At 70.3% G+C, this 57,435-nt stretch carries 48 protein-coding genes and 1 tRNA gene (2 of these 49 cut by a window edge); 20 read left to right on the top strand and 29 right to left on the bottom strand.

What is annotated here, in order from left to right:
• The 4 genes in view from ACFVYE_RS16520 to ACFVYE_RS16535 are tightly spaced (each overlapping or abutting the next) and all read right to left on the bottom strand, a layout consistent with a single transcriptional unit that may run on beyond the window.
• Positions 1-1,184: the 5' portion of an AAA domain-containing protein gene (locus ACFVYE_RS16520; RefSeq protein ID WP_383965988.1), read on the bottom strand. 151 nt of this gene lie to the left of the window's left edge; only the first 1,184 of its 1,335 coding nucleotides appear in the window; it begins with the start codon at positions 1,182-1,184; the stop codon falls past the left edge of the window.
• On the bottom strand, positions 1,181-2,794 hold the full coding sequence (locus tag ACFVYE_RS16525; protein WP_389606031.1) for a hypothetical protein: 1,614 nt from the start codon (positions 2,792-2,794) through the stop codon (positions 1,181-1,183). Before ACFVYE_RS16525 ends, ACFVYE_RS16520 begins: the two co-directional genes overlap by 4 nt.
• Positions 2,785-3,972 carry a hypothetical protein gene (locus ACFVYE_RS16530; protein ID WP_383965982.1) on the bottom strand — a complete coding sequence of 396 codons (1,188 nt, stop codon included), beginning with the start codon at positions 3,970-3,972 and terminating at the stop codon, positions 2,785-2,787. Before ACFVYE_RS16530 ends, ACFVYE_RS16525 begins: the two co-directional genes overlap by 10 nt.
• Positions 3,857-4,849: a phosphatase PAP2 family protein gene (locus ACFVYE_RS16535; RefSeq protein ID WP_389606033.1), complete on the bottom strand. Its 993-nt coding sequence runs from the start codon at positions 4,847-4,849 to the stop codon at positions 3,857-3,859. Before ACFVYE_RS16535 ends, ACFVYE_RS16530 begins: the two co-directional genes overlap by 116 nt.
• Before the next feature lie 248 nt (positions 4,850-5,097).
• Between ACFVYE_RS16535 and ACFVYE_RS16540 the strand changes: the two genes are divergently transcribed.
• Entirely contained in the window at positions 5,098-5,694 is a 597-nt protein-coding gene (locus ACFVYE_RS16540) for a histidine phosphatase family protein (protein ID WP_266361336.1), read from the top strand.
• A gap of 146 nt (positions 5,695-5,840) precedes the next feature.
• Here the strand turns inward: ACFVYE_RS16540 and ACFVYE_RS16545 are convergent, their stop codons facing one another.
• Positions 5,841-7,190 (bottom strand): tetratricopeptide repeat protein, encoded by a 1,350-nt coding sequence (locus ACFVYE_RS16545; RefSeq protein WP_389606035.1) that lies wholly within the window; start codon positions 7,188-7,190, stop codon positions 5,841-5,843.
• A gap of 240 nt (positions 7,191-7,430) precedes the next feature.
• Here ACFVYE_RS16545 and ACFVYE_RS16550 point away from each other — a divergent pair, with 240 nt between their 5' ends.
• Both ACFVYE_RS16550 and ACFVYE_RS16555 read left to right on the top strand, forming a co-directional pair.
• Positions 7,431-7,880: a hypothetical protein gene (locus ACFVYE_RS16550; RefSeq protein WP_383965973.1), complete on the top strand. Its 450-nt coding sequence runs from the start codon at positions 7,431-7,433 to the stop codon at positions 7,878-7,880.
• Between the two features lie 110 nt (positions 7,881-7,990).
• Positions 7,991-8,917 (top strand): fused MFS/spermidine synthase, encoded by a 927-nt coding sequence (locus ACFVYE_RS16555; protein WP_329838541.1) that lies wholly within the window; start codon positions 7,991-7,993, stop codon positions 8,915-8,917.
• A 261-nt stretch (positions 8,918-9,178) separates the two neighbouring features.
• Here ACFVYE_RS16555 and ACFVYE_RS16560 read toward each other — a convergent pair whose 3' ends face one another.
• Positions 9,179-9,727 carry a hypothetical protein gene (locus ACFVYE_RS16560; RefSeq protein WP_383965971.1) on the bottom strand — a complete coding sequence of 183 codons (549 nt, stop codon included), beginning with the start codon at positions 9,725-9,727 and terminating at the stop codon, positions 9,179-9,181.
• Between the two features lie 89 nt (positions 9,728-9,816).
• Here ACFVYE_RS16560 and ACFVYE_RS16565 point away from each other — a divergent pair, with 89 nt between their 5' ends.
• From ACFVYE_RS16565 to ACFVYE_RS16575, 3 genes are all read left to right on the top strand, one after another.
• Entirely contained in the window at positions 9,817-10,536 is a 720-nt protein-coding gene (locus ACFVYE_RS16565) for a response regulator transcription factor (RefSeq protein ID WP_383965968.1), read from the top strand.
• Entirely contained in the window at positions 10,533-11,993 is a 1,461-nt protein-coding gene (locus tag ACFVYE_RS16570) for an ATP-binding protein (RefSeq protein WP_389606038.1), read from the top strand. The genes ACFVYE_RS16565 and ACFVYE_RS16570 overlap by 4 nt, the downstream gene beginning before the upstream one ends.
• A 131-nt stretch (positions 11,994-12,124) precedes the next feature.
• Complete coding sequence (locus ACFVYE_RS16575) at positions 12,125-13,615, top strand: cellulose binding domain-containing protein (RefSeq protein WP_389606040.1); 1,491 nt, start codon at positions 12,125-12,127, stop codon at positions 13,613-13,615.
• Positions 13,616-13,718: 103 nt separating this feature from the next.
• On the opposite strand, the gene leuA is transcribed toward ACFVYE_RS16575, so the two are convergent.
• Positions 13,719-15,512: a 2-isopropylmalate synthase gene (gene leuA, locus ACFVYE_RS16580; protein WP_389606042.1), complete on the bottom strand. Its 1,794-nt coding sequence runs from the start codon at positions 15,510-15,512 to the stop codon at positions 13,719-13,721.
• 154 nt (positions 15,513-15,666) lie between these two features.
• On the opposite strand from leuA, the gene ACFVYE_RS16585 reads away from it, so the two are divergent.
• From ACFVYE_RS16585 to ACFVYE_RS16610, 6 genes are all read left to right on the top strand, one after another.
• Positions 15,667-16,359: a FadR/GntR family transcriptional regulator gene (locus ACFVYE_RS16585; RefSeq protein WP_383965957.1), complete on the top strand. Its 693-nt coding sequence runs from the start codon at positions 15,667-15,669 to the stop codon at positions 16,357-16,359.
• 560 nt (positions 16,360-16,919) lie between these two features.
• The gene (locus ACFVYE_RS16590) at positions 16,920-18,248 is read left to right on the top strand and encodes an extracellular solute-binding protein (protein WP_383965954.1); all 1,329 of its coding nucleotides are present in this window, start codon (positions 16,920-16,922) and stop codon (positions 18,246-18,248) included.
• A gap of 170 nt (positions 18,249-18,418) precedes the next feature.
• Positions 18,419-19,417 (top strand): carbohydrate ABC transporter permease, encoded by a 999-nt coding sequence (locus tag ACFVYE_RS16595; protein ID WP_389606044.1) that lies wholly within the window; start codon positions 18,419-18,421, stop codon positions 19,415-19,417.
• Positions 19,418-19,432: 15 nt separating this feature from the next.
• Entirely contained in the window at positions 19,433-20,353 is a 921-nt protein-coding gene (locus ACFVYE_RS16600) for a carbohydrate ABC transporter permease (RefSeq protein WP_327275091.1), read from the top strand.
• Positions 20,354-20,476: 123 nt separating this feature from the next.
• Complete coding sequence (locus ACFVYE_RS16605; protein ID WP_389606047.1) at positions 20,477-21,940, top strand: GH1 family beta-glucosidase; 1,464 nt, start codon at positions 20,477-20,479, stop codon at positions 21,938-21,940.
• A gap of 243 nt (positions 21,941-22,183) precedes the next feature.
• A complete protein-coding gene (locus ACFVYE_RS16610; RefSeq protein WP_327275093.1) occupies positions 22,184-23,215 on the top strand; it encodes a LacI family DNA-binding transcriptional regulator in 1,032 nt (343 codons plus the stop codon).
• A gap of 79 nt (positions 23,216-23,294) precedes the next feature.
• Here the strand turns inward: ACFVYE_RS16610 and ACFVYE_RS16615 are convergent.
• The 3 genes from ACFVYE_RS16615 to ACFVYE_RS16625 all read right to left on the bottom strand — a co-directional run bounded on the left by ACFVYE_RS16615 (position 23,295) and on the right by ACFVYE_RS16625 (position 25,342).
• Positions 23,295-23,367, bottom strand: a tRNA-His gene (locus ACFVYE_RS16615).
• Positions 23,368-23,494: 127 nt separating this feature from the next.
• The gene (gene orn / locus ACFVYE_RS16620; protein ID WP_383965942.1) at positions 23,495-24,097 is read right to left on the bottom strand and encodes an oligoribonuclease; all 603 of its coding nucleotides are present in this window, start codon (positions 24,095-24,097) and stop codon (positions 23,495-23,497) included.
• A gap of 9 nt (positions 24,098-24,106) precedes the next feature.
• Positions 24,107-25,342, bottom strand: coding sequence for a helix-turn-helix domain-containing protein (locus ACFVYE_RS16625; RefSeq protein ID WP_383965939.1), 1,236 nt, complete (start codon positions 25,340-25,342; stop codon positions 24,107-24,109).
• A gap of 939 nt (positions 25,343-26,281) precedes the next feature.
• Between ACFVYE_RS16625 and ACFVYE_RS16630 the strand changes: the two genes are divergently transcribed.
• The gene (locus ACFVYE_RS16630) at positions 26,282-26,803 is read left to right on the top strand and encodes a universal stress protein (RefSeq protein ID WP_072489220.1); all 522 of its coding nucleotides are present in this window, start codon (positions 26,282-26,284) and stop codon (positions 26,801-26,803) included.
• A 186-nt stretch (positions 26,804-26,989) separates the two neighbouring features.
• Entirely contained in the window at positions 26,990-27,562 is a 573-nt protein-coding gene (locus ACFVYE_RS16635) for an acetate uptake transporter (protein WP_383965935.1), read from the top strand.
• A 122-nt stretch (positions 27,563-27,684) separates the two neighbouring features.
• On the opposite strand, the gene glmS is transcribed toward ACFVYE_RS16635, so the two are convergent.
• From glmS to ACFVYE_RS16650, 3 genes are all read right to left on the bottom strand, one after another.
• Complete coding sequence (gene glmS / locus ACFVYE_RS16640) at positions 27,685-29,514, bottom strand: glutamine--fructose-6-phosphate transaminase (isomerizing) (protein ID WP_383965932.1); 1,830 nt, start codon at positions 29,512-29,514, stop codon at positions 27,685-27,687.
• Positions 29,515-29,557: 43 nt separating this feature from the next.
• Complete coding sequence (locus tag ACFVYE_RS16645; protein WP_114244647.1) at positions 29,558-29,833, bottom strand: hypothetical protein; 276 nt, start codon at positions 29,831-29,833, stop codon at positions 29,558-29,560.
• A 121-nt stretch (positions 29,834-29,954) separates the two neighbouring features.
• Positions 29,955-30,881, bottom strand: coding sequence for a DUF4429 domain-containing protein (locus ACFVYE_RS16650; RefSeq protein ID WP_383965929.1), 927 nt, complete (start codon positions 30,879-30,881; stop codon positions 29,955-29,957).
• A gap of 134 nt (positions 30,882-31,015) precedes the next feature.
• Here ACFVYE_RS16650 and ACFVYE_RS16655 point away from each other — a divergent pair, with 134 nt between their 5' ends.
• Positions 31,016-32,650 (top strand): beta-N-acetylhexosaminidase, encoded by a 1,635-nt coding sequence (locus tag ACFVYE_RS16655; protein ID WP_383965926.1) that lies wholly within the window; start codon positions 31,016-31,018, stop codon positions 32,648-32,650.
• A gap of 86 nt (positions 32,651-32,736) precedes the next feature.
• On the opposite strand, the gene ACFVYE_RS16660 is transcribed toward ACFVYE_RS16655, so the two are convergent.
• From ACFVYE_RS16660 to ACFVYE_RS16710, 11 genes are all read right to left on the bottom strand, one after another.
• Positions 32,737-34,515 carry an IucA/IucC family protein gene (locus ACFVYE_RS16660; RefSeq protein ID WP_389606051.1) on the bottom strand — a complete coding sequence of 593 codons (1,779 nt, stop codon included), beginning with the start codon at positions 34,513-34,515 and terminating at the stop codon, positions 32,737-32,739.
• Complete coding sequence (locus ACFVYE_RS16665; RefSeq protein ID WP_383965920.1) at positions 34,515-35,060, bottom strand: GNAT family N-acetyltransferase; 546 nt, start codon at positions 35,058-35,060, stop codon at positions 34,515-34,517. Before ACFVYE_RS16665 ends, ACFVYE_RS16660 begins: the two co-directional genes overlap by 1 nt.
• Positions 35,057-36,334: a lysine N(6)-hydroxylase/L-ornithine N(5)-oxygenase family protein gene (locus ACFVYE_RS16670; protein WP_389606053.1), complete on the bottom strand. Its 1,278-nt coding sequence runs from the start codon at positions 36,332-36,334 to the stop codon at positions 35,057-35,059. Before ACFVYE_RS16670 ends, ACFVYE_RS16665 begins: the two co-directional genes overlap by 4 nt.
• Complete coding sequence (locus ACFVYE_RS16675; RefSeq protein WP_389606055.1) at positions 36,318-37,766, bottom strand: pyridoxal phosphate-dependent decarboxylase family protein; 1,449 nt, start codon at positions 37,764-37,766, stop codon at positions 36,318-36,320. The genes ACFVYE_RS16670 and ACFVYE_RS16675 overlap by 17 nt, the downstream gene beginning before the upstream one ends.
• 232 nt (positions 37,767-37,998) lie before the next feature.
• Positions 37,999-38,850 (bottom strand): siderophore-interacting protein, encoded by an 852-nt coding sequence (locus tag ACFVYE_RS16680; protein ID WP_389606057.1) that lies wholly within the window; start codon positions 38,848-38,850, stop codon positions 37,999-38,001.
• Between the two features lie 109 nt (positions 38,851-38,959).
• Positions 38,960-39,319: a hypothetical protein gene (locus tag ACFVYE_RS16685; RefSeq protein ID WP_383965910.1), complete on the bottom strand. Its 360-nt coding sequence runs from the start codon at positions 39,317-39,319 to the stop codon at positions 38,960-38,962.
• Positions 39,316-39,957: a GNAT family N-acetyltransferase gene (locus ACFVYE_RS16690; protein WP_383965907.1), complete on the bottom strand. Its 642-nt coding sequence runs from the start codon at positions 39,955-39,957 to the stop codon at positions 39,316-39,318. The genes ACFVYE_RS16685 and ACFVYE_RS16690 overlap by 4 nt, the downstream gene beginning before the upstream one ends.
• A gap of 289 nt (positions 39,958-40,246) precedes the next feature.
• Positions 40,247-41,413 carry an acyl-CoA dehydrogenase family protein gene (locus ACFVYE_RS16695; RefSeq protein WP_383965904.1) on the bottom strand — a complete coding sequence of 389 codons (1,167 nt, stop codon included), beginning with the start codon at positions 41,411-41,413 and terminating at the stop codon, positions 40,247-40,249.
• An 8-nt stretch (positions 41,414-41,421) separates the two neighbouring features.
• Complete coding sequence (locus ACFVYE_RS16700; protein ID WP_383965901.1) at positions 41,422-42,363, bottom strand: hydroxymethylglutaryl-CoA lyase; 942 nt, start codon at positions 42,361-42,363, stop codon at positions 41,422-41,424.
• Positions 42,360-44,447 carry an acetyl-CoA carboxylase biotin carboxylase subunit gene (locus ACFVYE_RS16705; RefSeq protein ID WP_383965996.1) on the bottom strand — a complete coding sequence of 696 codons (2,088 nt, stop codon included), beginning with the start codon at positions 44,445-44,447 and terminating at the stop codon, positions 42,360-42,362. The genes ACFVYE_RS16700 and ACFVYE_RS16705 overlap by 4 nt, the downstream gene beginning before the upstream one ends.
• 13 nt (positions 44,448-44,460) lie before the next feature.
• The gene (locus ACFVYE_RS16710) at positions 44,461-46,068 is read right to left on the bottom strand and encodes a carboxyl transferase domain-containing protein (protein ID WP_383965898.1); all 1,608 of its coding nucleotides are present in this window, start codon (positions 46,066-46,068) and stop codon (positions 44,461-44,463) included.
• A gap of 387 nt (positions 46,069-46,455) precedes the next feature.
• Between ACFVYE_RS16710 and ACFVYE_RS16715 the strand changes: the two genes are divergently transcribed.
• The 5 genes from ACFVYE_RS16715 (at position 46,456) to ACFVYE_RS16735 (ending at position 52,565) form a co-directional block, all read left to right on the top strand.
• Positions 46,456-47,634 (top strand): DUF418 domain-containing protein, encoded by a 1,179-nt coding sequence (locus tag ACFVYE_RS16715; RefSeq protein ID WP_389606060.1) that lies wholly within the window; start codon positions 46,456-46,458, stop codon positions 47,632-47,634.
• A 176-nt stretch (positions 47,635-47,810) separates the two neighbouring features.
• The gene (locus ACFVYE_RS16720; RefSeq protein WP_383977524.1) at positions 47,811-48,416 is read left to right on the top strand and encodes a TetR/AcrR family transcriptional regulator; all 606 of its coding nucleotides are present in this window, start codon (positions 47,811-47,813) and stop codon (positions 48,414-48,416) included.
• Positions 48,417-48,631: 215 nt separating this feature from the next.
• Positions 48,632-50,116 carry a glycosyltransferase gene (locus tag ACFVYE_RS16725; protein WP_383977521.1) on the top strand — a complete coding sequence of 495 codons (1,485 nt, stop codon included), beginning with the start codon at positions 48,632-48,634 and terminating at the stop codon, positions 50,114-50,116.
• A 64-nt stretch (positions 50,117-50,180) separates the two neighbouring features.
• Complete coding sequence (locus ACFVYE_RS16730; protein ID WP_383977519.1) at positions 50,181-51,686, top strand: DUF6056 family protein; 1,506 nt, start codon at positions 50,181-50,183, stop codon at positions 51,684-51,686.
• A 99-nt stretch (positions 51,687-51,785) separates the two neighbouring features.
• Positions 51,786-52,565, top strand: a complete 780-nt coding sequence (locus ACFVYE_RS16735) for a phosphatase (RefSeq protein ID WP_327275113.1) — start codon at positions 51,786-51,788, stop codon at positions 52,563-52,565.
• A 40-nt stretch (positions 52,566-52,605) separates the two neighbouring features.
• Here the strand turns inward: ACFVYE_RS16735 and ACFVYE_RS16740 are convergent, their stop codons facing one another.
• The 5 genes from ACFVYE_RS16740 to ACFVYE_RS16760 form a co-directional block, all read right to left on the bottom strand.
• Positions 52,606-53,577, bottom strand: a complete 972-nt coding sequence (locus ACFVYE_RS16740) for a cation diffusion facilitator family transporter (protein ID WP_383977515.1) — start codon at positions 53,575-53,577, stop codon at positions 52,606-52,608.
• A gap of 55 nt (positions 53,578-53,632) precedes the next feature.
• Positions 53,633-54,508 carry an acyl-CoA thioesterase gene (locus ACFVYE_RS16745; RefSeq protein WP_383977512.1) on the bottom strand — a complete coding sequence of 292 codons (876 nt, stop codon included), beginning with the start codon at positions 54,506-54,508 and terminating at the stop codon, positions 53,633-53,635.
• Positions 54,509-54,527: 19 nt separating this feature from the next.
• A complete protein-coding gene (locus tag ACFVYE_RS16750; protein WP_383977510.1) occupies positions 54,528-55,685 on the bottom strand; it encodes an acyl-CoA dehydrogenase family protein in 1,158 nt (385 codons plus the stop codon).
• A 201-nt stretch (positions 55,686-55,886) separates the two neighbouring features.
• A complete protein-coding gene (locus ACFVYE_RS16755) occupies positions 55,887-56,306 on the bottom strand; it encodes a peptidase inhibitor family I36 protein (RefSeq protein WP_389606064.1) in 420 nt (139 codons plus the stop codon).
• A gap of 205 nt (positions 56,307-56,511) precedes the next feature.
• Positions 56,512-57,435, bottom strand: partial view of a serine protease gene (locus ACFVYE_RS16760; RefSeq protein ID WP_383968530.1) — the 3' portion only. The gene runs 642 nt beyond the window's last position; only the last 924 of its 1,566 coding nucleotides appear in the window; its start codon lies beyond the right edge, outside the window — the gene reads right to left on this strand; the stop codon is at positions 56,512-56,514.

A 57,435-nucleotide genomic window follows, 5' to 3' on the forward strand; every position in this document is an offset into this window, starting at 1 on the left:
ACCACGATGCACGCATGCCGGTGGCGCGAGGCCAGTACGCACAGCCGGCCCGTCTCCAGATGGAACGCCGTGGCGTCCGGGCGGCCGGACAGCGGGTGCAGGACCACCGTCACATCGAACTCGCGGCCCTGGAGCCGGTTCGCCGTGTCCACCGCCACGCCCGTCACACCCAGCTCCGCGAGCGCCGCCCGTACCGCCGCCGCCTGGTCGCGATGGGCGGTGCCGACCGCGACCCGGTCCGCCGTCACCGGGACCGGATCCGGGGAGCGCTCGCTCGTCGCCGCGCCACCCCGGTCGAGGAGCCGGCGGACGACCAGGGCCACCGCTCGTACCGCCTCCGGATCGGTGCGCGGGGTGTGCCGGGCCGGGAGTTCGAGCAGGCCCCAGCCGGACTCCGCGGCCTCGTCCAGCACCCGGTCCGGCGCCGAACCGTCGGACCGGACGCCGAACGACAGCCGCCGGTCCCCGTGGCCCGTACCGCTGCGGAACGGGGTGTACGGGTAGAACGCGTCCGAGACGAGCGGCGCGGCGGAGGCGGGCAGCCGCCACGACACCGGCAGCCGGTGCTGCGGCAGCCCGGGATTGTGCGCGAGCAACGTGGAGACCGCGCTCGCGGACGGGTCGTACGACAGCCCCGCCCACTGGTCCGCGCCGACGATCGAGAACGGGTCCAACTGGCCCGGATCGCCGACGAACAGCGCCCGTTCGAAGAGGCCCGCGACGGCCAGCAGCGCATCCGAACGCATCTGGTACGCCTCGTCTACGATCGCATGCCCCCACGGCTCGACGTTCTTCACATGCGCCCACTTGGCGGCCGTCGAGATGACGACATCGAGTCCGGCGAGATCCGACGCCTTGGCCGACTTCCGTACATTGGCCAGACCGTCCAGCACCTTGTCGTACGGGTCGGAGTCATTGCTGTGCAACCGCCCGACCGGTAGCCCCGGGTCCTTCTCGGCCAGCCGCACCACCAGGTCGTCGACCTGGGCATTGGTCTGCGCGATCACCATCAACGGGTGCCCGGCCGCCGCGAGTTCGAGTGCGGCACGCACCACGAGCGTCGACTTGCCCGCGCCCGGCGGGGAGTCCACCACGATGCCGCGCGAGGTACCGCTCAGGGTGTCGGCGAGGATCGCGTCGGTCGCCCGCGCGGCCTGGGCGCCCGGGTCGAATACGGCCGTCACAGGAGGTCCTCCGCGGTCATGGGATCGGGGCTCTCGGCCTGGCCGGCAGTTGCGCCCGGCGGGCCGCCGTGCGTCCAGGGCGTCTCCTCGGGGTCCGGCAGCTTCGGGCCGCCGCGCTGATCGTGCTCGAACAGCGTCCAGGCGATCCGGTCGCCCGGCTCGGGCACCGAACCCGGGGCCGGCTCCTTGCTCCGGCCCATCCGGTCGGTGATCCGCAGCACCAGCAGGGGCGCGCTCCCGTCCTCCGGCTCCGCGGCGTACTCCACGAACTCGGCGGTCTGCGGCTTGCCGTCCAGCGAGCGGTACACCTTGGTGCGCTCCCCGAGATGCGGGTGCTCGTCCGTGCGGACCGTGACCAGCGGGCGCGGGGACGGGCGCTTCGACTCGCTGTATGCCATCACCACCTCCGTCACGTCGCCGACGAACGCCTCACCGGCCAGCCGCCGCCCGGCCAGCACCAGCGGATCGTCCAGCGCCTCCTGCGCCTCCAGCTGGGCCTGTGCCGTCTCGCGCGAGGCCAGCTTCTGCGCGGCCGTCACCGCGTCGTCCCGGCGAGGCTGCGGCGGTTCACCGGACCGCACCCGGTCCCGGTGGCCGGTGAACGACCAGCGGTCCCTTGTCCAGCGGTCCTCGGCCCGAGACCCCGCGGGCAGTTCCTTCAGCAGATCGAGCCCCCGCCACACCGCGTCCCAGGTCGGCCGCATCACCCCTGCCAGCAACGCCCTGATGTCCCGCTCGGCGGCGGTCAGTTCGGCGAGCCGGGCATCGGCCGCCAGACCGTCCTCGGCCGCGGCGAGGGAGGTGCGCACCCGGTCGTACTTCTCGATGGCGGGCGCCAGCAGCCGATTGTCGAATGCCGGGTCCGTGGCCGGACCGGCCGGCGGGCACAGCAACTGCCCTTCGCCGTCCCGCTCCAGCTCCGCACGGAGCGCGGCCCGCGCCCCGGACTCGCCCGCCGGGGCGGCGATCCAGGCCAGCAGCGCACCCAGATGCTGATCCTCCAGGCTGCTCTGCCCGGTCGCCCAGTGCCGGTTCAACAGATCGGTCGTGGCCAGCAGCAGCGAGGAGCCCGGCACTCTGGCCCGCTCCCCGTAGTGCGTCAGCCAGCGGCCCAGCAGCGGGACACGGGCAGGGGCGGGGTACGGGGTGTCGGGATCGTCCTCAGCCGTGCGCCTGAACCGCATGGAGCGGCCGAGCAGCCGTAGGAAATCGATGCCCGCCCGGCTCGGCACGATCAACTGCGGTGCGTCCGCGCACAGCTCGACCTCGACCTTGACCTTCTTCCCGGTCTCCGGCTCGGTCTCATTGCGCTCGGCGGGCTCGACGACATCCTCGTACGCCTCGATGTACGGCAGCACCGCCTCGGCCAGCTCGGCGAGGAACGCGAACCGCAGATCCCGGTCGCGCGGCTGCGAAACCGCCAGCAGCCGGGGCGCCTCCCGGTCGGTCCCGACGAGCGCGCCCAGCGGGGCGCCCGCCTCACCGGCGGTGGTCAGCGGCACCAGAACGAGCGGCCGGTCGGTGAGATGGCGGTGCAGGACCGTCGTCATCGGCTGCGCCCGGCCGCTCTCCACGGCCTCCAGCCGGGCCAGGGTGCTGATCAGCGACATGCCGCACTGCCCTCCAGCGCCTCGGCACGCAGCGCCGCCGCACGCCGCAGGGCCACGACCGTCGGATCCGCCGGGTCGCCCTCCTTGCCCGCGGCGGCGGCCAGCACCGCACCCACCGTCGTCAGCCCGCCGAGCTCACCCCGCACGCTCCGCCCCAACGCCTCCACGGCACCGGCCGCGCGGGCCTTCGCCCGGCAGTGGAAGGCCAGTTCACAAGCGGCCAGGCACTCCGGGGCATACGCCGCGCCGACGGACTCGACCGCAGCGTCGAGCTGCTGCGGGGAGCACTCCGGATCGAAGGTGGTGCCCTCGGGCAGGGCCGCCGCGATGTCCTCGATCCGGGTCAGCCTGGCCAGCTGGCGCCGGGTGACCGCACGCTGCTTGCGTACGTCGACGACCGAGGCGGTGGGCAGATTGGAGAAGTCCTTCGGGCAGACCAGCAGCACCCGGTGGTCGACCTCCGCGCCCTCGGTCAGCTCCGCGATCCGCTCCAGCGCCAGTACGTAGACGGCGGACTGCCGGGCTGCCGCACCGACCTTCGCCGCGTCGGCAGAACCGTCGATCATGGGGAAGGACTTGATCTCGACGACCGTCCAGGTGCCGTCGGGGTGCACCGCGACCGCGTCCGGCTCCAGATAGGTGGGGGAGCCCGCCACATCCAGGGCCAGCATCGGGTGGTCCAGCAGCGCCCAGCCGCCTGCCTCGGTCGCCTCCCGCAGCGCCAGCGCCGTACGCGCCGTGCGGCCCTCGGGACCGGCCGCGGTCAGATCGGGCACCAGGACCTCGCGCGGCGCCTCGGCGCCGCCGCCGAGGCGCTCGTGGAGCAGCCGCATCAGCTCCGTGCCGCCGTCGGCCTTGACCTTGGCCTCGAAGGCGTTGCCCCGGACGAAAGCGAACTGCGACTGGCCGAAGGGGGCCGGTGAACCGAGCGCCGTGGCCAGCGCGGCCTTGTCCACTCCGGCGCCGTCCAGCAGGGCGCGGCGCCGGCAGCCGGGGTTGGCGGCGAGGGCGGCCAGCGCGCGGGCATCCAGCGGGCGCGGTGCGACAGCCGGGCCCCGCAGCTCAGCGAGCCGCTGCCGGAGTGTCGTCCCCCGCTGTTCCCGCGCCTGCGGGGGCAGCGGCGTCGGCCCGGGGTGCGCGACCGGCCGAGGCGTCTGCGTCGGCCGATGCTGCGGCATCGGTGGAATCTGCGGAGGTGGTCCGCTGGACAGGGATTCGCTCACCCGCCGAAGTCTTGCATCCGGCACTGACAATCGGGGACTTCGTGGTCCGGGCGAACCGAGGGAAGCGGGCTGCGAGCCGGTCCCCGACCCGGTCGGCGACACGCATCACAGGTCCGGCCAGCAGGGCTCCGACGCCCATCACGGCAGCGCCCGCGACCGCGTCGAGGAAGTAATGGTTGGCCGTGCCCATCACCACGAACGTGGTGACCAGGGGGTACGCGATGCCCGCCGCCCGTACGAGCGGGTGCCGGCCGTGACGCCACAGCAGGATTCCGCACCAGAGCGCCCAGCCGACGTGCAGGCTCGGCATCGCCGCGTACTGGTTCGTCATTCCGCCCATGCCGCGCGGAGCACTCGCCTCGGTGCCCCACCAGCCGTACGAGCTGAACTGAGCCATCGTGTCGACGAAGCCGTGAGTGGCGTGGAGCAGCCGGGGCGGGCAGGTCGGCATCAGCGTGAAGCCGATCAGGCCGAGCAGCGTGGAGGTCATCAGCCAGGTGCGGGCCCTGCGGTAGAGGGCCTGGCGGCGGCGGAAGAGCCAGATCAGAACGGCCGGGGTGACCAGATAGTGCAGGGACGCGTACGCGAAGTCGGAGGGTATGCCTATCGAGGGGTGGGCGGTCAGCAGCCGGTTGAGCGGATGCTCGAAGTTGATGTGGAGCGTCTTCTCCAGGTGCAGGATGCGCAGACCGTGGTCGACGGCCGTGGACACGTCGCCGCGCGCCACCAGCCGGCCCGCCGAGTAGGCTCCGTACACCAGGGCCAGCAACGGCAGCTCGGTCCACCAACGGGGCCGCGGGCGCGGCACGTACGCGGTGCTGGCATGCTGCATCCGGAAGCTCTCCATCATGTGTTCATGCGACCGACGGCGGGCGTTCAACCGTACGGTGCGCATCGGCCGCGATTCCCCCGGGGGTCCTTGTCGGGTGCCCCGTGTGTGCACAGATTTCTCCGCGCAGGGAGTGACGTCGATTCGGCCCCGGAGGTTGCCTCCCGAAGACGTGCGCGATGATGGGAAAACCGGACGATCCGTTCTGTCTGGATCTCCGGCATCAGATCTCAGTCTCAGGGAGAGCCGTCATGGCACCGCGTATCCTGCTCGCCCGGCACGGCCAGACGGAATGGTCCGTCAAGGGCAATCACACAGGCAGGACGGACATCCCACTGCTCGACACCGGCCGTGCGGGCGCCAAGCTCCTCGGTGAGCGGCTGCACCGCAAGCCGTGGGCGGACCTGCCGGGCCTGGAAGTCCGTACCAGTCCGCTGCTGCGGGCCAAGGAGACCTGCGACATCGCGGGTTTCGCGGACCGGGCCGAGCCGTGGGACGCGCTGCTGGAGTGGGACTACGGGGCGTACGAGGGGATGACCCCGGCACAGATCAAGGCGATCCGTCCCGACTGGTTCATCTGGCGCGACGGGGTGCCGGAGGGGGAGACCCTGGCCGAGCTGTCCGCCCGCGCCGACGAGATCGTCGACTGGGCCCGCTCGGCCGACCGCGACGTCCTGGTCTTCGCCCACGGTCACATCCTGCGGGCGCTGGGGGCGCGGTGGCTGGGCGAGGACGTGTCGTTCGCGGCGCGCATCCGGCTCGATCCGACGTCGCTGTCGGTGCTGGGGTGGGCGTACGGTGCGCCCGCGATAGAGCGCTGGAACGACACGGGCCACCTGGACCGGTAGTCCTGCCGCCCCCGGCAACGGGGGTCCTCGATCGCCGGACGGGCCCGATCTCGCCGGCGCGCGGTGGAAACCGGCCCGGCCGACGATCGAGGACGCAACCGGTCACCGGCGCGGCGCGCGTGGAATCCGGGCCGTTCGGCAGGCCCCTACGCCCCCGCCTCGGACACCTCCGCGTGCCGCTCCAGGAACCCCCGTACCTCTGCCGCACCCCGCTGCGGCGCCAGTACCCCCGCCGCCCCCGCCAGCATCGCCCGGATGCGGGACGACTGGACGCGGTCCAGCAGGTCCAGCACCTGGTGGCCGGCCGTCGCCGCCTCCGCGGCCCGGCCCGCCCGGGCCAGGTCCCAGGTCAGCTCGGCCCGGTACAGCGCCAGGTTCCGGGTGAAGTGCGGGTCCTGGAGCCGCGTCGCCCGCAGCGCATGGCGGGCCGCCCGCGACCAGTCGCCCAGCGCCGACCAGCACTGCGCCTCCAGCATCTCCAGCTCCGCCTCCCGGAAGAAGGTCATCCACTCCGGATCGGCGTCGCACGGACCGCGCTCGAACGCGGTGTGCGCCCGGCCGATCGCCCGTTCGCAGCCCGTACGGTCCCCGAGCCCCGCCCGGCCCCCGGCCTCCCGCAGCGCGAGCAGCGCCAGTAGCCGCGGCGAGCCCAGCGGCTGCGCCGCCCGTTGCCCGGCCTCGGCGGCGCGTACGGACTCGCGGGGCCGCCCCGTGTCCCTGGCCAGGAACGACGCATTGCAGAACGCATGCGCCTCCAGCGCCGCGTCACCCGCCACCCGCGCCGTGGCCAGTGCCTCCGCATAGTGCGAGCGGGCGTCCTCGAACCGACCCGAGTCATGGGCCAGCCAGCCCACCGAGATGGCCAGTTCGCCCGCCCCGGCATGCAGCCGGTCGGCCGTGGAGCGCGTGGTGGCGGTTTGGGAGTCGAGCAGCGCGTACGCCGCCCGCAGCGGCTGGGACGCCCTGCGGTACAGGCCGTCACCGCCGTGCCGGTCGTCGAGCAGCCGGATCCGCCGTACTGCCTTCTCGACGGCGCTCACCTCGGCCTCTCCGACCCGGTGCCGGTCGGGCAGGGCGGCGGCGGACGTGCCGCCGAGGCCGAGGCCCAGGGATGCGGCCGCCATCGTGGTGGTGCCGCTCGTCATGAATACGCGACGCAGCACGTCGCTCTCCTCGTCGGTGTCGCTGTACAGCGTGGGGGGCGGTGGGGTATCGGCAGTGGTCCGCGCCCCCCGGCCGCGTACCGATTCGCGCGGTGAGAAGCCCAGATCCGCCAGGGTGGCGCCGGGGAACATGTGCAGGAAGACCCGCTCGTACGCGTAGTTGGGGCAGCGGATCTCGCCGGACTCCACGCGTCCGATGTACCGGGCGTCGCACGCGACCTGCTCGCCGATCTCGCGGGCGGACCTGCGTACCGCGGCAGCGAACTCCCCGGCGGAGCGCGGTCCGCGCAGCCGCCGGAAGGCGAGGTTGGGAACTGCCCCTGTCGACACCATGGCTGAGCCCTCTCTGGTGCAGCCGGGCTCCTGCTTCCGGTGTCCCGGCGGAGCAAGAACGTACCTGTTGTGACGGACCGCACACACAGCGTTTGCCTACAAAAGGGATATCTCGCCCGCGATCCGCCATGAACTGCCACCCTTTGCGGCGGCGTGGCACCGTAGCCCTTGACGCCGTCGGCGCGTTGGTCCACGTGGAGACGGAATCCGGCTCCGCCCGGCGATGAGAGGAGAGGTCCCTTGTTGCACATCGGCACGGAGACCGGCTCGCGGACGACTGCGACGACCACGGCCGCAACGGGTGCCACGGTGCCCACCGCGCCCACGGAGGACCACGGCGCCGTACCCTGCGACCTGGTGACCGTCCCGGCACGCCAGGGACTGGAGGCCGTGGACATCCTGCGCCGGGGCTCCGACCAGGAAGCCGTCGGCCCGGTCCTGCACGACGGCGCCTGCGACACCCTCGGCTTCCTGGTTCCCCCGGGGACCGCCGAGGCATGGGACGTACCGGGCAGCGCCTGTACGCGGACCGACGGCCGCGGGCTGCGCATCCCCGCCGAGCCGCCCGTCACCGGCAGCGGCTGGCTGCTGCCGCCCGGGGAGGACGCCCCGGTCACCGACCCGGCCGTGCTGCGGGCCGCTCTCGACCAGGCGGCCCGGCTGATCGAGGCGGCCGACAACTGCAGCTGACCGCGGGCTCCCCGCCCGCGCGCCCATAATGGGCCCGTGGCCGGGTTTCCCCGGCGCGGCCGGTTCCGTACCGGCCCGGAGCGATGAGCAGTGAGCAGGCACGAGCAGCAGTGGCACGTCGAGGCGCGTCGAGCGCAGGCGCGGGCGCCCGTAAGCGGTCCGACCGCAAGGCCGACGGCAGGACCGAACGCGGGACCGGGCGCAGGACTGAACCCCTCGCCGAACCGGTGGACGGCGGTCTCGCCGAGCTGGTGCCCGACCGGGAGCGTCCGCACGCCTGGACGCTGACGCTCGACGGAGCCCCCCAGTCCCATGTGGACCTCGACGACCCCACGTATCTGTCCTTCGAGTACCAGCGCAGGATCGGCCACATCGCCGACCTCGTCGCACCCCCTGGGCAGCCCCTGCACGTGGTCCACCTGGGCGGCGGCGCCTTCACGCTCGCCCGCTACATCGCCGCGACCCGGCCCCGCTCCACCCAGCAGATCGTCGAGGTGGACGCCGCGCTCGTCCAACTGGTCCGCCGGGAGCTGCCGCTGGACCCACAGGCCAGGATCCGGGTCCGGGCCACCGATGCCCGCGCCGGGCTCGGGAAGATCCAGGACGGCTGGGCGGATCTCGTCATCGCCGATGTCTTCAGCGGGGCCCGTACCCCCGCCCACCTCACCAGCACGGAGTTTCTCGCCGAGGTACGCCGGGTCCTGAAGCCCGGCGGGAGTTACGTGGCCAACCTCGCGGACGGCCCGCCGCTGACCCATCTGCGCGGCCAGATCGCCACCGCGGCCACGGTCTTCCCCGAACTGGCGCTCGCCGCCGACCCGACCGTGTGGCGCGGCCGCCGCTTCGGCAACGCCGTGCTGCTCGCCTCGGATCTGCCGCTGAAGGTCGCGGAGCTGACCCGCCGGGTCGCGACCGACCCGCACCCCGGACGCGTCGAACACGGGCGGGCGCTCGCCGACTTCACCGGTGGCGCGGCGGCGGTGAGCGATGCGGACGCCAGACCTTCACCGGCGCCGCCGCCGTCGGCCTTCGGGTAGGAGGGTGCCGAAGGTCTCGGCCGGGATGCCAAGGACCGACAACACCGTTCCGGGCCGATGGAGTTCGGCATCCCGTGGGTCATGAGTTTCTTCCACCGGGACTGGACGCTGGACGCCTCCACGGAAGCGGAGGCCGTGGCCGATCAGTTCGTGGAGGAGCTTGAGCGAGAGGCGGTGCTGCTGAGGGTGCGGGCCGCTGTCATCGCGCGGGATTGCGTGGAGTACGCGGCGGTCGGCCCCGTGGTGTCGGCACGCACGGGCCTACACGATCTCGACCTGCGGCGGATGATCGTTCCAGGTGCAGAAGACCGACACCACCCGGCCGCCGTCCTGGCCGAAGTCCACCCGGATCCAGGTCGAGTTCGTCCAGACCTGCATCGACCAGCCCTGCGCCGGTGTCGCCGAGACCAGCTTCGCCCAGTCCTTGCCGAGCTCGAAGACGACCCGGCCACCATCCGTCCCGTAACTCTTCACCGTGGTCTGACGAGGCGCGGAGCGGGCGGGCGAGGGGCTGTTGTCCGCCGGGGTGCGGGACGGCCGGCGGGACGGGGGCGCGGACGGTTTCGGGGCGGTACGGGCGGGGGCGGTGGCCGAAGGCGACGGTGTCGGCGACGGTTCAGGGCGCCGGGTCGAGGAAGACAGCCCGTCCGTGGGGTCCTGGCCGCCCCGGGCGCTCGCCGAGATCGGCACCGCGCGCGGCGGGTCGTACGCCGTGCCCGCCATCACCGTGTGCACACCCCACCACGACAGCGTGACCGCCGCCCCCGTGGCGAGCGACCACGCGAGCGCGTGTACGAGTCCTCGTCGCATCCGGCACATCCTGCACCACCGGACCCCGCGCTGTCCCCATACCTCCATGGGCGGGACCGCGGGCCTCGGGATGGCGTACGGTGCCGCCCATGCCAAGTGTGCTCGTGGTCGAGGACGACCAGTTCGTACGATCCGCCCTCATCCGGCACCTGACCGAGGCCTCCCATACGGTACGGAGTGTCGGCACCGCGCTCGAAGCGCTGCGCGAAGTCGCCCATTTCCGCTTCGACGTGGTCATCCTCGATCTCGGCCTGCCCGATCTCGACGGTGGCGAGGCGCTGAAGATGCTCCGCGGCATCACCGACGTACCCGTGATCATCGCGACGGCACGGGACGACGAGAGCGAGATCGTCCGGCTCCTCAACGACGGCGCCGACGACTATCTGACCAAGCCGTTCTCGGTGGAGCATCTGTCCGCGCGGATGGCCGCCGTGCTGCGCCGCTCGCGCGCAGCCGGTGGCGAGGCGACGCCGCCGCGCATCATCCGGGTCGGCGGGCTCTCCATCGACCCGCTGCGCCGCCAGGCCGAACTCGACGGCACCGCACTCGACCTCACCCGCCGCGAGTTCGACCTGCTGACCTTCCTCGCCGGCCGGCCCGGGGTCGTCGTCCCGCGCAAGGAACTCCTGGCCGAGGTCTGGCAGCAGTCCTACGGCGACGACCAGACCATCGACGTCCATCTCTCCTGGCTGCGCAGGAAGCTGGGCGAGACGGCCGCCAGGCCGCGCTATCTGCACACCCTGCGCGGCGTCGGCGTGAAGCTCCAGCCGCCCGCTCCGGCGCCCCCGGCCCCGGAGCGACCCGCATGAGATGGGCCCTGGTCAAGGTCTGTCTGGCCGTCACCGCGATGGTCGTGGTCGCCTTCGCCGTACCGCTCGGTCTCGTCATCAAGGAGATGGCCCGCGACCGCGCCTTCTCCGACGCCGAGCGGCAGGCAGCCACCATCGGTCCGACCCTCTCCATCACCACCGACCGCACCGAACTCGAAACGGCCGTGCTCACCACCGAGCCGGGCGGCGCGGGCCGGATGGCCGTGCACATCCCCGCCGCCGAGGAGCCGGACAGCCTGCCGCTGGAGATCGGCATCCGGCGCGCCACCCGCAAGGACCTGGAGACCGTACGGAAGTCGGGGCGCGCCTCGATCAGCGAGGTGACGGGTGGCTCCGCGCTGCTCCAGCCGACCGCGCTCGGCTCCGGGGACATCGCCGTCGTGGAGGTGTTCGTGCCCGAGGACGAGGTCTCCAACGGTGTGACCACCGCCTGGCTGATGCTGGCGGGCGTCGGCATCGCCCTGATCGTCGGATCCGTCGCGGTCGCCGACCGGCTCGGCGTACGGATGGTGCAGCCTGCCAGGCGGCTCGCGGGCGCCGCCCACGACCTGGGCGAGGGAAGGCTGGGCACCAGGGTTCCGGAGGAGGGGCCGACCGAACTGCGCTCGGCCGCCGCCGCGTTCAACTCCATGGCCGACCAGGTCGTCCAACTCCTCGCCAGCGAACGCGAACTGGCCGCCGACCTCTCGCACCGGCTGCGCACCCCGCTCACCGTGCTCCGGCTCAACGCCGCCTCGCTCGGCGAGGGTCCGGCCGCCGAGCAGACCCGCGCCGCGGTCGAGCAGCTGGAGCACGAGGTCGACATCATCATCAGGACCGCCCGCGAACAGCGCCCGCAGACCCAGGGTCTGAACGGCGGGCCCGGAGCCGGCTGCGACGTCTCCGAAGTGATCCGGGAACGGATGGGCTTCTGGTCGGCGCTCGCCGAGGACGAGGGCCGTGAGGTGCGCCTGGCGGGAGTGGACCGTACGGTACGCATTCCGGTCGCCCGGCCCGAACTGGCCGCCGCACTCGACGCGTTGCTCGGCAATGTCTTCCGGCACACCCCCGAGGGCACCGCCTTCGCCGTCGACGTTCACCACAGCGGTGACGCAGTGATCGTGCTGGTCTCGGACGCGGGCGGCGGAATCGCCGACCCGAAGGCGGCCCTGGCCCGCGGCGGCAGTGGCCGGAGCGGTGCGAGAGGCACGAAGGGCGCGGTGGGCTCGACCGGGCTCGGCCTCGACATCGTGCGCCGGGTCGCGGAGTCCACCGGCGGCGATGTGCGGATCGGCCGCTCCGTGCTCGGCGGTACGGAGGTACGCATCTGGATCGGCCTCGACGGGCAGCGGCCGGAGCGGGGCCGGCGCGGCCACCGCGTGGGGCGGCAGCGACGCGGAGTGATGCGTCGGAACGCAGCGCTCCGATTCCGGTCCGGGGCAGGCCCGAACCTTTAACCAGCACCGATGCACCCCTTAAGGCAATCCTAAGAACGTCAACTCGGGTCCGAAGGGCGTCATTTGTCGGATTGGCTGCCGCTAGCGTGCTCCGCGCATCCCCACTCCCGTAGGACAGAGGCAGGCACGCGATGGGCACCAGTACGCACCGGCGCACGGCGAGCACCAGGACCAAGGCGATCGGCGCGGTCGTCGCCGCGGCCGTGATCGGCGGGGCGGTCTTCGCCCTCACCGGGACGGCCCAGGCCGCCTCGGTGGGTGCCGCGTACACCAGGACCAGCGGCTGGACCGGTGGCTACACCGGGCAGTACGTCGTCACCAACGACACCGACCAGGCGCAGTCGGACTGGACGCTCGAATTCGATCTGCCCGCGGGCACGAAGCTCAGCTCCCTCTGGAACGGTGAACACACCGTCAGCGGCAGCCATGTCACCGTGAAGCCCGCGAGCTGGGACAAGGAGCTGGCGCCCGGCAAGTCCGTCACCGTCGGATTCGTCACCACCTCGGACGGCGCGGCGGCCGACCCGACCGGCTGCCTCATCAACGACGCCAAGTGCTCCGCCGACACCGGTGCCACGCCGGAACCCAGCGGCCGCCCCACCGAAACCGCGACCCCCATACCCACCCCCACCTCCACGGCCACCGCCTCCCCGACGCCGCAGCCGACCGGAACCGCCACGGCCACCCCCACGCCCGGCCCCACGGAGACCAGCGGCGGCGGCTCGGCGAGCGGTGCGGGCTTCGCCCCGTACGTCGACACCTCGCTCTACCCGGCCTACGACCTTCTCGACACCGTCACCAAGACCGGTGTGAAGGAGTTCAACCTCGCCTTCATCACCGCCGGCGGCGGCTGCACCCCGCTCTGGGGCGGCGTCACCGCACTCGGCGACGACCATGTCGCCTCCCAGATCGGCGCACTGCGCGCCAAGGGCGGCGACGTCCGGGTCTCGTTCGGCGGCGCGGCCGGTGCCGAACTGGCACTGCAGTGCTCCTCCGCGTCCGACCTCGCCGCGGCGTACGGCAAGGTCATCGACACGTACAAGCTCACCAAGGCCGACTTCGACATCGAAGGCGGCGCACTGCCCGACACGGCGGCCAACTCCCGTCGCGCCCAGGCCATCGCACAGCTCCAGAAGTCCCACCCCGGCCTGGATGTCTCCTTCACCCTGCCGGTCATGCCCGAGGGGCTGACCCAGCCGGGCGTCGACCTGATCGCCGACGCCGAGAAGAACGGCGTCGAGGTCGGCGCGGTCAACATCATGGCGATGGACTACGGCTCCTCGTACAGCGGTGACATGGGTACGTACGCGATCCAGGCGGCCACCGCCACGCAGGCCCAGATCAAGGGCGTGCTCGGACTCTCGGACGCCGCCGCGTGGAAGGCCGTCGCCGTCACACCGATGATCGGCGTCAACGACGTGAGCACCGAGATCTTCAAGGTCGAGGACGCCACACAGCTGGTGGAGTTCGCCGGGCAGAAGGGGCTCGGCCGGCTGGCGATGTGGTCCGGCACCCGCGACAAGGAGTGCGCGGGCGGGCCGAGGCCGAGCGCCGACGCGTCGTGCAGCTCCATCGCCCAGGAGCCGCTGGCGTTCACGAAGGCGTTCGGCGCGTACAAGTAACCGCCCGACGCCCGCAGACCACCCTCCCCCGCGCATCCCGGCCGGCCCCCACACCCCCACATCCGGCCGGGGTGCGCCCCCATGTGCTGTGCGGGCGGTCCCGTTACCCCGCCCGGTTCACCGCCGACAGCACGGCCAGGATGGACGCCGTGAGGACCGACGTGTCCTGGCCCGCCCCCCAGCGCCGCCCCCCGCCGGCGCCGACCCGGCACTCCGCGTACGCCATCGCCGGACTGCCCTGCCCCGTCGCCGTCGCATGCTCGGAGAAGTCGACGATGTCCACCTCGATCCCCGCCGCCGCCAGCGCATGGGTGAACGCCGACACCGGACCATTGCCGGTGCCCTCGTAGTCGCCCTCCCGTTCACCCACCCGCAGCGTGCAGATGAACCGGTGCTCACCGGCCGGGTTCCGGTCGGTGGACCAGGAGGTCAGGGTCACGGAACCGTCCCGTCCGGGGACCAGATACGTCGCCTCGAACAGCTCCCACAGATCCTTCGGCGTGGCCTCCCGACCGCTGTCGTCGGTCGCCGTCTGCACCGTACGGGAGAAGTCCGCACGCAGTCCGGCCGGCAGGTCCACCCCGTAGTTGCTCTGCAGCAGATGGGCGATACCGCCCTTCCCCGACTGGCTGTTGACCCGGATGACCGCCTCGTACGTACGCCCCACGTCCGCCGGGTCGATCGGCAGATACGGCACCGACCACAGATCGCAACCACTGCTCGCGCGATGGGCGAACCCCTTGCTGATGGCGTCCTGGTGGGTGCCGGAGAAGGCGGTGTGGACGAGATCGCCGCCGTACGGGTGGCGGGGCGGCACCGGCAGCCTGTTGCAGTGCTCGACCGTACGGCGGATCTCGTCGATGTCGGAGAAGTCGATCATCGGGTCGACGCCCTGGGCGTGCAGATTGAGGGCCAGGTTGACCAGGTCCACATTGCCGGTGCGCTCCCCGTTGCCGAACAGGCAGCCCTCCACGCGCTGCGCACCCGCCAGAACGGCGAGCTCGGCGCACGCGGTGCCGGTGCCGCGGTCGTTGTGCGGATGGACGGAGAGGATCACCGAGTCCCGCCGGTCCAGATGCCGGTGCATGTACTCGATCTGGTCCGCGTACACATTCGGCGTCGCGATCTCCACCGTGGCGGGCAGATTGTGGATGACCGGCCGGTCCGGGGAGGCGTCCCACAGCTCGGTGAGGCTGTTGCAGAGTTCCAGGACGAAGTCCGGCTCGGTCAGGACGAAGACCTCGGGGGAGAACTCGAACCGGATGTCCGCCCCGGGCCGCGACCGCGCCAGCCGCTCCATCTGTGCAGCCGCCTCCAGCACCACACCGTGCACCTCGGCGCGGCTGCGGCCGAGTACGACATCGCGCCAGACGGGGGCGGTCGGGATGTACAGATGCACGACCGCGCGGTCCATCCCCTCGATGGACTCGAAGGTCCGCTCGATCAGATCCTGCTTGGCCGGGGTGAAGACGACCACGGTGACGTCGTCCGGCACGGCGCCGCTCGTGGCCAGATGCCGGACGAAGTCGAAGTCGGTGCGGCTCGCGGACGGATAGCCGACCTCGATCTCCTTGAACCCCATGGCGACGAGCAGATCGAACATCCGGCGCTTGCGCGGTGTGTCCATCGGCTCGGCCAGCGCCTGGTTGCCGTCCCGCAGATCCACGGGTACCCAGAGCGGAGCCTGTTCGATACGGGCCTGCGGCCAGGTGCGGCCGGTCAACGGGATCTCGACGCGGTCGAAGGCGGAGCGGTAGCGGTGGGACGGCATGGAGCTGGCGCGCTGCGGATTCCAGCGGGGCGCGTCGGCGGGCACGGGCCCACGCGGGGTGCAGATCGTGGGGAAGCTGTGCATCGGTGACAGACGGTCGGACATGAAGACGGACTCTTCTCGCATCGCCGGATGCGACCGGCACAGCACGGCACCCCGCGGCGGGGTGCCGGTCGCTTCAGGCCCCGCCGCGGCAGCCGAGAAGAAGGAGACCGCTGAGCGTCATGCCCGGTAGAGTAGCCAGAAAGCAAGTCCTCAGACAACCTGACAGGTGAAACCCGTGTCCTCGCTCGGTCCGCTCCGCCCCAGCCCCCTGGTCGAACAGGCCACGAACCATCTGCGCGCGCAGATCACCGAAGGGCACTGGCCGGTCGGCACGAAGATTCCCGGCGAGACCACCCTGGCCAAGGCGCTCGGCGTGGGTCGCTCCACGGTCCGCGAGGCGGTGCGCACCCTGGCCACCCTCGGGCTGCTCCAGTCCCGTCAGGGCTCGGGCGTCTTCGTCATCGCCGACCATGCGACGGAGGACTGGCCGGCCCGACTGCGCCGGGCCTCGGTCACCGATGTCTACGAAGTGCGCATGCTGATCGAGGTCCAGGCCGCCCGGCTGGCCGCGCAGCGCCGTACGGACGAGGACCTGGCCGCCCTCGATGCGGCGCTCACCGCGCGGCGGGCGGCGGGGGCCGGGGGAGACGCCGGGTTCGTCGACGCGGACATCGCCCTGCACCGGGCCGTGGTGGTCGCGGCCCACAACCCCGTACTCACCGATCTCTTCGGCGAGTTCGCCCCGGCGCTGCGACAGGGACTCATCGACCTCGTGGAGCTGTTCGGGCTGCGCCGCGAGGACCCGCACCACGGCGACGCGACCCATGACGCGCTGGTGCGGGCCGTCGTGGCCGGCGACGTGGAGTCGGCGGGCCGGGCCGCGCAGACCGAACTGGAGTCCACACTGGCCCGGCTGCGGGCGGCGTAGTTCTGGCAGTCCCGGTCCGCCCGTCCCGGCGTCCCCGGCGCCCCGTGATGGTGCGTCGGGTTCGGAGAAAGAACGCGGATACGCACCCGACCGCCCTCACCGCGAGACACCCCGTTCACCTTCCGGCGGGCGGTCGGGCGTGAATCGGGGATGGCCAAGGCCGCTCCCGGGGGCAGGCGGAAATGCGGTGCGGGCGTGGCGGCTCGGCGTGACCGGCGCGGCGATCCTTCCCCAATATCCCCTTGGCCTGCGCCTTTTCGGAACGGCGCGAGCCCTCGGTCGGTGCCCGCGGGATATGGCAAGACTTGGGTGGGACACGGTCCCGTGACTTGAAGGACACACTCGGGCAACGGAAGCGTCTTCAACTCTTGACACCCACCCCCTCAAGGCAGGAACCTTCCGACATCGACGCATGGGAGCGCTCCCACATCGTGCGGGGATTTCCCGCTCGAACGGCACTGCCCGTGTCCTCCCCCCTGAACCAGTCGGCACCCGCACTCACCAGCGCGTATGCCACGCAGTCAGAACGCCAGTCCCACCCTGGAACAAGGAGTAGTGGAATGCGTATCACCCGCACCGTCGCCGGCCGAAGCCGCAGAGCCGCGGTTCTGGTCACCACGGGCCTGACAGCCTCGGCCCTGTTGCTGACCGGCTGCAGCAGCGATTCGGATTCATCGGACAACACGGGCTCCGATGCGAACGGGAAGATCACGCTGACCGTCGCCGACTTCGGGCAGTTCGGCTACAAGGAAGCCGGTCTCTTCGCCAAGTACCACGAGCTGCACCCGAACATCACGGTCAAGGAAAGCGCCACGGCCGACGAGAAGGTCTACTACCCCAAGTTCCTCCAGCAGCTCAACACGGGCAGCGGCCTGGCCGATGTGCAGGGCATCGAGGTCGGCCGCGTCAAGGAGCTCGTCGAAACCAAGGCGGACGCGTTCGCCGACCTCAGCGGCGTTGTTTCAGCCGACCAGTGGGTCGGCTGGAAGGCCCTTCAGGCCACCACCGACGACGGCAAGGTCATCGGCGCCGGCACCGACATCGGCCCGATGTCGCTCTGCTACCGGCGCGACCTGTTCGAGCAGGCCGGCCTGTCGGCCGACCGCGCCGACGTCGCCAAGAAGGTCGCCGGCGGCTGGGCGGACTACCTCAAGCTCGGCGAGGAGTACAAGAAGAAGGCCCCCAAGGGCACCTTCTTCATGGACTCCGCCAGCGCCATGTACAACGGGGTGGTCTCCTCCAGCGAGGAGCAGTACTACGCCAAGGACGGCAAGGCGATCTACAAGGACAGCGCCGGCGTCAAGGCGGGCTGGGACCTCGCGGCCGAAGCCGCCCAGAAGCAGCTGAGCCAGGGCCTGCCCCAGTTCAGCAACCAGTGGCAGGCGGCCCTGCGCAAGGGCACCGTCGCCACCGTGGCCTGCCCCGCCTGGATGGCTGCCCAGATCTCCACGTACGCCGGTGACGAGTTCAAGGGCAAGTGGGACATCGCCCATGCCCCGGGTTCGACCGCGGCCAACTGGGGCGGCTCGTTCCTGTCCGTGCCCGCGAAGGGCAAGCACGTCAAGGAGGCCGGTGAGCTCGTCAAGTGGCTGACCGCGCCGGAGCAGCAGGCCGCCGTGTTCAAGGCGGCCGGTCTCTTCCCGTCCAACAAGGGTGCCTACGAACTGCCCGACGTGAAGAACGCCAAGCTCGAGTACTTCAACAACGCCCCGATCGGTGAGATCTACGCCGCCGAGGCGACCGTCATCCCCGCAGCCGTGCTCGGCCCGAAGGACGGCGTCATCAAGGACACCATCTCCACCCAGATCAACAACATGGAGCAGCGGGGCACCAGCCCGGACGACGCCTGGGACGCCGCCACCAAGGCGATCGACAAGGTGATCGGCTGATCCTCGCCGATGCGGGCGGCCGGGGGGCGTACTCCGAGCCCCGGGCCGCCCGCACCGGTGCCGGCTCCCAGGCCGGCCCCGTGCACGGATTTCGACACCTCCGCCGGACCTGACCAAAGGTCCGGCCTGCTCCTGCGGTGCCGGCACACCCCAGGGAAGGACTCCCACCTGTGGCAACCTCGACCCCCGTCCGGGACGCGCATGGCTCCCGGCCCAGCCGCCGCGCTCCGAAGCCCGTGTCCTCCAGCCGTCAGGCATGGCGCAGCCGACTGTGGCGATTCGACGACAAGGCGTCGCCGTACGCGTACATCGCTCCCTTCTTCCTCGTCTTCGGCGCCTTCGGGCTCTACCCGCTCCTGTACACCGGCTGGATCGCCCTGCACCGGGTGGATATGACCGGGCTCGACCAGATGGAGTGGGTCGGCTGGGAGAACTTCAGCAGGATCCTGCAGGACTCCGAATTCTGGACGGCCGTCAGCAACACCTTCCTCATCGGTGTCATGTCGACGGTCCCGCAGCTGATGGTCGCGCTGGGCCTGGCCCACCTGCTGAACTACAGGCTGCGCGCCAGCACCTTCTGGCGAACGGTGATTCTCACTCCGTACGCCACCTCCGTGGCCTCCGCCGCCCTTGTCTTCGCTCTTGTCTTCCGCGCCGACGGCGGCCTGCTGAACTGGGCCCTGGACTTCATCGGTCTCGGCGACACCAATTGGGCCAACGGCCACTGGTCGTCGAAGATCGCCATTTCGATCATCGTGATCTGGCGTTGGACGGGCTACAACACCCTGATCTACCTGGCCGCGATGCAGGCCGTCCCGTCCGATCTGTACGAGGCCGCCTCGCTCGACGGAGCCTCGCGCTGGCAGCAGTTCCGCAATGTGACGATTCCCGCGCTGCGGCCGACGATCCTCTTCACGATCGTGATCTCGACCATCGGCTCCATGCAGCTGTTCGGTGAACCTCTGCTGCTGGAAGGCGGCACCCTCGGAGCGCAGGGCGGCAGCGAGAACCAGTACGAGACGCTCAGCATCTACCTCTACAACTACGGCTGGAATCTCGGGCATCTCGGTCCGGCCGCCGCAGTCGCCTGGGCCATGCTCGCCCTGCTGCTGCTCATTGCCGCGATCAACTGGCTCATCGGCCGCTTCATGCGCAAGACCGCGGCCTGACCGGGAGCGATACCCATGACCACAACCAGCCCCATCACCGCTCCGGATCGCCGCGTCCCCAAGGCCGCCGCCCGCAGCGAAGCCCCGGGCCGCCGCCGCTTCAAGCCCGGCGCGGGCCGCCAGCACCACGCCGGCCCCTTCGCCTACTTCGCCCTCGCCGTCGTCGGCATCGGCTCCCTCTTCCCGCTGTACTGGACACTCGTCGCCGCGTCCCGTACTCAGAATGAGGTGCTGGACACCACCCCGCCGTTCATCCCCGGCGGCAACCTGTTCAACAACCTCGAAGCGGCCTGGGAACAGGCCCACCTCGGCAAGGCCATCTGGAACACGCTCATCGTGTCCGCCAGTATCACCGCGGCGACGCTCTTCTTCTGCACGCTGGCCGGCTACGCCTTCGCCAAGATGCGCTTCAGGGGCCGCGGAGCGCTGATGACAGCGGTCATCGCCACGCTCACGATCCCGCCGCAACTCAGCGTCGTACCGCTGTTCATGATGATGTCCGACATCGGCTGGGGCGGAAAGCTGGAGTCGGTGATCTTCCCGACGCTGGTGAGCGCGTTCGGGGTGTTCTTCATGCGGCAGTACCTGAGCGAGGCGCTGCCCTACGAACTCATCGAGGCCGCCAGGGTCGACGGCGCGAACAACATCCGCATCGTGCGGAGCATCGTGCTCCCCGTGGCCCGCCCGGCCATGATGGTGCTCGGCATGCTCACCTTCGTCCAGGCGTGGAACGACTTCTTCTGGCCGTACCTCGCCCTGAACCAGGAGAACCCCACGCTCCAGGTGGCCCTCGGCCAGCTGAGCGCCTCCTACGTCCCCGACCAGAGCATCGTGATGGCGGGCGCGCTGATCAGCACGCTGCCGCTGCTCGTGGTCTTCGTGATCTTCGGCAAGCAGATCGTCGGAGGGATCATGTCCGGCGCCGTCAAGGGGTGACACCGCGTCACCCGCTCCTCCCGGACTCCCCGTACCGCCTGTTCCCTGACCGCAGGCTGTACGGGCCCCCGCAGCTACACCCCTTACCTGCCCCTGTTCGTCCACCCCTGGGAGCGCTCCCGCATGACTGCTGTACGACCCGACATCGCCCCGAAGCAGGCGCCCGAGGCAGCGGACTTTCCGACCGGTTTCGTCTGGGGTGCGGCCACCGCCGCCTACCAGGTCGAGGGCGGCGCCGCCGAGGACGGCCGCACCCCTTCCATCTGGGACACCTTCAGCCGCACTCCGGGCAAGGTCCGCAACGGTGACACCGGAGACATCGCCGCCGACCACTACCACCGCTACCGCGACGACGTGGCGCTGATGAAGCAGCTCGGCCTGAAGGCCTACCGATTCTCCGTCTCCTGGTCCCGGGTGCAGCCCACCGGCCGCGGCCCCGCCGTCGAACGCGGGCTGGACTTCTACCGCAAGCTCGTCGACGAGCTCCTCGAAGCGGGCATCGCACCCGTCGCCACCCTCTACCACTGGGACCTGCCCCAGGATCTGGAGGACGCCGGCGGCTGGCCCCAGCGGGTGACCGCCGAGCGCTTCGCCGACTACGCCGCCATCGTGGCCGGCGCCCTCGGCGACCGCGTCGGCACCTGGACCACCTTCAACGAGCCGTGGTGCTCGGCCTTCCTCGGTTACGGCTCCGGCGTGCACGCCCCCGGCCGCACCGAGCCGGCCTCAGCCCTGCGCGCGGCCCACCATCTCAACCTCGCCCACGGCCGGGCGATCGAGGTCCTGCGCAACCAACTCCCCGCTACCGCGCAGACCTCGGTCACCCTCAACCTCCACCAGGTCCGCGCGCTGACCGACAGCGCGGCCGACGCGGACGCCGCCCGCCGGATCGACGCGGTGGGCAACCGGGTCTTCACCGGTCCGATGCTGCACGGCGCGTACCCCGAGGACCTGATCGCAGACACCTCGCGCCTGGTGGACTGGTCGAAGCTGGTCCACGACGGCGACCTGGCCGCCATCTCCCGCCCGATCGACGTCCTGGGCGTCAACTACTACACACCGACGCTGGTCTCCACGCCCGCCAGCGGCTCCGGCGACTCGCGCAACGACGGTCACGGCAACAGCGACCACTCCCCGTGGCCCGGCTCAGAGCACGTCGCCTTCCACCTCTCCGAGGGCAAGAAGCGCACCGCGATGAACTGGGCGATCGACCCCGACGGGCTGTACAACCTGCTCATGGACGTCGCCCGGGACCACCCCGGCCTGCCGCTGATGGTCACCGAGAACGGCGCGGCCTTCGACGACTACGTCTCGCCCGAGGGCCTGGTGGAGGACCCCGAGCGGATCGAGTACCTGCGCGGCCACCTCGACGCCGTACAGCGGGCCGTGGCGGACGGCGCGGACGTACGCGGCTACTTCCTCTGGTCCCTGATGGACAACTTCGAGTGGGCATACGGGTACTCCAAGCGCTTCGGTGCCGTCTACGTCGACTACGCCACCCAGCGCCGCATCCCCAAGGCGAGCGCCCGCTGGTACGCCGACGTCATCCGCCGTCACGCACTGCCCCCGGTCACCGACCTCGCCTGACCCCGACCGGCCGACCGACCCGCACACCCCTCCCGAGACCCGGCAGCCCGTGCCGGGTCTCCGTCATTTCCGCCCGCTTTCGGGGGCCGGGGAACCCGGCTCGGTACCCCCGTATTATGGGAGCGCTCCCATTTCTGATGGTGCGGAGAGGCCGCCGGGCCCGGACGAGTGTCAAGGGATCCGGCACCAGGACTTGGTTCGGATATCCGACTGTGAGAAATTGACCGCGAACGGGAGGCAGCCATGACGGCAGCGCGAGTACGGAGCGGCGGGCGGCCCACGCTCGAAGAGGTCGCGGCACGGGCGGGGGTGGGGCGCGGCACGGCCTCGCGGGTCATCAACGGCTCCCCACGGGTCAGCGCGCACACCCGCGAGGCGGTGGAGGCGGCCGTCGCCGAACTGGGGTACGTGCCCAATCGCGCGGCCCGCGCGCTCGCCGGGAACCGTACCGACGCCATCGCCCTCGTCGTGCCGGAGCCGGAGACGCGCTTCTTCGCCGAGCCGTACTTCTCCGACATCGTCCGCGGTGTCGGCGCGGCGCTCGCAGACACCGACATGCAGCTGCTGCTCACCCTCGTCGGCAGCGACCGCGAGCGCCGGAGGCTGGCCCAGTATCTGACCGCGCACCGCGTCGACGGCGTGCTGCTGGTCTCCGTCCACGCCGACGACCCGCTCCCGGACCTGTTGGAGCAGCTCGGTATGCCGGCCGTGATGAGCGGCCGCAGATCCGCCTCGGAACCGCTCGCCTCGGTCGACTCCGACAATTTCGAGGGCGCCCGCGCAGCCGTCGATCATCTGATCTCCCGGGGCCGCCGTTCCATCGCCACGATCACCGGGCGCCTCGATGTCTACGGTGCCAGGCGCCGCCTCGACGGCTACCGCAAGGCGGTCTCCGCGGCCGGTCTCGGACCGGACGAGCAGCTGATCGCCCCCGCCGACTTCACCGAGGAAGGCGGCGCACAGGCCATGCGCGACCTGCTTGCCCGCCGCCCCGACGTCGACGCGGTCTTCGCCGCCTCCGACGTCATGGCCGCAGGGGCCCGCCAGGTGCTGCGCGAGGCCGGCCGGCGCATCCCGGACGATGTGGCTCTCATCGGCTTCGACGACTCGGCCGTGGCCCGTCACATGGACCCGGCGCTCACCAGCGTGCGCCAGCCGATCGAGGAGATGGGCCGCACGATGGCCCGCGTACTGCTCCAGGAGATCGCGGGCGAGAACCAGGAGCGTCCGCAGATCGTGCTCCCCACGGAACTGATCGTCCGCGACTCATCGTGACGACCGTCACACAGCCGCCGGTGAGGGTGGCTCAGGCATGAGAAGGGCCCCGGTCATTGACCGGGGCCCTTCCCTTCAGGGTGAGTAACGGGACTCGAACCCGCGACATCCTGGACCACAACCAGGTGCTCTACCATCTGAGCTATACCCACCATGCCCGGTCTTTTTTCCGACCGGCCGAGAAAAAGTGTACAGGGTCCGAGAGGGTGCTCGCGCCCCAGTTGTTCCGCCGCTGATCCCGGCCCCCGAAAGGCCCATGACCAGCGGCTTCGCAACGTCCTACGGCGTGGGCGGCGCGACACGTGCCGCGATGGCCTTGGCGCGCTCCGAGTCCGGTCCGGGCTGCGGCACGAAGACCGCCTCGCGGTAGTAGCGCAGCTCCGTGATGGAGTCACGGATATCCGCGAGCGCCCGGTGGTTGCCGTTCTTTTCCGGACTGTTGAAGTACGCCCTCGGGTACCAGCGGCGCGCCAGCTCCTTGATCGAGGACACATCGACGATCCGGTAGTGGAGGTAGCCCTCCAGGGCCGACATGTCCCGCGCCAGGAAGCCGCGGTCGGTGGAGACCGAGTTCCCGCAGAGCGGGGCCTTGCCGGGCTCCTTCACATGCTCGCGGACGTACGCCAGCACCTGGGCCTCGGCGTCGGCCAGGGTGGTGCCCTGGGCCAGCTCGTCGAGGAGACCCGAGGCGGTGTGCATCTGGCGCACCACCTCGGGCATCGTCTCCAGGGCCGCGTCCGGCGGGCGGATCACGATGTCCACCCCTTCGCCGAGCACGTTCAGCTCCGAGTCGGTGACCAGTGCGGCCACCTCGATGAGTGCGTCTTCCGTCAACGAGAGCCCGGTCATCTCGCAGTCGATCCACACCATGCGATCGTTCATGGCCCCACCCTACGGGGCACTCCGTTGACCCGGCAGGGTCGGGCGTCCGGTGGAGTACGCGTCGGGGCCCGGTTTCCCGTGCTCCGGCTGCCCCGCCCCGACCGTCGCCGACGTGACGGCATGCGGACCCGGTGGGGTGGCCGCAGCCGTGGCACGCCGGCCCGCCGAGGTGCCCTGTGCGGGCACGATCGGCTCGATCGCCGGGGTGAGGGCCTCCGCGCCACCGCTCTGCGGGCGGCGGGCCCGGTATGCGGCCCGGTATGCGGCGGGGGAGGAGCCCAGCTGGCGCCGGAAGTGTCCGCGCAGCGCGACCGGCGAGCGGAAGCCGCAGCGGCCCGCGACCTCGTCGACCGAGTACTCGGACGTCTCCAGCAGCCGCTGCGCCTGCAGCACTCGCTGGGTGATCAGCCACTGGAGCGGTGCGCTGCCGGTGAGCGAGCGGAATCTCCGGTCAAAGGTCCGCCTGCTCATGTAGGCGCGCGCGGCCAGCGTCTCCACGTCGAACTGCTCGTGGAGATGCTCCAGCGCCCAGGCCACGACCTCGGCGAGCGGGTCGGAGCCGATCTCCTCAGGTAAAGACCTGTCGAGGTAGCGCTCCTGACCGCCGCTGCGCCGCGGCGGCACGACGAGCCGGCGGGCCAGTGCCCCGGCGGCTTCCGTGCCGTGGTCCGTGCGGACGATGTGCAGACAGAGATCGATCCCGGCCGCTGTCCCGGCGGAGGTGAGCACATCGCCGTCGTCGACGAAGAGCTCACGCGGATCGACATGCACCGACGGATAGCGCTTGGCCAGCGTCGGTGCGTACATCCAGTGCGTGGTCGCCGGGCGGCCGTCCAGCAGACCGGCGGCGGCGAGCACGAACGCGCCGGTGCACAGCCCGACGATGCGGGCTCCTTCCTCGTGGGCGCGGCGCAGCGCGTCCAGCGCCTCCGCGGGCGGCGGCGAGGTGATCGAACGCCAGGCGGGCACCACGACGGTGCCTGCCCTGCTGATCGCCTCCAGCCCGTAGGGCGCGGTCAGTTCGAGTCCCCCGGTGGTCCGCAGCGGCCCCTCTTCCCCGCCGCAGACGAGGAGTCGGTAGCGCGGAACTCCCGCGTCCTGGCGGTCGATTCCGAACACTGAGAGCGGGATCGAGCTCTCGAAGATGGGGCCGCCGCTGAACAGCAGTACGGCGACGACTTCCCGTCGTCGTCGTCCACTGAGCTTCCGTACAGCCTCCGTTGCGGCGGCGGAGTCCTGGCTCATGACGCTAAGCCCCCCTCGGTGTTCGCGTCTTCCTGGTCCTTACGGGCCTGTCGCTCCTGCACTTTTCCCCTCGGTCCTGCATGAGTCCCCGTCTTCGATACTCAAGATCGAATCTACTGCGTCCCGTGGTGCCGGCGTGACAAGTTCACCAACCGGCGTTATGTCGACAAGGCAACTTGGCGGGAAGCATTCGATCACGAAGGGTTTCATCCAGCGGCCGTGCAGGGAAGTGCGCCTCGCGTTGATGGCCCGTCCCCATCGGGTGGAAGCGTACCGCGCGGTCTCTTCCTGCCTGGTGGCAAGGGGGTTGATCGGCCAATTCGGCAAGGAAGTGACAGGGGTGTGAAGTTGGCTGAAAATAGACGGTTGTGCATACGTGATTCGGTCAGTCGACCGGCGCACAACCCTGATGGGCGGCCGCTTCCTTGCGCCCCGTCGGCAGGTCGGGCGGCCGATCGTACGGAATGAGCGGCGGCGCCGGCGGGCAGCGGGATCCCGACCGGCGGGCCGATATCGGTCCGCGGCCGGGCGGAGAGCTCCGCACGGGGCGGACGTGCCGGGGCCGGCACGGTGTGACTCCTGGGAGTGGACCGCCGGCCCGGCGCTCGGCGACGGAGTGGTGATCCGCACCGGGGGCGCGGTGGTCCCGGTGCGCCGTGGAGTCGGTGACGGACAGGGTCCCGCCCCGTCACCGAGGGGAGTCGTTCCGGCCCGCCGACGTCGATGTACAGCGCAACCGGCATTGCCATACGGGTCCGCCTCGGGCATGCTCCGTGAAACGTCGCACGCGCTTTGCGCGGGTCTGGGCAGTGGAGGAGTGGCGCCGTACCCTTGGGGGTAAGGGGTTGGGAAGATGATTCCCGGACACCGCAACACCGCCCGTTGACGCACCTTCCCCAAGTCGCTCTCCTCACGAGGACTCTCTTCGCCGAGACACCGATGGCCGGTCACGAAATCCCCGAACCCGCCGACCGCAAGCAGGTAGCCGACCCCATGTCGGACCCGCAGGCGGTCGAAGAAACACGTCATTCCTGCGACCCCGCCTTCCGGCATGGGGTCGTGGTCGGCTTCGACGGCTCGACTTCCAGTGAGCGCGCCCTCGCATACGCCATCGGCATGGCCCGAAGATCAGGTTCCGGCCTGATCATCGTCCATGTCGCCAATCGGCTGCCGACCACGGTCTGGGCAGGCTGCGAGCCGCCCGTCTTCGTCGATGTGCCCGACCACCGCACCGAGGTGCTCGGCCTGGAGCTCGCCTGCGCGGACTACCTCTCCGAGGTTCCCTGGGTGCTCGTCGAGCGCGGCGGGGACATCTGCCACGAGCTGGAGGAGGTCGGCCGGGAGTACTCGGCCGACGCCATCGTCGTCGGCTCCACGCACGGCATCGTCGGCCGCATCTTCGGCTCGGTGGCGGGGCGCCTCGCGCGGCGCGCACAGCGCCCGGTCGTCGTCATTCCCTGAGCGTCCCCCGTCCCGGACGCCCCTGCCGTCACCCCCGTCACCGGTTCCGGACCTCGCAGTCGACATGGCGTCAACTCGCCTGTGGAAACCGGCAATCTACCGATGCGTAGAGGTGGATTGTGTGCTTGTGAAGGGTACATAAGGGTCACTGGGAAGCAGGACCACTGCATGTGAAGGGAGCCCGCCGTGGACAATGACGTCTCTGCGGGAAGCACCAGCACCTCTACCCTCGGCCATCTCGCCCTGGGACTCACCCTGTTGGCGTTCGGTATCGGTCACACCGGAGTTGTGGACGGTGTGACGGCGGCCGACGCCGTCTCGCTCGCGCTGTATGTCGGCGGTATCGCCCTGTTCGTCGCCGGGCTCCTGGAGTTCCGCGCGGGAAGCGGCTTCACCGGCACGGCCTTCGCCGGGCTCGGTGCCTTCTGGTTCACCTGGGGCACCGGCGCCGGCGCGCATGTCTCCAGCCATGCGGCAGGGCTGTTCCTGCTGCTCTGGGCCCTGTTCGCGCTCAGCCTGACCTTCGGCGCGGCCGGTGGCGGTCTGCTCGCCCAGGGGACATACGCACTGCTGTTCCTGGCGCTTCTGCTCCTGGGCGTCGGGCAGTTCGCGGACAGCGGGAGTCTGGCCAAGGCGGGCGGCTGGCTCGCCGCGGTGTCCGGTCTCGCCGCCTGGTACGGGGCGACGGCGGCGCTGGCCAACTGGCCCACGGCGCTGCCGGGGCGTGCTGCCGGCCGAGGGGTGACGGCCACCGGCTGAGGCAGCGACCGGGCCGGTGCGGCAAGGGGAAGAGGCACCGGCCCCGATGGGAGCGGCCCCGTACCCGCGGTGGCGGTGGGTACGGGGCCGCTCTGCTCCGGGCACAGCCCGTGCAGGGATGCCTACTCGACGGTGACGGACTTCGCCAGGTTGCGCGGCTTGTCGATGTCACGGCCCATGGCCAGCGCCGTGTGGTACGCGAAGAGCTGGAGCGGGATGCCCATCAGGATCGGGTCCAGCTCGTTCTCGTTCTTCGGTACGACGATGGTGTGGTCGGCCTTCTCCTGCACCTGGTGCGCGACGGCGAGGATGCGGCCGCTGCGGGCCTTGATCTCCTCCATCGCGGCGCGGTTCTTCTCCAGCAGATCGTCGTCCGGCACGATCGCGACCGTCGGCATCGAGGGCTCGATCAGCGCCAGCGGCCCGTGCTTCAGCTCGGAGGCGGGGTACGCCTCCGCGTGGATGTACGAGACCTCCTTGAGCTTCAGCGAGGCCTCACGGGCGACGGGGTAGCCGCGCACCCGGCCGATGAACATCATCGACTTGGCGTCCGCATACTCCGCGGCCAGCTTCTTGATCTCGTCCTCGTTCTCGAGGATCTCGGTGATCTGGGCGGGCAGCCTGCGCAGGCCCTCGATGATCCGCTTGCCGTCGGCGACCGACAGGTCGCGGATCCGGCCGAGGTGCAGGGCGAGCAGTGCGAATGCGACGACCGTGTTCGTGAAGCACTTGGTGGAGACGACACAGACCTCGGGGCCGGCGTGGACGTACGTACCGCCGTCGGCCTCCCGGGCGATTGCCGAACCCACCACGTTGACCACGCCGAGCACCCGGGCGCCCTTGCGCTTGAGCTCCTGGACGGCGGCCAGCACGTCGTACGTCTCACCGGACTGGGAGACCGCGACGTACAGGGTGTCCGGGTCGACGACCGGGTTGCGGTAGCGGAACTCGGAGGCGGGCTCGGCGTCCGCGGGGATACGGGCCAGCTCCTCGATCAGCTGCGCGCCGATCTGGCCCGCGTGGTACGAGGTCCCGCAGCCCAGGATCTTGATCCGGCGGACCCCGCGCGCCTCGCGGGCGTCCAGGTTGAGGCCGCCGAGGTGCACGGTGGAGAAACGGTCGTCGATCCGGCCGCGGAGCACCCGGTCGACGGCGTCCGCCTGCTCGGAGATCTCCTTGTGCATGTACGTGTCGTGGCCGCCCATGTCGTACGACTCGGCTTCCCACTCCACGGTGGTCGGCGTGGCCGTCGTGGACGAGCCCTCCGTCGTGTACGTACGGAAGTCGTCGGCCTTGAGGGTGGCCATCTCGCCGTCGTCGAGGGTGACGACCTGGCGGGTGTGGGCCACCAGCGCGGCGACGTCGGAGGCGACGAACATCTCCTTCTCGCCGATGCCGAGCACGACCGGGGAGCCGTTGCGGGCGACCACGATGCGGTCGTTGAAGTCGGCGTGCATGACGGCGATGCCGTACGTGCCCTCGACCGACCGCAGCGCCTCGCGGACCTTCTCCTCCAGGGTGTCCGCCTGGGCGCGGGCGATCAGGTGGACCAGCACCTCGGTGTCGGTCTCGGAGAGGAAGACGACACCGTCGGCGACGAGCTTCGCACGGAGCTCGGAGGCGTTGTCGATGATGCCGTTGTGGACGACGGCGACCTTGTTGTCGGCGTCCAGGTGGGGGTGCGCGTTCTCGTCGCTCGGGGCGCCGTGGGTGGCCCAGCGGGTGTGGGCGATACCGGTCGTGCCGGTGAAGCGCTTGGGAACGCGGGCCTCGAGCTCGCGGACCCGGCCCTTCGCCTTGACCATCCTCAGGGCGGCGGGCTTCCCGGCCGACGCCTTGCCGGTGATGACGATGCCCGCGGAGTCGTAACCCCGGTACTCCAGCCGCTGCAGCCCTTCCAGCAGCAGCGGAGCCACATCACGCTTACCGATATATCCGACGATTCCGCACATAAAGTCTCTGCCCCTCCATCGACGTACCTGTGGTGCCCGTTGCTCAGCCGTAGACGATGCGGCGCAGCTGGCGGAGCGAGAGCTCCGGCGGCGCGACCGCCCGATGCGGCAGCTCGGCCGCGATCCGCTCGAAGATCTCCGTGTTCACCAGGCCGCCGGACTGCAGTTCGCGGTGGCGGCGGCGGACGAAGTCGTCGGTCGTCTCGTCGAAGTACGCCAGCACGTCGAGAACCACCCGGGCGGCTTCACCGCGCTGGAGCGCGGTGCTGCGCACCAGGTGATCAATGAGGTCGTCATGCGACGAGCGGCGTTCGAGCACTCGTTGATATTGCGGTGGACGGAGCGCTTACGCAACAATTCTGCCCGATATCGGGCAGGAGTGAGTGTGATCACGCTCTCGGGCGGGCCTGGAGGTGGTCAGGGAGGGCATGGGGACGCACTCAGAGACGCTTCAGGACGGCCTGCTTTGCGGCGGTGAACTCGTCGTCGGTGAGAATCCCTGCCCGATGCAGCTCGCCGAGCTCGCGCAGCCGGCGCAGCAGCACATCGTGATCGTCGGCGGGCGGTGCGGGGACGGGCGCCGCGGGTGCGGCCGGGGCGGGGATCTGTGCGGGCCGAGCGATTTCGGCGGCGGCCGCTGTCTCTGCCCCCGCCGCACCCGGCAGCCGGACCAGTACCGCCGCCGCGACCAGTACCGCCGTGTACTCCTTCTTGGACAGCCCCCACAGATCCAGCGAGTACGGATCGAACTCGGCCGCCGGAGCCGGAGCCGTGCCCATGTCCCCGCCCCTGCCCCGTACGAAGCGCAGGTGCCCGTTCTCCAGACCGATGGCGGGCAACCAGTGCACCCCGGTCACCTCCGACACCGGGAATGCGACCGGGCCGCCCGAGCTCTTGACCTCCTTGGCCTTCCAGTTCCAGGTGAGGCGGATGACCTCTCCGTCGAACGAGGCCGTGCCGTCCCCGCCGCCCCCGGCGACCGGCACCGCGGGCCCCGGCAACAGGAAGCCGTCCACCGGCCCGGCGGGCACCTGCTCGATCAGCAGGGCGCTGCGCACCTCGCCGACGAAGTACTCCGCTACTCCACTCCGGTCCTTCTCCACCGTCAGCTGGTACGGATCCGAGGCGTCCTTGAGCCTGCCGTCCGCAGCGCGCAGGACCGGACAGGCGCCGTCGCGCAGCCTCAGCCGAAGCCGGCCGCCCTTGCGATCCGGTTCGAAGGCGATGCCCGCCAGTGCCCGGAGCGGGACCACACACTCACCCAGCTCCTGCCGGAGCGGATGAATACCCTTCCCCCGGCCGGGCACGATCCGCACCGACTCGCCGTCGAAAGTCCACGTTCCGTCGCGCTGGATTATTTCCGCCATGGGGCAGATTCTCTCAGCCCCATAAGGGGGAAGTGGTCTACACCTTGACCATGCGTGGGACAGGCGATACGCATGGTGATGGTTGGTTGCTCAGGAGATCCACAGGTGTGAACCCGTCGAAAGGGACCCGGCTTGTGAGACTGCACAGGACACAGCGCACCGCCCTTCCCCGTCTTCTCGGCTCGTTGCTGCTCGTCACAGCGGCCGGTATCTCCAGTGTCGGCGCCGCGCCGGAAGGACAGGAGGCCGGCAGCGGCCCGGCCACTGCCGCCGCGCCCCGTCCGCTCGGGCAGATAGTGCCCGCCCCTGCCGAGGCGAAGCCCGGCGGCTCTCCGTACACCATCACCGCGGACACCAGGATCCGCGTCGAGAACGGCTCCCGCGAGGCCCGGAAGATCGGCGACTATCTGGCGGGCGTGCTGCGCCCGTCCACCGGCTACGCCCTGCCGGTCACCGGTCGCGGCGGCGACGGTATCCGGCTCCGGCTCGATTCCCACGACGGCGCGTCCGGTGCCGAGGGATACACCCTGAGGTCGAGCCGCGGCTCCGTCACGATCACTGCGCGCGGCCCGGCCGGGCTCTTCCACGGCGTCCAGACGCTTCGTCAGCTGCTCCCGGCCGACGTGGAGAAGAACAGCCGCCAGAAGGGCCCGTGGAAGGTCGCGGGAGGCACGGTCAAGGACGCGCCGCGCTATGCGTACCGGAGCGCGATGCTGGACGTCTCCCGGCACTTCTTCTCCGTCGCCGAGGTCAAGCGTTACATCGACCAGCTCGCCCTCTACAAGATGAACAAGCTCCATCTGCATCTCTCCGACGACCAGGGCTGGCGGATCGCCATCGACTCCTGGCCGCGGCTCGCCACGTACGGCGGGCAGACGGAGGTGGGCGGGGGAGTCGGCGGCTACTACACGAAGAGCGACTACAAGGAGATCGTGCGCTACGCCTCCTCCCGCTATCTGGAGGTCGTGCCGGAGATCGACCTGCCCGGCCACACCAACGCGGCACTCGCCTCGTACGCGGAGCTGAACTGCAACGGCGTCGCGCCGCCGCTCTACACCGGCACCAGTGTCGGCTTCAGCTCGCTCTGCGTCCCGAAGGCCATCACGTACGACTTCGTGGACGACGTGGTCCGTGAGCTGGCCGCGCTCACACCCGGCAAGTACCTCCACATCGGCGGTGACGAGGCGCACTCCACCAGCCACGAGGACTATGTGGCCTTCATGGACAAGGCACAGGCCATCGTCGGCAAGTACGGCAAGACCGTGGTCGGCTGGCACCAGCTGACCGGGGGCACGCCGGTGAAGGGCGCGGTCGCCCAGTACTGGGGTTACGACCAGACGGGCGCGGCCGAGCGCAAGCAGGTGGCGGACGCCGCCGTGAACGGCACGAAGCTGGTGCTGTCCCCGGCCGACCGGAGCTACCTCGACATGAAGTACGACAAGGACACCAAGCTGGGCCTGGCCTGGGCCGGTTACGTCTCCGTCCAGCGCTCGTACGACTGGAACCCGGCGACGTACCTGGACGGTGCACCGGAGGGTTCGATCCTCGGCGTCGAGGCGCCGCTCTGGTCGGAGACCCTGACCAACAGCGACGAGATCGAACAGATGGCGTTCCCCAGGCTGCCCGGGGTGGCGGAGCTGGGATGGTCGCCCGCGTCCACGCACGACTGGGACGCGTACAAGGTGCGGCTGGGCGCGCAGGGGCCGAGGCTCTCGGCGCTCGGCGTCAACTACTACCGGGCGCCGCAGGTTCCCTGGGCCGACCGGTGAGGTGACCGGGGCCGTCCGGCGACCGTTGTGTTCCCGGTCGCCGGACGGGCTCGGCAGATGTCCTCAGTCGCCGGACGGGCCCGGTTTCACGCCTGTCCGGCGATCGGGTTCTTCAACGTGCCGATCAGCTGCAGTGCCCCCGACGGATCGGTCAGATCGACCATCTGCTTGTTGTTCCGCAGCTGCAGCCGGTTCAGGCAGGACAGCGCGAACTCGTCCGTGAACATGTCGTACTGCTCGAACTTCTCGGCGAGATACGGCACCGACTCCTGGTAGCCGGTCACGCATCGGGCGACCGTCCGCCAGAACGTCTCCTCGTCGAGTACGCCCTCGCTCGCCAGCCCCGCGCCCAGGAAGCGCAGGAAGCAGTCGAAGACATCGGTGAGGACCGAGAGCAGTTTCATGTCCTCGGGAACCTCGGCGCGGATCCGCTCGACCTTCGGCGGCAGCACCGCGTCCGGGTCCATGACCGCGATCTCCTCGGCGATGTCCTTGAACACCGTGCGCCGTACGACCCCGTCCTCGACGACCAGGATGACGTTCTCGCCGTGCGGCATGAACACCAGGTCGTACGCGTAGAAGCTGTGCAGCACCGGCACCAGGTACGCGTCCAGGTAGTGGCGCAGCCACACCGCGGGGTCCAGCCCCGACTCGGCGATCAGCGCACCGGCGACGGAGTTGCCCTCGTGGTCGGTGTGGAGCAGCGAGGCCATGGTCGCGACCTGCTCGCCGGGGGCCAGGCCGGGGACCGGGCTCTCCCGCCACAGCGCGGCGAGCATTTTCAGGTACGGGGAGCCCTTGGCGGTGGCCGCCTCGTACGTCCGGTGGTGGTAGCCGATGGCCGCCCGTTCCCGGATGATCGAGAAACGGGCCTCGCACAGCAGCTCGTCGCGCTCGATCAGCTCGGCCAGCCAGTCGTTGATCGCGGGAGTGGCCTCCATGTACGCGGCGGAGAGCCCGCGCATGAAGCCCATGTTGAGGACGGACAGCGCCGTTTTGACGTAGTGGCGGTCCGGGTTGCTGGTGTTGAAGAAGGTGCGGATGGACTGCTGTGCCAGGTACGCGTCGTCGCCTTCGCCCAGGCAGACCAGATACTGCTGTGCGAGCTCCCCGGCGAAGGTGACGGCCAGCTTGTTCCACCACTGCCAGGGGTGGACGGGGATCAGCAGGTAGTCGTCGAGTTCGAGCCCGAGGCCGGTCATCGTGGCCCGGAACCGGGTGAGGGTCTCCTCGCCCAGCTCGCCCGCGATCAGCGTCCCGTAGTCGAGGCCGGTGCCCGCGGTGAAGGTGGCGCGGTCGCGGCGGGCGGCGAGCCACACCAGACGGATCTCTGCTGCCGCCTCGGGGGCGTACACCCGGTACTCGTCCACGCCGAAGCCGAGCCGCCCGTTGTTGGCGACGAAGCAGGGGTGGCCCTCGGTCATGCCGGTCTCGATCGCCTGGAACCCGGCACGGACCAGCTCGGCGGAGGTGACGGGCGGCTTGGTCAGCTTGTACGCGGTGCCGGCCAGGGTGGAGGAGATCTCCTCCAGGTAGACCGGGAGGATCTCCGCCGAGAGGCCGAGCGTGGAGCGCAGCTCGACGAAGAACTCGGCCGCGTCCAGTGCCAGTTCGGAGCCGTGTCGGTGGCGGGTGATCGAGTCGGCCTCGACCTGCCAGTGGTCGAGGGCGTAGATCCGTGCGGTGAAGCGGTACTCGGTCGCCGCGTCGTCGCTGCGCACCGAGTAGCGGTTGTCGCCGAGTGGCGCTGGGGTCAGCAGCCGCTCGTGGCTGAACTCGGCGAGCGCCTTGCGGATCAGCAGCCGGTTGGCGGTGGCCCAGCGCTCAGGGGTGAGATGGGCGACGCTGCCGATGACGGGGGACATCAGACGCCACCCCCGGTCGCTGCGGCGAACTGTTCCCGTGTGCAGGCGCTGAGCAGGGCGTCCTTCTCCGGCTTGGCTATCTCGCCCAGCACTTCGAAGCCGACCGCCTTGTTGAGGGCGTGCACCGCGCTGTTGCGTACGTCGGGTTCGACGACGACCCGGTGTACGGACGGGTCGGCGAACATCGCCTCCATCACGGCCGTTATCACGCCGAGCGTGAAGCCGTGCAGCGGGGTGCCGGTCGGGGCGACCAGGAAGTGCATCCCGATGTCGCCGGGCTCGGCGTCGTACAGCCCCTTGAGCTCGACCTCGGTGGGGTCGTACCGCTCCATCAGGAAGGCGGGCTCCCCGTTGTGCAGTCCTATGAACGCGTCGTGGTGCGGGTGGGCGGCGATCGCCATGTACTCCCGCTCGACGTCCTGGAGTTTCGCGTCGCCCATCAGCCAGAAGGAGGCCTTGGGGTGGGTGATCCAGCCGTGCACCAGTTGGGCGTCGGCGAGAGGGTCGAGGGCGCGGACGGTGAACGTACCGAGGGCAGTGCTCATACGGCGAACTCCTGGAAGGCTACGGACTTCTCGACCGGGTAGTACTCACGGCCGAGCAGTTCGCCGATGATGTACGCGTTGCGGTAGGCACCCATGCCCAGGTCGGGTGAGGTGATCGAGTGGGTGTGCGTGCCCGCGTTCTGCAGGAAGACGCCGTGCCCGGTGGTGTCGATGGAGTAGTTGCGGGCCACGTCGAAGCGGCCGTGGCCGTCCCGGCGCAGCCGGTCGTGGATGTCATCGAGGAACGCGGGCGGGCGGTAGCGGTAGCCGGTGGCGAGGATCAGGCCCTCGGTGGTGAGGGTGTAGTCCTTGCCCTGCTCCTCCTGGTGCAGCCCCAGCGTGTACATGCCGCTGCTCTCCTCATAACTCGCCCTGTCCAGGGAGGAGTTGGTGAGGAGTCGGGTCGGGACGGGGCCGGGCAGGTTCTTCTGGTAGAGCAGATCGAAGATCGCGTCGATCAGCTCTCCGTCGATGCCCTTGAAGAGGCCCTTCTGCCCGGACTCCAGCCGGTAGCGGGTCTCCTCGGGCAGTGCGTGGAAGTAGTCGACGTACTCCGGGGAGGTCATCTCCAGCGTCAGCTTGGTGTACTCCAGCGGGAAGAACCGCGGCGAGCGCGTCACCCAGTTCAGCCGGTAGCCGTGCACATCGATCTCGGAGAGCAGGTCGTAGTAGATCTCGGCCGCGCTCTGCCCACTGCCGACGAGGGTGATGGACTTCTTCGCCTGGAGTGCCGCTTTCCCTTCCAGGTAGCGGGAGTTGTGCAGATAGTCGCCGCCCAGGTCCTGGCAGGCGTCCGGGATGTACGGGGGAGTGCCGGTGCCGAGCACGAGCCGTGGGGCCCGGAAGGCGCTGCCGGTGGCGGTGCGGACGGTGTAGAGCGCGGTGCCCTCGTCGTACGTGAGCGACTCGACGGTCTCGTTGAACCGGATGCTGTTCAGTTTGGCGGCGGCCCAGCGGCAGTAGTCGTTGTACTCGGTCCGCAGGGGGTAGAAGTTCTCCCGGATGTAGAAGGAGTACAGCCGCCCGCGTTCCTTCAGATAGTTCAGGAAGGAGTACGGCGAGGTCGGGTCGGCCATCGTGACCAGGTCCGACATGAACGGTGTCTGGAGGTGGGCCCCTTCGAGGAACATCCCGGCGTGCCATTCGAAGTCCGGCTTGGACTCCAGGAACACCCCGTTCAGTTCGTCGATCGGCTCGGTCAGACAGGCGAGCCCGAGGTTGAACGGGCCGAGCCCGATGCCGATGAAGTCATGGGGTTCAGGAAGCGCGGTCAAGGGAGTCTCCCAGGTACTGCTCGGCGTGGCCGGAGATCAGGTCGAGTACCGCGGAGATGTCCTGCGCGGTCGTTTCGGGGTTGAGCAGGGTGAACTTCAGGTACTGGCGGCCGCCGACCTTCGTGCCGGCGACGACGGCCTCGCCGGAGGCGAAGAGTGCCCTGCGGGCGTGGAGATTGGCCCGGTCGATCTCGGCGGGCGCGGTGATGCCGGCCGGGATGTAGCGGAACACCAGCGTGGACAGCTGGGGCTCGACGACGACGTCGAAGCGCGGGTCGGCGGCGAGCAGCCGCCAGCCCTCGGCGGCCAGGTCGCAGACCTCGTCGAAGAGTTCACCGATGCCGTCGGCACCCATGACGCGCAGCGTCATCCACAGTTTCAGGGCGTCGAACCTGCGGGTGGTCTGCAGCGACTTGTCCACCTGGTTGGGGATGCGTTCGGCGGCCATTCGCTGCGGGTTGAGGTATTCGGCGTGGTAAGTGGCATGGCGCAGCGTGGCCCGGTCGCGGAGCAGCAGGGCGGACGAACTCACCGGTTGGAAGAAGGACTTGTGGTAGTCCACGGTGACCGAGTCGGCGCGCTCGATCCCGTCGAGGAGATGGCGGCGCTCACGGGAGGCCAGCAGCCCGCAGCCGTAGGCGGCGTCGACATGCATCCAGGTGGAGAACTGCTCGCAGAGCGCGGCGATTTCGGGCAGCGGGTCGATGGAGCCGAAGTCGGTGGTGCCCGCGGTGGCGACGACGGCCATCGGGACGGCACCTTCGGCGACGCACTGCTCCAGCGCGTGGGCCAGCGCCACGGTCTGCATGCGCTTGTTGTTGTCGACGGGGACGGGGATGACCGAGTCCGGGCCGAGACCGAGGAGTTTCGCCGACTTCTGCACGCTGAAGTGGCTGCATTCGGAGGTGAAGATGCGCAGCCGGGTGAAGTGGTGCGGCGACGTCTTGGCCTCCTCCCGGGCGAGCAGCAGGGCCTGCAGATTGGACTGCGTACCGCCGCTGGTGAAGACGCCGTCCGCGGCCGGTCCCAGGCCGATCCGGGCCGCGGTCCAGTCGATCAGCCGACGCTCGATGAGGGTGCCGCCCGCGCTCTGGTCCCAGGTGTCCAGGGAGGAGTTGACGGCCGAGAGAACGGCTTCGCCGAGGACGGCGGGGATGACGACCGGGCAGTTGAGGTGGCCCAGGTAGCGGGGGTGGTGGAAGTAGACGGCGTCACGGAGGTAGACGCGGTCGAGCTCGTCGAGGGCGGCGGACGCGTCGCCCAGTGGCCGGTCCAGATCGATCGCGTCGACGACGGGAGTGAGCTCGTCGACGGAGACTCCGGTGAACGGCCGGTCTGTGGCGGCGAGTTTGGCTGCGACCCGTTCGACTCCTGCGGTCACGGAGCGCCGGTAATGCTCCGCGGTCGTGTCGTTGAGCAGGTGCGAACGCATGAAAGGGGTCCTCCCGGATGCGGGGAAACTTCATCGGCCCTCAGGGCAGAAAGAGGGGGGCGAGGGCCCGATGTTGAAGTGAGGTTAGCCTAACCTAACTTCAACATCGGGTTGTTCCTCGCCCCCGGGGGACGTAGAGATTGACCGATTTGCGCGTACGGGGTGGCTGCTTTTGGCCTGTGGGCGGGAGTTCCGGGTGTGCGGCGCGCGGCTCGCACCCGCCGCCTTCCGGCTACGCGTCCTCGGCGGTCGCCGCCTCGCGCAGCTGCTCCTCGCTCATCCCGCGACGCCAGTACCCGACGAACGTCACGCGCCTGCGGTCGAATCGGCGTTCCTGCACGAGGTGGCGGCGCAGTGCCCGCACCTGTGACGACTCGCCCGCGATCCAGACGTACGGCGTCCCCTCGGGCAACTCGGCCGCCTGGACGGCCTCCAGGCCGGCGGGTGCGCCTTCGTCCCGTACGAGCCAGGTGATCCGGGCCTTGGCCGCGGTGTTGAGGGCCTGGCGGTCCTCGGTGTGCTGGACCTCCAGCCAGACCTGGGCCTCCATGCCGGCCGGCAGCCACTCCAGGGCGGCGGATGCGGCGGGCAGCGCGGTCTCGTCGGCCCAGATCAGTACCCAGTCGGTGTCCTGCGGAGGGCGGAAGCGGACGGCGGTGTTGTCCTCGACGGCCGGGCCCAGCGCCTTGAGTGGATCGCCGGGGGAGGCGGCGGCGGCCCAGCGACAGGCAGGCCCGCCGTCCTCGTGGAGCGCGAAGTCGATGTCGATCTCGGTCGCCCCGTCGGGTGTGCGGCGCTGGGTGCGCACGGTGTACGAGCGCATGACGGCCCGTACGTCGTCCGGAAGGGCGCGCCAGGCGGCGAACCAATTCCCGTCCTCATCGACCGGAACGACTGGTTCCGGCTGGCCGGGGTGCGGCAGGAACAGCGACAGGCTCTGGTCTCGTCCTCCGGCGGCGAAGCCGTCGAGTCCCGGGCCGCCGAAGGTGACCCGGAGCATGGAGGGTCCGAGTCGCCGGGTCCGCAGGACGGTCAGGCCGAAGAACCGGAAAGGGGTGATGGGGGGTGCGACGGACGTCGTCATGCGGGGGCTCCTCCCAGGAACCGGAAGCGAAGCCGGGAACCGGCCGCCGGTATATCCGAAGGAAGGTGAGCCTAACCTAATCGAATATTCGAGGGTGCCCCGGGGCCGCTCACCAGACGAGGACCCCGCCGCCCACGGCTCGGGCCCGCAGGGCGGCTGCGGTGATGTTGGCCAGCCGGGCCACCACGTAGTCCCGCCGGTCGTCGCCGCCTCCGGCGAGCGTTGCGGCGTTGCGGTGCAGCAGCTCGCACTCTTCGAGGAAGTCGTCGATGTCCTCCGGCTCCACGTGCAGATTGCCGGTGGCCAGCTCGGGGAAGAACCGGGCGCCGAGCGCCCGTGCGGCCTGTGACCCCCACAGCGTGGTCCGGCAGACCTCGGTCCCGGCCATGTTGCTGCCGTCCTCGGGGTCGTCGAGGAGATGCGACTGACAGTCCTCGTCGTATATGAACGTATGCACCGTCAAAGTCACGACCCGAACTCCTCACGGCAGCCGTCGAGCCCCTCGACCGTCACCTCGACGGCCCGGTACTCCTCCCAGCGGGCACGGTCCAGCCGCAGCCGCTGCAGAGTGACGGGCGCACCCCGCACCGCGGCGACCTCCAGTCCGTCCGGCAGATAGCCGAGCCGGCGTGAGACACCCAGCGAGCGCGGGTTGTCGGTCATGGCGGCCGAGACCGCGGTCCGGGCCCCGAGTCCGGCGAAGGCGAGGTGCAGGGCGGCGGCCCGCATCTCGGTGCCGATGCCCCGGCCCTGATGGGCCAGACCCAGCCACGAACCGGTGCTGACCTCACCGGTCACGGCGAAGTCCTTCGCCATCACGTCCTGCCGCCCGACCACCTTGCCCTCGTGCAGCACGGCGAGGCTCAGTGCCCAGTCCCGTACGGACCAGTTGGCGACGGTGGCCAGCACATGCTGGAACACGGCCTTGCCGCACTCGGCGGGCGACGCGTCGGTCCAGGGAACCGTGAACGGCATGTCGGCCGGCGGGTGTACCCCGTCCGCGGCGACCGATGCGAGATCGCCCAGCAACTCCAGGTCCGGAAGGCGCAGTTCCAGGCGCGGCGTGCGGAGGCGGAGCCCGTACAGGGGCCAGTGCTGCAGCTTCATGTACGGACTCTGCCGCTCGGGCCCGCGGCCTGTCGAACGAATTGCGCAACCGGCTCCGGGATCACTGCCGTCGGGGTCTTCGGGCTGCACCGGATCGAGCTGGACACCTGGAGCGGCAACGAGCGGGCCGTTCGCGCCTTCACCGGGGCGGGCTTCCGCGAGGAGGCCGGCGCCGGGCCGCCGTGCCGGTGGCGGGCAAGCGGTACGACACCGTGCTGTCCGGAATGCTCCGCGAGGAGTGGCCGGGCGCGACGAGCTGATCGCCCGCCCGGCCTCCGCCCGGTGGCCGTCAGGCCGGCAGCCCCAGCTCCCTCGCGATCAGCATCCGCTGCACCTCGCTCGTGCCCTCGCCGATCTCCAGGATCTTGGAGTCGCGCCACATCCTGGCCACCGGGTACTCGTTCATGAAGCCGTAGCCGCCGTGGATCTGGGTCGCCTCGCGGGCGTTGTCCACCGCGACCGTCGACGAGTACAGCTTCGCGATCGCGGCCTCCTTCTTGAACGGTTCGCCGGCCACCAGGCGCGACGCCGCGTCACGCCAGCCGATGCGGGCCATGTGGGCCCGCATCTCCATGTCCGCGATCTTGAACTGGATGGCCTGGTTGGCACCGATCGGCCTGCCGAAGGCCTGGCGCTCCTTGGCGTACTTCACCGACTCGTCCACGCAGCCCTGCGCCAGGCCCGTGGACAGGGCGGCGATGGCGATCCGGCCCTCGTCCAGGATGCGCAGGAACTGGGCGTAGCCGCGGCCCTCCTCGCCCAGCAGGTTCGCCAGGGGCACGCGGACGTCGGCGAAGGACAGTTCGCGGGTGTCCGAGGCGTTCCAGCCGACCTTGGAGTACGGGGCGGCGACCGTGAAGCCGGGGGTGCCGGACGGCACGATGATCGAGGAGATGAGCGGCGCGCCGTTCTCCTTGTGGCCGGTCACCGCCGTGACCGTGACCAGCTCCGTGATGTCCGTACCGGAGTTGGTGATGAAGCACTTGGAGCCGTTGATCACCCACTCGCCCGTGGCCTCGTCGCGCACCGCCGTCGTGCGGGTGCCGCCCGCGTCCGAGCCGGCGTCCGGCTCGGTCAGGCCGAACGCGCCGAGCGCCTCGCCCGAGCAGAGCTTCGGCAGCCACTGCCGCTTCTGCTCCTCCGTGCCGAAGTGGTGGACCGGCATCGCGCCGAGCGAGACCCCGGCCTCCAGCGTGATCGCCACGGACGAGTCGACCCGGGCCAGCTCCTCCAGGGCGATCCCGAGGGCGAGATAGTCGCCGCCCATGCCGCCGTACTCCTCCGGGAACGGCAGCCCGAACAGGCCCATCCGTCCCATCTCCCGCACGATCTCGTACGGGAACTCATGGCGCTCGTAGAAGTCGCCGATCTTCGGCGCGATCACATCGTGCGCGAACTCCTCGACGGTGCGACGCAGTTCCTCGTGCTCGGCGGTCAGCCGGTGGTCCAGGGGCATGGCAGGGGTCACTCCTTGTGGGAGAGGGCGCGGACGGTACGGGACGGGCTGGGTCGGCCCAGTTGTTCGGCGAGCCACACGCTGGTGGCGGTGAGCGCGTCGAGGTCGACCCCGGTTTCGATGCCGAGGCCGTCGAGCATCCACACGAGGTCTTCGGTGGCGAGATTTCCGGTCGCGCTCTTCGCGTACGGGCAGCCGCCGAGGCCGCCCGCGGAGGCGTCCACGGTGGTGACACCGTGCTGGAGCGCGGCGAGGGTGTTGGAGAGGGCCTGGCCGTATGTGTCGTGGAAGTGCACGCCGATGGTGTCGGTGTGCACGCCCTCCTCGTTCAGCCCGGAGAGCAGATCCTGCACATGGCCGGGCGTGGCAACGCCGATGGTGTCGCCGAGGGAGAGTTCGTCGCAGCCGAGGTCCATCAGTGCCTTGGCCACGCGGACGACCTGGTGGACGGGGACGGGCCCCTCCCACGGGTCGCCGAAGCACATCGACAGATAGCCGCGGACATGCACCTTGTCGGCCTTGGCCCGCGCGACGACCGGCTCGAACATGGCGAGCGACTCGTCGACGGTGCGGTTGAGATTGCGGGCGGCGAACGTCTCGGTCGCCGAGCCGAACACGGCGATGCGGCGGGCGCCGAGCGCCAGGGCCCGGTCCAGGCCGCGTTCGTTCGGTACGAGTACGGGCAGGGCGGCGCCCTCGATGTCGTCGAGTCGGGGGAACAGGTCCTCCGCGTCGGCCAGTTGGGGCACCCACTTCGGGTGCACGAAGCTGGTCGCCTCGATGGTGGTCAGGCCCGACGCGGCCAGACGGTGGATGAACTCCGCCTTCACCTCGGTCGGTACGACGGCCTTCTCGTTCTGCAGCCCGTCGCGGGCGCCGACCTCGTGGATGCGTACTCGTGGGGGCAGATCCCGGGCGGGCACGGTCATGGGCAGGGGGCGGGGTGTCATGCGTCCTCCCCGGGAGCTTCGGCGGGGGTCACCACGGCCAGGATCTGGTCCATGGTGACCGTGGCGCCGGCGGTGACATCCAGCTCGGTCACGGTCCCGGCGTGCGGGGCGGAGATGACGTGCTCCATCTTCATCGCCTCGACGACGAGCAGGCTCTGACCGGCCACGACCTCGTCCCCGACCATCACCTTCACGACGGTGACGGTCCCGGGCATGGGTGCGGCGAGCGTGTCCGCCCCGGTACGGGCGGCGCCGGCCAGCGACGCCTCCACGGGATCGTGATCCTGTACGTGCCAGGTGTCGCCGTCGCGGCCCAGCCAGGTCCCCTCCGGGGACGCGGCATGGGTGAACGTGTGGGTGACACCGGCGAGTTCGAGCGTGAGGTGATGCGGGGACAGCTCGATCAGCCCGGCCGTCTCCTTGCCGCCGGGCATCGGGGCCAGCGGGCCGCAGGCGCCCGTCGCGGGCTCCGGCGGCTGTGCGCCCTCCCCGACATGGCCGAACGTCAGCTCGGTGCCCGCCGGGCAGGAACGCAGTGACACCTGCACCGGGTCGTGGCCCGGCAGCCGGAAGTGGCGCACCGTCCGGGCGGGGGTGCCGCCCAGCCGCCAGCCGCTCGCCACGGAGAACGGGTCCACCCAGCCGGAACCGTCCCCCGGGGAGACGCTCGCCGGGGAGGGCTGCCGCAGCAGCGCCGCCGCCGCGTACACCTCCTCCGGCACCCCCTCCGGCACCAGCCCGGCCACCTCGCGCTCCACCAGACCGGTGTCCAGATCGCCCGCCACCACCGCCGGGTGGGCAAGCAGCCGGCGCAGGAAGCCGGCGTTCGTCGGGACGCCGAGGATCACCGTGTCCGCGAGCGCCGCACGCAGCCGGCGCAGGGCGGCGGCGCGGTCGGGGCCGTACGCGATGACCTTCGACAGCATCGGGTCGTACAGGCTGCCGACCTCGCCGCCCGTGCCGAGCCCGGAGTCCGTCCGTACGCCGTTGCCCTGCGGCTCGTGCAGCGCGAGCACCGTGCCACCGGACGGCAGGAAGCCGCGGAACGGGTCCTCCGCACAGATCCGCGCCTCGATCGCATGGCCGGTGAGCTTTATGTCCTGCTGTTCGTAAGGGAGTTGCTCGCCCGCCGCGACCCTCAGCTGCCACTCCACCAGGTCCAGGCCGGTGATCAGCTCGGTGACCGGGTGTTCGACCTGGAGGCGGGTGTTCATCTCCATGAAGTAGTACGAGGCGGGGTCGTTGCCCGGGACGATGAACTCCACCGTGCCCGCGCCGACATATCCGCAACTGCGGGCCGCCTGGACGGCCGCCTCGCCCATCGCCGCCCGGGTCTCCTCGTCGAGCAGGACGGACGGCGCCTCCTCGATGATCTTCTGGTGGCGGCGCTGGAGCGAGCACTCGCGCTCACCGAGGTGGACCACGTTGCCGTGGGCGTCCGCCAGCACCTGGATCTCGATGTGCCGGGGCCGGTCGATCCACCGCTCCACGAGCAGCGTGTCGTCGCCGAAGGAGGCCCGTGCCTCGCGCCGGGCGGCCGCGATCTCGTCCGCGAGCAGCGCCTCGTCGCGCACCAGCCGCATGCCCTTGCCGCCGCCGCCCGCCGAGGGCTTCAGCAGTACGGGCGTACCGATCTCGCGGGCCGCGGTGGCCAGCTGGGCATCGGAGAGCCCGCTCCCGGACGAGCCCGGCACCACCGGGACCCCGGCCGCCGCGACCGTCTCCTTGGCCCGGATCTTGTCGCCCATCAGCGAGATGGCCTGGGCCGGCGGACCGATGAAGGCCAGCCCCGCCTCCGCGCACGCCCGCGCGAAGCCCGCGTTCTCGGCGAGGAATCCGTACCCGGGGTGGACGGCCTGCGCGCCGGTGCGGCGGGCCGCGTCCAGCAGCGCGGGCACGCTCAGATAGCTCATCGAGGCGGGCGCGGGCCCGATCCGTACCGCCGTGTCGGCCTCGCGTACATGCCGGGCCTCCGCGTCCGCGTCGCTGAAGACGGCGACCGAGCGGACGCCGAGCTCGCGCAGCGTACGGATGACACGTACCGCGATCTCGCCGCGGTTGGCGACAAGAACGGTGTCGAACATCGTCATCTGTTCCTCACATCCGGAAGACGCCGAAGCCGGGCTCACCCAGCGGGGCGTTCGCACACGCGGTCAGAGCGAGCCCCAGCACCTGCCGGGTCTCCATCGGGTCGATCACACCGTCGTCCCAGAGCCGGGCCGTGGCGTAGTACGCATTGCCCTGGGTCTCGTACTGCTCGCGGATCGGGGCCTTGAAGGCTTCCTCGTCCTCGGCGCTCCAGTCGTCGCCCAGCTGGTCGCGCTTGACCGTCGCGAGGACGGATGCGGCCTGCTCGCCGCCCATGACGGAGATCTTCGCGTTGGGCCACATCCACAGGAAGCGCGGTGAGTAGGCCCGCCCGCACATCGAGTAGTTGCCCGCCCCGTACGACCCGCCGACCACGACGGTCAGCTTCGGCACACGGGTGCAGGCGACGGCCGTGACCATCTTCGCGCCGTGCTTGGCGATGCCGCCGGCCTCGTAGTCCCGCCCCACCATGAAGCCCGAGATGTTCTGCAGAAAGACCAGCGGGATACCGCGCTGGTCGCACAGCTCGATGAAGTGGGCGCCCTTCTGGGCGGACTCGGAGAACAGGATGCCGTTGTTGGCGACGATTCCGACCGGGTGGCCGTGGATACGGGCGAAACCGGTGATCAGCGTCGTCCCGTACTCCGCCTTGAACTCGGCGAACCGGGAGGCGTCCACCACCCGGGCGATCACCTCCCGTACGTCGTACGGCGTCCGGGAATCGACCGGGACGGCCCCGTACAACCCGGCGGGATCGACCTTCGGCTCCTCGACCGGCTGCACCGACCACGGAAGCGCGCCGCGCTCCGGCAGCGTGGCGACGATGTTCCGCACGATCCGCAGCGCGTGCGCGTCGTCCTCGGCGAGATGGTCGGTCACCCCCGACGTACGGGAGTGCACCTCGCCGCCGCCCAGCTCCTCGGCCGTCACGACCTCGCCGGTGGCGGCCTTCACCAGCGGCGGACCGCCCAGGAAGATCGTGCCCTGATTGCGGACGATCACGGCCTCGTCGCTCATCGCGGGGACGTACGCCCCGCCCGCCGTGCACGAGCCCAGCACCGCCGCGATCTGCGGAATCCCGGCCCCCGACATCCGGGCCTGGTTGAAGAAGATCCGCCCGAAGTGCTCCCGGTCCGGGAAGACCTCGTCCTGCATCGGCAGGAACGCCCCGCCCGAGTCGACGAGATACAGGCAAGGGAGCCGGTTCTCCAGCGCCACTTCCTGGGCGCGGAGGTGCTTCTTCACGGTCATCGGGTAGTACGTGCCGCCCTTGACGGTCGCGTCATTGGCGACGATCACGCACTCCCGGCCGCTGACCCGGCCGATTCCGGCGATCACCCCGGCCGCCGGGGCGGCGCCCCCGTACAGCCCCTCGGCCGCCAGCGGAGCCAGCTCCAGGAAGGGCGACCCGGGGTCCAGCAAGGTGTCCACCCGGTCCCGGGGCAGCAGCTTGCCGCGCGCCACATGCCGGGCGCGGGCCTTCTCACCTCCGCCGAGCCTGGCCGTGGCGAGCCGCTTGCGCAGCTCGTCGGCGAGCGCGTGATGCGCCGCCTCGTTGGCCTGCCAGGCCTCGGAGGCGGGATCGGCCGCGCTCGCCAGCACCGGTGCCTGCTGCATCGTGTCGAGCCCCCTTGCCCGTACCGCAGTGGTTAATGAGCGTTAACGTATGGCTTCAGGTTAACGAGCGCTAACAGCCTTGTCCAGGCCGTTCGTCCGGTGCCCGCAGTGGTTACGGCAGGTATCGGTCACTGACGTCCCGCAGAGGGCAGGGCGCGCGGCGGGCCCGGAATAATGACCCGCGCCGCTCCCCGACCCGGAGCGGCAACGGTCGCGGTCCGACGAGGGCCATGACCGAGCGAGTTGCCTGGCGTGTGTGGGGGCTCCGGTCGTCATGGCCGGGGGCGTGTAACGGCCGACGGCCGATCGGGTGGGGGAAACCAGCAGATGACGCAGCAGTTTCAGTCGCAGTCGGTGCAAGGGGTGGGCGGGGGAACGGCCAGGGGAGTGACCGAGAGGCCACGCATCCTCGAAGTGGATGCCCTGCGCGGGTTCGCGCTCGCCGGGATCCTGGTCGTGAACGTCCTGACGACGGCCGGGCCTCCGGGCATCAGGGGCGGGCTCGCGGATGTGCACGCGGCGGACGGGGCCGTGGAATGGCTGGTCGTTCTCCTCGCGCAGTCGAAGTTCTACCTGCTCTTCTCCTTCCTCTTCGGCTACAGCTTCACCCTTCAGATGGACTCGGCCGCCCGCGCCGGGGCACGCTTCGTACCCCGGATGTCACGGCGGCTGGCCGGACTGTCCGTGCTCGGGCTCGCGCACGCGGTGCTGCTCTACAGCGGCGACATCCTCATGATGTACGCCCTGTGCGGACTGGTCCTGCTGGCCGCCCGGAACGCCGGGCCCGCGAAGGCCCGGCGGGCGGCGCTCGGGGTGTACGGCGTCGCCGGCGGGTTCCTGCTGCTGGTCGGCCTGGGCGCCGCGCTGTTCGATCCCGGTGATCTGAGCGAATCCGCCGCAGTGAAGGCCGAGCTGACCGCCGCCTACAGGGGTGGCTTCACCGAGGTCGTCGGCGCCAACATCAGGGCGCTGACCGACATCGTGGCAGCCCTTCCGCTGATGGGCGGTTATGTGGTCGCCGCCTTCCTCATAGGGTTCGTGGCCGGCCGGCGGCAGTGGCTCGGCGCAGCCGCGCTCGCCGACCGGGCGCGGCTGCGCCGCATCTTTCTGAGAGGTCTCGCCATCGGAGTCCCCGGGGCGGTCTTCTCCGCGGCGGGGATCGCGGGGCCGCTGCCGGAGCGCTGGGAACTGTTCGCAACGGCGGTCGGTCTGGCCGCGGCCCCGGCGCTCTCGGCCGCGTACGCCACCGGGCTGCTGCTGTGGTTCGCCGCACCGAGCGGCGCCGCGACGGCCCGGCTCTTCGCGCCCGCCGGGCGGATGGCGCTGACCAACTACCTGACCCAGTCCCTCGTCATGGCCCTCGTCTTCTCCGGGTACGGCCTGGGGCTGTACGGCCGCACGGGCGCGGCGGCGGCGGTCGGCGGGGCGCTCGTGCTGTACGCCTGTCAGCTCGCACTCAGCGGGTGGCTGATGAGGCGCCACCGGCTCGGGCCCGTGGAATGGCTGCTGCGCGCGGTGACGCTGTGGGCGCGGCCCGGGAAGGCGACGGCCGGGAGGGTTTCGTAGTCAGGCGGACCGCGACCGCTGACGCGGGCGGCGGACGTGCGACGCGGCCGTGCCGGCTCGCGCGGCGTCGCGTTTACCGAGAAGCGCGGCCACCCCTCGACTCGACTCGGTCAATGAGTGTTGACACATTGCACTCAGGTTAACGTTCGCTAACCCGACTGTCTAGAATCGAATCCATGACCACCAGGACGGACGCCCCCACCCGCCGCGAGCAGATCCTCAAGGAGGCTGCCCGCCTCTTTGCCGAGCGCGGCTTCCACGGTGTCGGCGTCGACGAGATAGGTGCCGCCGTCGGTATCAGTGGCCCCGGTCTCTACCGGCACTTCCCCGGCAAGGACGCGATGCTCGCCGAGCTGCTGGTCGGTATCAGTGAGCGACTGCTGGCGGGCGGGCAACTGCGCGTGTCGGAGGACGCGGCCTGCCAGGACGGCTCCCCGCAAGCCCTGCTCGACGCGCTCATCGAGGGCCATATCGACTTCGCCCTCGACGACCGCCCCCTGATCACCCTCCACGACCGTGAGCTGGACCGTCTCCGGGACGCCGACCGCAAGCGGGTCCGGCAGCTCCAGCGGCAGTACGTCGAGGTGTGGGTGGAGGTGGTCCGCGAGCTGTACCCGGACCTGCCCGAGCATGAGGCCCGCGCCGCCGTTCATGCCGTCTTCGGCCTCCTGAACTCGACCCCGCACCTGGGCCGCCCCGACGCGCAGCCGGACCGTGCGGACACGGCGGCGCTGCTGCACCGGCTGGCGCGCGGGGCGTTCGAGGCGGCGGCCCGCGCATAGGGCCCGACCGTGGTCCCGTCGATGGGAGCGGCGTGTTTTCTTCCCGGCCTTCGTGTTTTCTGACCGGCCTTTGAACATATGAATTGATGCGAGAGGGAAGAGGAGATCCCTCAATTTCCCTTCCTTTTCCTCGGCGAGCTCCATCGGTCGGAGTGTCGCGGTGACCACAGGCATATGGTTTGAGCTGTCTCGCCCACGCCTGATGGGGAAATTAAATGAAAACATGTCAGGTCTCGATCGTCGTCCCCTGTTTCAATGAGGACGAGGTGATCGAGGCATTTCACCGTGCGTTGATCTCCGCCCTCGAATCGACTCGGCGGACCTTCGAGATCTGTTATGTCGACGACGGCAGCAGCGACCGGACCAGGGCCCGGATCGGCTCGCTCGCCACTGCGGACGGACGGGTCCGCTACACCTCCTTCAGCCGCAATTTCGGCAAGGAGGCCGCCATGCTCGCGGGGCTGCGCATGTCCCGCGGTGAAGCCGTCGTGCTCATGGACGCCGACCTCCAGCATCCGCCCGAACTTCTCCCCCGCATGCTGGAGTTGCGGCAGCGAGGGTACGACCAGGTCGTCGCGAGGCGGGACCGGACGGGTGAAGGTGCCCTGCGTACCTTTCTCAGCGCCGCCTACTACCGGGCCATGGGCCGGTGCATGGACGTCGAGGTCGTCGACGGCGAGGGCGACTTCAGACTGCTGTCGCGCACCGCCGTGGACGCCGTACTCGCGCTGCCCGAGACCAACCGGTTCTCCAAGGGGATCTTCTCCTGGGTCGGCTTCGACACCGTCAGCTTCACCTACCGGAACATCCAGCGTGCGGCCGGGAGTTCGAAGTGGGGCAGCAGGCATCTGCTCAACTACGGGATCGACGGACTGATCTCCTTCAACAGCCGTCCACTGCGCCTGGCGATCCACGCCGGCCTCGCCCTCGCACTGGCGGCACTGGGATACGCCCTGTGGATCATCACCGGCGTTGTTCTGCACGGTGTCGCCGTACCCGGCTACACCACACTGCTGACCGCCATCGTGGCGCTCGGCGGCATCCAGCTCGCCACGCTCGGCGTCATCGGCGAATACGTGGGACGCATCTACAGCGAGTCGAAACGCCGTCCGCACTATGTGGTGCGCGAAACGAACGAATCCCCGAACGTTCTCCCGGTCGATATTCCAACCAATACGCCGGACGAGGTCCATGCCGCTTCGCCCGTACCCGTGGTCGAGAGACCGATGGCGGGGCACGCCGGGGCGACCGCGCTCGGGGCCGCCCGGTCCCGCACCGTACGCCAGTTCGTCATTTTCGCGATGCTCGGAACCATCAACACGGCCGTGTATCTGGCGGTGTACGCCTCGCTGAACACCTGGATTCCCTATCTGGCCGCGCATGTCGTCGGATATGCGGTCAGCATCGTGGGATCGTTCCTTCTCAACTCGTACATCACCTGCCGTACGAAGCCGACCTGGCACGCCTTCGTCCGGTATCCCCTGTCGAGCATCGTCAATCTCGTCCTCACCGGCGCCCTGCTCTACCTCGGCGTCAGCAGGCTGGGCATGGACAAGAACATCGCCGCCGTGGCCGCGGGAATCCTCGCCACCCCCTTCTCGTTCCTGCTCGCCCGCTGGGCCATCGACTCCGGTGCCGCCCCGGCCCGGCAGCGTGCCGGCCTGACCGGCAGCCGTGCCGGGCACACCACCACACCTTGAACCCACACCGCCTGAACCTCTCGGCACGCAAGACGCGAGCAACGTACGAAGGGCACCAGTGCACATGAGCACGGACACCGTGAAGACTGCTGACGTACAGCAGGAGAGCGAGGAATCCCTCCACCCCGAGGTCCGGCCGGGCCGCACACGGTGGTGGGCGACGATCTGGACGGCGGCCCTCACCCTGCTGCCGCTCGTCCTGCTCGGCGCGGCCTTCTGGATCGGCCGTCTGGTCCGCCCGGGAGGGGACGACTGGTGCTTCCTCCCGGTCGTACGCGACGAGGGCGCCTCCGGAATGATCGCGAAGTTCTTCTTCCACGACAACGGACGTGTGGCCAACGCGCTGCTGGTCGTCGCGTACGGGTCCTTCGGCGTCGCGGGCCACCGGTGGTTCGCCCTGGTCAGCGGGGTGCTCATGCTGGGCATCCTCTGGCTGCTGACCGCCTCGGCGCTCAAGAGGGCTGGACTGACCGGGCCGCGCGGGCTCGCGCTGCTGGTGGCGGCGATGATGGCGGCGGTCTTCTTTCTCGCGACGTCCAACACGTACAAGACGTTCTACTGGCCCGCCTCCTCCGTGTCGCACACCGTCGCACCGGTACTGGCCTGCGCCGCCGTGATCCCTCTGCTGCGCGCACGGACCGGGTGGGGACGCGCCTTCGCGCTGGGCATCGCATACGTGGGCGGGGTCTTCATCGGCACCCTGTCGGAGGAGACGTCGGTCGTCGCACTCGTCGTGCTCACCGCTCTCCTGCTGATCAGCTGCTGGGCCCTTCCCGGTGCCGGCCGCACCCATGCGCGTATCTGGTGCGTGGTCGCCTTCGCCGGGGTCGCGGTCGGGGCGGTCATCCTGTACGTGTCGCCCGGCGCACGCGCCCGGCGTGAGCGGTTCGGCGCCGACACCTCCTCCGTGTTCGGCCCGGAGGCGCTGACGGCGGCACTGCGGGCGTTCGAAGAAATCCTGGGGACGATCTTCACGACCTGGCAGTACCTGGGAGCGGTCGGCGTCGGCGTACTGCTGGGATTGATGGTGCGCGGTGGTGAGCAGGGACCGGGCGGGCCCCTGCGGCGCAGGCCCCTCCTCGCGGTCCTCGTCGGATTCCTCGCCTTCCTGGTCTCCGGGTATCTCTGCATCGTCATCACCTACCCGGCCTTCGGAGCGAGCGTGGTGAGAGCGCCCCGCGTCTGGGGCGACTTCCTCCTGCTGTACGTGATGCTCCTGGTCGCCGTCGGCGCCCTGCTGGGACGGGTGCTGCGCGATTGCCGGTGGGGGATCAGTGCGCTGATGTCGGTGGCCGCCGGAGCCGTGTGCGTTGCGGCCTGCGTCGGTCTTGCCGTCCCGCTGTACCAGCTGGAACCGAAGATGGACGTGCGCGCCCAGCGCTGGGACCGCCAGGACCGGTGGCTGAAGGCTCAGGCGGCGCACGGCGCCCAAGTGCTTCCGTACACACCGGTGTCGGTCGGCGGGATGGGGGAACCGTTCGGCGACAAGGGCCGGAAGGTGTGGCCGGGACAGTGTGTCGCCAAGTACTACCACCTCAAGAAGGTCACGTACTCGACCCGGCTTCCCTGAGCGGTCGGCGGGCCGGTCCGTGCGTTTCGCCGGGCAGCCGGCCCGTCCGTCGTGCAAGACACCCGGCACACTGCGCACACCTGACGGCACAATGGGTTCATGCCGATACCCAGCCGTGCCGCCCTCGTCGAACACCTCGTCCGTACGCGTATCGCCGGAGACGTCGCCACACCCCGCGACAACAACCTCTCCCACTATCGCAAGCTCGCCAACGGCGACCGCCACTACTGGCTGGGCCTGGAGCTCGGGGACCGGTGGCGCGACGAGCAGGACGTGCTGGCCGTGATGGCCGAGCGCTGCGGGGTCAGCGACGACCCGGAGCACCGGTTCGGGCAGGACACCATCGACCCGGAGCTGACGGTCGACGCCCTGGAGCGGATGGCGGCACGGCTGCGGAAGGCGGCGGCGGGGGCGGAGCGGGTGCTGTTCGCGACCGGGCATCCGGGCGGGCTCCTCGATGTGCACCGGCAGACCGCTCAGGCGCTGCGGGCGGCCGGATGCGAGATCGTACGGATTCCCTCGGGGCTGGTGGCCGACGAGGGCATGGTGTTCCAGTTCGCGGATGTCGCGGTGCAGGAGCGCGGCGCGACGCTCTGGCACACGCACTCGCCCGCCCCGATGGCCGCGATCCTGGACGGTCTGGAGCGGGAGGGCCGGCCGCTGCCGGACCTGGTGGTCGCCGACCACGGGTGGGCGGGGTGCGCGGCGCAGCGCGGGCTGGACGCGGTGGGGTACGCGGACTGCAACGATCCGGCGCTGTTCCTCGGCGAGGCGGAGGGGACGCTCCAGGTGGCCGTACCGCTGGACGACCATGTGCTGGACCCGCGTTTCTACGACCCGCTGACGGACTATCTGCTGGACGCGGCGGGGCTGATCTGAGGCCGACTCGTCCGACGCCGATCGATCCGGCGCCCGATGCTCATTCGCCGGGCGGAAGCGAACCGGCTGTCCGGCGCTGCCGGCCCAGCCCCGGCGTCGGATCCAGATAGACCCGGCGGATCGACGGATACCGCTCCCGCAGCTGCTCCTCCGCCTCGTCGCAGGCCCACTCGATCTGCTCCGCGCTCGACACGTCCCGGAAGTCGATCTTCGCTGCGACAAGGATCTCGGTCGGGCCCTGGATCAGCGTGGTGAGTTCCAGTACGTCGATGATGTGCGGGACGGTGAGCAGTTCCTCACGGATGCCGGCACGCATCGCCTGCGGCACCGGCCGGCCGATCAGCAGCTGGGCGTTGGACCGGCCCAGCACCCAGGCGACGTACACCAGCAGCACACCGATCAGGATCGACGCGATGCCGTCCCAGACCCCGGAGCCGGTCAGCTGGCCGCCGAGCAGCCCGCCCGCGGCGAGCAGCAGACCCGCCAGCGCCGCCGAGTCCTCCATCACCACGGCCTTCACCGCGGTGTCGGGGGTGAAGCGGAAGTAGTGGGCGGTGGGCGCACCCAGCCGCGCGGCCTCGCCGCGTACCTGCCGGAGCCCGGTACGCAACGAGTAGCCCTCCAGCAGGAAGGCCACGCCGAGCACGATGTACGAGATGAGCGGATCGCCGAGCTCCTCACCCGTCACGAGGGTGTGGATGCCGTCGTAGACGGAGAAGACCGCACCACCGACGAACGTGGCGACGGAGGCGAGCATCGCCCAGATGTAGCGCTCGGGGCCGTAGCCCAGCGGGTGTTCCTCGTCGGCGGGTTTCTCACTGCGTTTCAGGGCGGTGAGCAGCATCAGCTCGGTGACCGTGTCGGCGACCGAGTGCGCCGCCTCGGAGAGCATCGCGCTCGATCCGCTGATCAGTCCGGCGACGGCCTTCGCCACGGCGATGCCGAGATTTGCGGCCGCCGCGACGACGACCGTGAACATGGACTCCCCACCACCGGCTTTCTCGTCACTCATGGTGGGGAGTATGTCCGAATTGGCGGGCTGTGGCCTGTTCAGTCCCGGGGACGTGTCAGTCCCGGGGGACGCGGACCACGCCCTCCTGGATGACGGTGATCGCCAGCCGGCCGTCCTGCGTGTAGATACGGGCCTGACCGAGCCCGCGCCCACCGGACGCGGACGGCGACTCCTGGTCGTACAGCAGCCATTCGTCGGCCCGGAAGGGACGGTGGAACCACATCGCGTGGTCCAGGCTCGCGCCGACCACATCGCCGACCGCCCAGCCCCCTCGTCCATGGGCGAGGAGCACCGAGTCGAGCAACGTCATGTCGGAGACGTACGTCGCCATGCAGACATGCAGCAGCGGGTCGTCCGCGAGCTTGCCGTTGGTGCGGAACCACACCTGGGAGCGGGGTTCGCGCGGTTCGCCGACCGTGCCGAAGGGCGGCGCGTCCACGTACCGCAGGTCGACCGCGGCCCGCGCCTCGATCAGCCGGTCCACGACACCCGGATCGCTGAAGCGGTCCGCGTACCGGGGCAGCATCTGCGCGGCCGTGGGCAGCGTCTCCGGGTCCGGGGCGGGCGGCATGTCCGCCTGGTGCTCCAGGCCCTCCTCGTACGTCTGGAAGGACGCCGAGAGATGGAAGATCGGCTGGCCGTGCTGGACGGCGACGACCCGGCGGGTGGTGAAGGAGCGGCCGTCCCGGATGCGGTCGACGCTGTAGACGATCGGCGCGCCCGGGTCGCCCATCCGCAGGAAGTAGGAGTGCAGGGAGTGGGCGGTGCGGGCGGCCGGGACGGTACGGCCTGCGGCGACCAGGGCCTGGGCCGCGACCTGGCCACCGAAGACGCGGGGCACGACCGCCGAACGGCTCATACCCCGGAAGATGTCCCGCTCGATCTGCTCCAGGTCGAGCAGATCGAGCAGGGAGTCAAGTGCTGAGCTCATGGAGAGAACGTAACCGCTCTTACAGGCCCATGGACTTGGCGATGATCGACTTCATGACCTCGCTGGTGCCGCCGTAGATGCGGTTGACCCGGTTGTCCGCGTACAGGCGGGCGATCGGGTACTCGTTCATGTAGCCGTAGCCGCCGTGCAACTGGAGGCAGCGGTCGATGACGCGGTGCGCGACCTCGGTGCAGAAGAGCTTCGCGGAGGCGGCTTCGGCGGCGGTGAGCTCACCGGCGTCGTGGGCCTCGATGGCGCGGTCGCAGACGGCCTCGGCGGCGTCCACCTCGGCCTGGCAGGCGGCCAGCTCGAACTTGGTGTTCTGGAAGGACGCGACGGTCTTGCCGAAGACGGTGCGCTCCGAAACGTAACTCTGGGCGAACCGGACGGCGGCCTTGGCCTGGGAGTACGCGCCGACGGCGATACCGAGGCGCTCCTGCGGCAGGTTCTGACCGAGGTAGGAGAAGCCCTTGTTCTCCTCGCCGAGCAGGTCCTCGACCGGCACCTTGACGTCGACGAACGCCAGCTCGGCGGTGTCGGAGGTGCGCAGGCCCAGCTTGTCGAGCTTGCGGCCGACCGAGTAGCCCTCGGCCTTGGTGTCGACGACGAGGAGGGAGATACCGAAGCGGCGGTCGTCCTCCTTCGGGGCGGCGGTACGGGCGCAGACGATCACACGGTCGGCGTGGACGCCACCGGTGATGAACGTCTTGGCGCCGTTGAGGATGTAGTGCGTGCCGTCCTCGGAGAGCTTGGCGGTGGTCTTCATACCGGCCAGGTCGGAACCGGTGCCCGGCTCGGTCATGGCGATGGCGTACATCGTCTTGCCGGTGACGAAGTCCGGCAGCCAGCGCTTCTTCTGCTCCTCGGTGGCGTACGCCTTGATGTACGGCAGGCAGAGCAGGACGTGCACGCCGGAGCCGCCGAAGTTGACGGCCGCGCGGGCGCACTCCTCGGAGATGATCGCCTCGAACTTGAAGGACTCGACCCCGGCGCCGCCGAACTCCTCCGGCACCTCGATGCCGAATATGCCCAGCTCGGCAAGCTTGTAGTAGAAGTCGCGGGGCACCTGGCCGGCCGCGAACCACTCGTCGTAGACGGGGGCGACCTCGGCCTCGATGAAGGCGCGGATGGTCTCCCGGAACGCCTCGTGGTCCTCGTTGAATACCGTACGGCGCACGGGGTGCCTCCTTGGTCAGCTTCGGGCGGGTTTCGGCCAGAGTGGCTAAGCGCTTGCTCAGTTCTGGTCAAAAGTTACCCGGCAGTCATCGAGGCTGTCCAGGGTGATGCTCAGCACGCCCGCGCCGATCGTCCGGCCGCGGACGCGCAAGAGCCCTTCCCGGCCCCGGGCCGGGATGGGCTCTTGCGCTGTCTCCGTTGCCTACTGGGGCTTGAAGGAGCGGATCTGGTAGCTCCCCTGGAGGTTGCCGCCGTTTCCCGCAGGGGTGGATCCGACCCGGGCGTTGTAGTTGGTCTGGGTGTAGTACTGAACGCGGTGCCCGGTCGCGTTCCACACGGAGCGGACGTTCTGGCCCCGCTGGATGAAGGAGCAGTCGTCGGCGGTATTCGCCCGCTTCTTGTCCGACCACTGGCAGCGGGTGCCACCTCCGTTCCAGTCGCTGTAGATACAGAAGTACCCGGGGCTGCAGCTGTAGGAAGCCCTGGCGCCCTCGACGGCGGCCTTCGCGCTGGTGCTCTTCACGGCGGCGGCGTTCTCGGCTGCTGTGGCTGCGACGGGTCCGGCGCCGAGCCCCAGGGTCAAGGCGATCGAGGTGACGGCGAGCGCGGTGATGCGGTTCATGGCGAAGTCCCTCCATTCCCATGTGTGATGAAGCGGGCACTCTCGGTGTTCACCACCGTGTCACGGCTGTTGCCGCAGAAGCCAGGGCGGAGGGAGGGGCGCCCGAAGCGTGCGTCACGGCTCGGGGCACCCCTGTGTACACCGGCGCGCGCGTCCGCCGTTCGCCTGCCCGGACCACGGCGTCATGGGGGCAGGCTTTACGGGATCACCGAGTGCGGTAGGCGTCGATGACGGTCTGGGTGAGGGTGTTCCCATCGGTGTCGGTCAGTGCGGCGCGCAAAGAGACACCGGTGCCCGCGCGCGGGTTGTGGATCTCGACGGCGCCCCGCTCGACCGAGACCCGGGTCCACGAAGTGCCGCCGTCCACGGATACCGAGACCGCCACCGAACGTGCGCGTCCGTTCGCGGCGGCGCCCAGCACGGTGACCGGGACACGGAGCGTCTCGTTCGCCGGCGCGGTGCCGGTCGGGCTGAGTTCGGGCGAGAACCGCACGGCGCTCACCGGCACCGGGACCGGACCCCTCGTCGTGTCCGAGGTGAAGGTCCACGACGTGGTCACCCGCGTGGCGACGCCGGGCGCGCCGCCGCGCTTCACCGTGCTGGTGAGCCGGTACGCCGCGCGCCCCGGCTCCACGGTGAACCCGGCCTTTCCGGGGGTGCCGGCCTTCGTCCCGACGCGCACGCCGTTGCGGTGCAGAGTGGTCGACGCCGTGTCGTACGACGGTGACGACGGCACGTGGCCGTCGCCGTCGGCGAGCAGCGGGACATCGACGGCGAGCCGGTCGCCGTTGCGCACGATGCCGGGGCGGTCGGTGAGGTCGGGGCCGAAGACGGCGTTGTCGAAGGTGTGGGTGGTCGTACTTCCGGCGCGTACGGCGATGCCGTTGGCGCTGTAGCGGTTCGATGCCGCGCCGGGCGCGGTGGGGGCCCAGTAAGTGATGTCCCAGGTGCCGCGTTCAGGCGTCACGAAGTAGGTGGCGGTCGCGGGGGTCGGCAGGGCCTGGGTGACGCCGAGGGTCGGTCCGGCAGTGGGCTGCAGGTCGACAGTCGCCCGCCCCTCGGTGCCCGGCCGCGCCGCGCCGCGGATCTGCACAGTGGCCAGGTCCTTCGCGGCGGGGTGCCGGACGAG

It is taken from the genome of Streptomyces sp. NPDC058239 (assembly GCF_042882185.1).
Taxonomy (GTDB): Bacteria; Actinomycetota; Actinomycetes; order Streptomycetales; family Streptomycetaceae; genus Streptomyces.

Coding starts and splice junctions, on each gene's coding strand:
- ACFVYE_RS16525 (WP_389606031.1), bottom strand. CDS start 2,794: ATGTCGCTGATCAGCACCCTGGCCCGGCTGGAGGCCGTGGAGAGCGGC.
- ACFVYE_RS16530 (WP_383965982.1), bottom strand. CDS start 3,972: ATGCCGCAGCATCGGCCGACGCAGACGCCTCGGCCGGTCGCGCACCCC.
- ACFVYE_RS16535 (WP_389606033.1), bottom strand. CDS start 4,849: ATGCAGCATGCCAGCACCGCGTACGTGCCGCGCCCGCGGCCCCGTTGG.
- ACFVYE_RS16540 (WP_266361336.1), top strand. CDS start 5,098: ATGGCACCGCGTATCCTGCTCGCCCGGCACGGCCAGACGGAATGGTCC.
- ACFVYE_RS16545 (WP_389606035.1), bottom strand. CDS start 7,190: ATGGTGTCGACAGGGGCAGTTCCCAACCTCGCCTTCCGGCGGCTGCGC.
- ACFVYE_RS16560 (WP_383965971.1), bottom strand. CDS start 9,727: ATGCGACGAGGACTCGTACACGCGCTCGCGTGGTCGCTCGCCACGGGG.
- ACFVYE_RS16565 (WP_383965968.1), top strand. CDS start 9,817: ATGCCAAGTGTGCTCGTGGTCGAGGACGACCAGTTCGTACGATCCGCC.
- ACFVYE_RS16570 (WP_389606038.1), top strand. CDS start 10,533: ATGAGATGGGCCCTGGTCAAGGTCTGTCTGGCCGTCACCGCGATGGTC.
- ACFVYE_RS16575 (WP_389606040.1), top strand. CDS start 12,125: ATGGGCACCAGTACGCACCGGCGCACGGCGAGCACCAGGACCAAGGCG.
- leuA (WP_389606042.1), bottom strand. CDS start 15,512: ATGCGAGAAGAGTCCGTCTTCATGTCCGACCGTCTGTCACCGATGCAC.
- ACFVYE_RS16590 (WP_383965954.1), top strand. CDS start 16,920: ATGCGTATCACCCGCACCGTCGCCGGCCGAAGCCGCAGAGCCGCGGTT.
- ACFVYE_RS16600 (WP_327275091.1), top strand. CDS start 19,433: ATGACCACAACCAGCCCCATCACCGCTCCGGATCGCCGCGTCCCCAAG.
- ACFVYE_RS16605 (WP_389606047.1), top strand. CDS start 20,477: ATGACTGCTGTACGACCCGACATCGCCCCGAAGCAGGCGCCCGAGGCA.
- ACFVYE_RS16610 (WP_327275093.1), top strand. CDS start 22,184: ATGACGGCAGCGCGAGTACGGAGCGGCGGGCGGCCCACGCTCGAAGAG.
- orn (WP_383965942.1), bottom strand. CDS start 24,097: ATGAACGATCGCATGGTGTGGATCGACTGCGAGATGACCGGGCTCTCG.
- ACFVYE_RS16625 (WP_383965939.1), bottom strand. CDS start 25,342: ATGAGCCAGGACTCCGCCGCCGCAACGGAGGCTGTACGGAAGCTCAGT.
- ACFVYE_RS16630 (WP_072489220.1), top strand. CDS start 26,282: ATGGCCGGTCACGAAATCCCCGAACCCGCCGACCGCAAGCAGGTAGCC.
- glmS (WP_383965932.1), bottom strand. CDS start 29,514: ATGTGCGGAATCGTCGGATATATCGGTAAGCGTGATGTGGCTCCGCTG.
- ACFVYE_RS16650 (WP_383965929.1), bottom strand. CDS start 30,881: ATGGCGGAAATAATCCAGCGCGACGGAACGTGGACTTTCGACGGCGAG.
- ACFVYE_RS16660 (WP_389606051.1), bottom strand. CDS start 34,515: ATGTCCCCCGTCATCGGCAGCGTCGCCCATCTCACCCCTGAGCGCTGG.
- ACFVYE_RS16665 (WP_383965920.1), bottom strand. CDS start 35,060: ATGAGCACTGCCCTCGGTACGTTCACCGTCCGCGCCCTCGACCCTCTC.
- ACFVYE_RS16675 (WP_389606055.1), bottom strand. CDS start 37,766: ATGCGTTCGCACCTGCTCAACGACACGACCGCGGAGCATTACCGGCGC.
- ACFVYE_RS16680 (WP_389606057.1), bottom strand. CDS start 38,850: ATGACGACGTCCGTCGCACCCCCCATCACCCCTTTCCGGTTCTTCGGC.
- ACFVYE_RS16690 (WP_383965907.1), bottom strand. CDS start 39,957: ATGAAGCTGCAGCACTGGCCCCTGTACGGGCTCCGCCTCCGCACGCCG.
- ACFVYE_RS16695 (WP_383965904.1), bottom strand. CDS start 41,413: ATGCCCCTGGACCACCGGCTGACCGCCGAGCACGAGGAACTGCGTCGC.
- ACFVYE_RS16700 (WP_383965901.1), bottom strand. CDS start 42,363: ATGACACCCCGCCCCCTGCCCATGACCGTGCCCGCCCGGGATCTGCCC.
- ACFVYE_RS16705 (WP_383965996.1), bottom strand. CDS start 44,447: ATGTTCGACACCGTTCTTGTCGCCAACCGCGGCGAGATCGCGGTACGT.
- ACFVYE_RS16710 (WP_383965898.1), bottom strand. CDS start 46,068: ATGCAGCAGGCACCGGTGCTGGCGAGCGCGGCCGATCCCGCCTCCGAG.
- ACFVYE_RS16720 (WP_383977524.1), top strand. CDS start 47,811: ATGACCACCAGGACGGACGCCCCCACCCGCCGCGAGCAGATCCTCAAG.
- ACFVYE_RS16725 (WP_383977521.1), top strand. CDS start 48,632: ATGAAAACATGTCAGGTCTCGATCGTCGTCCCCTGTTTCAATGAGGAC.
- ACFVYE_RS16730 (WP_383977519.1), top strand. CDS start 50,181: ATGAGCACGGACACCGTGAAGACTGCTGACGTACAGCAGGAGAGCGAG.
- ACFVYE_RS16735 (WP_327275113.1), top strand. CDS start 51,786: ATGCCGATACCCAGCCGTGCCGCCCTCGTCGAACACCTCGTCCGTACG.
- ACFVYE_RS16740 (WP_383977515.1), bottom strand. CDS start 53,577: ATGAGTGACGAGAAAGCCGGTGGTGGGGAGTCCATGTTCACGGTCGTC.
- ACFVYE_RS16745 (WP_383977512.1), bottom strand. CDS start 54,508: ATGAGCTCAGCACTTGACTCCCTGCTCGATCTGCTCGACCTGGAGCAG.
- ACFVYE_RS16755 (WP_389606064.1), bottom strand. CDS start 56,306: ATGAACCGCATCACCGCGCTCGCCGTCACCTCGATCGCCTTGACCCTG.